Source organism: Desulfovibrio sp. (assembly GCF_019422935.1).
Lineage (GTDB): Bacteria > Desulfobacterota > Desulfovibrionia > Desulfovibrionales > Desulfovibrionaceae > Desulfovibrio.
The window spans coordinates 57,672-111,621 of the sequence record NZ_JAHZCJ010000008.1; the positions used below are offsets into that span (position 1 = coordinate 57,672).

48 protein-coding genes, 5 tRNA genes, 3 pseudogenes and 1 riboswitch (1 of these 57 running past the window's edge) are annotated in these 53,950 nt (G+C 57.7%); of the genes and pseudogenes, 29 read left to right on the forward strand and 27 right to left on the reverse strand.

Annotation, left to right across the window (positions count from 1 at the left end):
* The 9 genes from mnmG to dapA all read left to right on the forward strand — a co-directional run.
* A protein-coding gene (mnmG, locus tag QZ383_RS10880) for a tRNA uridine-5-carboxymethylaminomethyl(34) synthesis enzyme MnmG (protein WP_291445397.1) crosses the window boundary here: on the forward strand, positions 1 to 958 show its 3' end. It extends 989 nt beyond the left edge of the window; only the last 958 of its 1,947 coding nucleotides appear in the window; its start codon lies off the left edge, out of view; it ends in the stop codon at positions 956 to 958.
* Between the two features lie 37 nt (positions 959 to 995).
* Positions 996 to 1,928, forward strand: a complete 933-nt coding sequence (locus tag QZ383_RS10885; protein ID WP_291445398.1) for a hypothetical protein — start codon at positions 996 to 998, stop codon at positions 1,926 to 1,928.
* A 140-nt stretch (positions 1,929 to 2,068) separates the two neighbouring features.
* Entirely contained in the window at positions 2,069 to 2,938 is an 870-nt protein-coding gene (locus tag QZ383_RS10890) for a hemolysin family protein (RefSeq protein WP_291445400.1), read from the forward strand.
* The gene (gene lnt / locus QZ383_RS10895) at positions 2,935 to 4,545 is read left to right on the forward strand and encodes an apolipoprotein N-acyltransferase (protein WP_291445401.1); all 1,611 of its coding nucleotides are present in this window, start codon (positions 2,935 to 2,937) and stop codon (positions 4,543 to 4,545) included. The genes QZ383_RS10890 and lnt overlap by 4 nt, the downstream gene beginning before the upstream one ends.
* Positions 4,546 to 4,653: 108 nt before the next feature.
* A protein-coding gene (gene prfB / locus QZ383_RS10900; RefSeq protein ID WP_291445402.1) for a peptide chain release factor 2 occupies positions 4,654 to 5,767 on the forward strand; the annotation gives its coding sequence in 2 pieces (ribosomal slippage) (positions 4,654 to 4,728 and positions 4,730 to 5,767; 1,113 coding nt in all).
* Positions 5,751 to 6,548, forward strand: coding sequence for a diguanylate cyclase (locus QZ383_RS10905; RefSeq protein ID WP_291445403.1), 798 nt, complete (start codon positions 5,751 to 5,753; stop codon positions 6,546 to 6,548). Before prfB ends, QZ383_RS10905 begins: the two co-directional genes overlap by 17 nt.
* On the forward strand, positions 6,548 to 7,360 hold the full coding sequence (locus tag QZ383_RS10910; protein ID WP_022659462.1) for a MinD/ParA family protein: 813 nt from the start codon (positions 6,548 to 6,550) through the stop codon (positions 7,358 to 7,360). The genes QZ383_RS10905 and QZ383_RS10910 overlap by 1 nt, the downstream gene beginning before the upstream one ends.
* 114 nt (positions 7,361 to 7,474) lie before the next feature.
* Positions 7,475 to 7,750 (forward strand): HU family DNA-binding protein, encoded by a 276-nt coding sequence (locus QZ383_RS10915; protein WP_022659461.1) that lies wholly within the window; start codon positions 7,475 to 7,477, stop codon positions 7,748 to 7,750.
* 116 nt (positions 7,751 to 7,866) lie between these two features.
* Complete coding sequence (dapA, locus tag QZ383_RS10920; RefSeq protein ID WP_291445406.1) at positions 7,867 to 8,745, forward strand: 4-hydroxy-tetrahydrodipicolinate synthase; 879 nt, start codon at positions 7,867 to 7,869, stop codon at positions 8,743 to 8,745.
* Positions 8,746 to 8,828: 83 nt separating this feature from the next.
* Here the strand turns inward: dapA and phoU are convergent, their stop codons facing one another.
* The 4 genes from phoU to QZ383_RS10940 all read right to left on the reverse strand — a co-directional run bounded on the left by phoU (position 8,829) and on the right by QZ383_RS10940 (position 13,175).
* Entirely contained in the window at positions 8,829 to 9,644 is an 816-nt protein-coding gene (phoU, locus tag QZ383_RS10925) for a phosphate signaling complex protein PhoU (RefSeq protein WP_291445407.1), read from the reverse strand.
* A 105-nt stretch (positions 9,645 to 9,749) separates the two neighbouring features.
* A complete protein-coding gene (gene pstB, locus QZ383_RS10930; protein ID WP_291445409.1) occupies positions 9,750 to 10,505 on the reverse strand; it encodes a phosphate ABC transporter ATP-binding protein PstB in 756 nt (251 codons plus the stop codon).
* Positions 10,502 to 12,370, reverse strand: a complete 1,869-nt coding sequence (locus QZ383_RS10935) for an ATP-binding protein (RefSeq protein WP_291445410.1) — start codon at positions 12,368 to 12,370, stop codon at positions 10,502 to 10,504. Before QZ383_RS10935 ends, pstB begins: the two co-directional genes overlap by 4 nt.
* 127 nt (positions 12,371 to 12,497) lie before the next feature.
* Entirely contained in the window at positions 12,498 to 13,175 is a 678-nt protein-coding gene (locus tag QZ383_RS10940; protein WP_240825934.1) for a response regulator, read from the reverse strand.
* A gap of 246 nt (positions 13,176 to 13,421) precedes the next feature.
* Between QZ383_RS10940 and QZ383_RS10945 the strand changes: the two genes are divergently transcribed.
* From QZ383_RS10945 to pstA, 3 genes are all read left to right on the forward strand, one after another.
* Positions 13,422 to 14,240: a PstS family phosphate ABC transporter substrate-binding protein gene (locus tag QZ383_RS10945; protein WP_192113261.1), complete on the forward strand. Its 819-nt coding sequence runs from the start codon at positions 13,422 to 13,424 to the stop codon at positions 14,238 to 14,240.
* A gap of 83 nt (positions 14,241 to 14,323) precedes the next feature.
* Positions 14,324 to 15,214 (forward strand): phosphate ABC transporter permease subunit PstC, encoded by an 891-nt coding sequence (pstC, locus tag QZ383_RS10950; protein WP_192113260.1) that lies wholly within the window; start codon positions 14,324 to 14,326, stop codon positions 15,212 to 15,214.
* 231 nt (positions 15,215 to 15,445) lie between these two features.
* Entirely contained in the window at positions 15,446 to 16,264 is an 819-nt protein-coding gene (gene pstA, locus QZ383_RS10955) for a phosphate ABC transporter permease PstA (protein WP_291445556.1), read from the forward strand.
* 385 nt (positions 16,265 to 16,649) lie between these two features.
* Here the strand turns inward: pstA and QZ383_RS10960 are convergent, their stop codons facing one another.
* The 4 genes from QZ383_RS10960 to rsfS all read right to left on the reverse strand — a co-directional run bounded on the left by QZ383_RS10960 (position 16,650) and on the right by rsfS (position 20,840).
* Positions 16,650 to 18,206, reverse strand: coding sequence for an outer membrane homotrimeric porin (locus QZ383_RS10960; protein ID WP_291445416.1), 1,557 nt, complete (start codon positions 18,204 to 18,206; stop codon positions 16,650 to 16,652).
* 432 nt (positions 18,207 to 18,638) lie between these two features.
* Entirely contained in the window at positions 18,639 to 18,881 is a 243-nt protein-coding gene (locus tag QZ383_RS10965) for a hypothetical protein (protein ID WP_022659449.1), read from the reverse strand.
* Complete coding sequence (gene gpmI / locus QZ383_RS10970; RefSeq protein WP_291445558.1) at positions 18,874 to 20,430, reverse strand: 2,3-bisphosphoglycerate-independent phosphoglycerate mutase; 1,557 nt, start codon at positions 20,428 to 20,430, stop codon at positions 18,874 to 18,876. Before gpmI ends, QZ383_RS10965 begins: the two co-directional genes overlap by 8 nt.
* Positions 20,427 to 20,840, reverse strand: a complete 414-nt coding sequence (gene rsfS, locus QZ383_RS10975; RefSeq protein ID WP_291445418.1) for a ribosome silencing factor — start codon at positions 20,838 to 20,840, stop codon at positions 20,427 to 20,429. Before rsfS ends, gpmI begins: the two co-directional genes overlap by 4 nt.
* 190 nt (positions 20,841 to 21,030) lie before the next feature.
* Here rsfS and QZ383_RS10980 point away from each other — a divergent pair, with 190 nt between their 5' ends.
* The 5 genes from QZ383_RS10980 (at position 21,031) to QZ383_RS11000 (ending at position 22,929) form a co-directional block, all read left to right on the forward strand.
* Positions 21,031 to 22,332 carry a phenylacetate--CoA ligase gene (locus tag QZ383_RS10980; RefSeq protein ID WP_291445419.1) on the forward strand — a complete coding sequence of 434 codons (1,302 nt, stop codon included), beginning with the start codon at positions 21,031 to 21,033 and terminating at the stop codon, positions 22,330 to 22,332.
* Between the two features lie 246 nt (positions 22,333 to 22,578).
* Positions 22,579 to 22,653 (forward strand) — tRNA-Gly (locus tag QZ383_RS10985).
* Positions 22,654 to 22,664: 11 nt separating this feature from the next.
* Positions 22,665 to 22,738 (forward strand) — tRNA-Cys (locus tag QZ383_RS10990).
* Positions 22,739 to 22,774: 36 nt separating this feature from the next.
* Positions 22,775 to 22,849 (forward strand) — tRNA-Gly (locus QZ383_RS10995).
* A 5-nt stretch (positions 22,850 to 22,854) separates the two neighbouring features.
* Positions 22,855 to 22,929 (forward strand) — tRNA-Gly (locus QZ383_RS11000).
* Positions 22,930 to 23,000: 71 nt separating this feature from the next.
* On the opposite strand, the gene QZ383_RS11005 is transcribed toward QZ383_RS11000, so the two are convergent.
* Entirely contained in the window at positions 23,001 to 23,453 is a 453-nt protein-coding gene (locus tag QZ383_RS11005; RefSeq protein ID WP_365861837.1) for a glycosyltransferase family A protein, read from the reverse strand.
* 59 nt (positions 23,454 to 23,512) lie between these two features.
* On the opposite strand from QZ383_RS11005, the pseudogene QZ383_RS11010 reads away from it, so the two are divergent.
* The 3 genes and pseudogenes from QZ383_RS11010 to QZ383_RS11020 all read left to right on the forward strand — a co-directional run bounded on the left by QZ383_RS11010 (position 23,513) and on the right by QZ383_RS11020 (position 26,122).
* Positions 23,513 to 24,747: pseudogene (locus QZ383_RS11010) on the forward strand (IS3 family transposase).
* Between the two features lie 118 nt (positions 24,748 to 24,865).
* Positions 24,866 to 25,057 (forward strand): hypothetical protein, encoded by a 192-nt coding sequence (locus QZ383_RS11015; protein ID WP_291445420.1) that lies wholly within the window; start codon positions 24,866 to 24,868, stop codon positions 25,055 to 25,057.
* An 18-nt stretch (positions 25,058 to 25,075) separates the two neighbouring features.
* Positions 25,076 to 26,122 carry a methyltransferase domain-containing protein gene (locus QZ383_RS11020; protein WP_291445422.1) on the forward strand — a complete coding sequence of 349 codons (1,047 nt, stop codon included), beginning with the start codon at positions 25,076 to 25,078 and terminating at the stop codon, positions 26,120 to 26,122.
* A gap of 48 nt (positions 26,123 to 26,170) precedes the next feature.
* Here QZ383_RS11020 and QZ383_RS14485 read toward each other — a convergent pair.
* From QZ383_RS14485 to QZ383_RS11040, 6 genes and pseudogenes are all read right to left on the reverse strand, one after another.
* Positions 26,171 to 26,692 (reverse strand): annotated as a pseudogene (locus QZ383_RS14485) (integrase core domain-containing protein); the annotation flags it as partial.
* A 30-nt stretch (positions 26,693 to 26,722) separates the two neighbouring features.
* On the reverse strand, positions 26,723 to 28,210 hold the full coding sequence (locus QZ383_RS11025; protein WP_291445423.1) for an efflux transporter outer membrane subunit: 1,488 nt from the start codon (positions 28,208 to 28,210) through the stop codon (positions 26,723 to 26,725).
* An 8-nt stretch (positions 28,211 to 28,218) separates the two neighbouring features.
* Positions 28,219 to 29,148 (reverse strand): efflux RND transporter periplasmic adaptor subunit, encoded by a 930-nt coding sequence (locus QZ383_RS11030; RefSeq protein ID WP_291445425.1) that lies wholly within the window; start codon positions 29,146 to 29,148, stop codon positions 28,219 to 28,221.
* A gap of 32 nt (positions 29,149 to 29,180) precedes the next feature.
* The gene (locus QZ383_RS14490; protein WP_365861786.1) at positions 29,181 to 29,375 is read right to left on the reverse strand and encodes a DUF1656 domain-containing protein; all 195 of its coding nucleotides are present in this window, start codon (positions 29,373 to 29,375) and stop codon (positions 29,181 to 29,183) included.
* A complete protein-coding gene (locus tag QZ383_RS11035; RefSeq protein ID WP_291445427.1) occupies positions 29,365 to 31,503 on the reverse strand; it encodes an FUSC family protein in 2,139 nt (712 codons plus the stop codon). Before QZ383_RS11035 ends, QZ383_RS14490 begins: the two co-directional genes overlap by 11 nt.
* 125 nt (positions 31,504 to 31,628) lie before the next feature.
* Entirely contained in the window at positions 31,629 to 32,558 is a 930-nt protein-coding gene (locus QZ383_RS11040; RefSeq protein WP_291445429.1) for a LysR family transcriptional regulator, read from the reverse strand.
* Between the two features lie 415 nt (positions 32,559 to 32,973).
* Between QZ383_RS11040 and QZ383_RS11045 the strand changes: the two genes are divergently transcribed.
* The 4 genes from QZ383_RS11045 (at position 32,974) to QZ383_RS11060 (ending at position 37,242) form a co-directional block, all read left to right on the forward strand.
* Positions 32,974 to 33,096, forward strand: a complete 123-nt coding sequence (locus QZ383_RS11045) for a hypothetical protein (protein WP_291445431.1) — start codon at positions 32,974 to 32,976, stop codon at positions 33,094 to 33,096.
* A 592-nt stretch (positions 33,097 to 33,688) separates the two neighbouring features.
* Entirely contained in the window at positions 33,689 to 35,329 is a 1,641-nt protein-coding gene (locus QZ383_RS11050; protein WP_291445433.1) for a translation initiation factor 2, read from the forward strand.
* An 8-nt stretch (positions 35,330 to 35,337) separates the two neighbouring features.
* Positions 35,338 to 36,294, forward strand: coding sequence for a glycosyltransferase family 2 protein (locus tag QZ383_RS11055; protein ID WP_291445434.1), 957 nt, complete (start codon positions 35,338 to 35,340; stop codon positions 36,292 to 36,294).
* 3 nt (positions 36,295 to 36,297) lie between these two features.
* Positions 36,298 to 37,242 (forward strand): ChbG/HpnK family deacetylase, encoded by a 945-nt coding sequence (locus tag QZ383_RS11060; protein ID WP_291445438.1) that lies wholly within the window; start codon positions 36,298 to 36,300, stop codon positions 37,240 to 37,242.
* Positions 37,243 to 37,389: 147 nt separating this feature from the next.
* Here QZ383_RS11060 and QZ383_RS11065 read toward each other — a convergent pair whose 3' ends face one another.
* The 4 genes from QZ383_RS11065 to QZ383_RS11080 form a co-directional block, all read right to left on the reverse strand.
* The gene (locus QZ383_RS11065) at positions 37,390 to 38,160 is read right to left on the reverse strand and encodes a methyltransferase domain-containing protein (RefSeq protein WP_022659436.1); all 771 of its coding nucleotides are present in this window, start codon (positions 38,158 to 38,160) and stop codon (positions 37,390 to 37,392) included.
* Between the two features lie 398 nt (positions 38,161 to 38,558).
* A complete protein-coding gene (locus tag QZ383_RS11070; RefSeq protein ID WP_291445440.1) occupies positions 38,559 to 40,325 on the reverse strand; it encodes a methyl-accepting chemotaxis protein in 1,767 nt (588 codons plus the stop codon).
* 198 nt (positions 40,326 to 40,523) lie between these two features.
* Positions 40,524 to 41,240, reverse strand: coding sequence for an AraC family transcriptional regulator (locus tag QZ383_RS11075; RefSeq protein WP_291445441.1), 717 nt, complete (start codon positions 41,238 to 41,240; stop codon positions 40,524 to 40,526).
* Entirely contained in the window at positions 41,201 to 41,437 is a 237-nt protein-coding gene (locus tag QZ383_RS11080; protein ID WP_291445443.1) for a hypothetical protein, read from the reverse strand. Before QZ383_RS11080 ends, QZ383_RS11075 begins: the two co-directional genes overlap by 40 nt.
* Positions 41,438 to 41,565: 128 nt before the next feature.
* Between QZ383_RS11080 and QZ383_RS11085 the strand changes: the two genes are divergently transcribed.
* On the forward strand, positions 41,566 to 42,012 hold the full coding sequence (locus QZ383_RS11085) for a GyrI-like domain-containing protein (protein ID WP_291445445.1): 447 nt from the start codon (positions 41,566 to 41,568) through the stop codon (positions 42,010 to 42,012).
* An 839-nt stretch (positions 42,013 to 42,851) separates the two neighbouring features.
* Here the strand turns inward: QZ383_RS11085 and cobI are convergent.
* The 7 genes from cobI to QZ383_RS11120 all read right to left on the reverse strand — a co-directional run bounded on the left by cobI (position 42,852) and on the right by QZ383_RS11120 (position 48,410).
* Positions 42,852 to 43,568 carry a precorrin-2 C(20)-methyltransferase gene (cobI, locus tag QZ383_RS11090; RefSeq protein ID WP_291445447.1) on the reverse strand — a complete coding sequence of 239 codons (717 nt, stop codon included), beginning with the start codon at positions 43,566 to 43,568 and terminating at the stop codon, positions 42,852 to 42,854.
* A 39-nt stretch (positions 43,569 to 43,607) separates the two neighbouring features.
* Positions 43,608 to 44,516: an ABC transporter substrate-binding protein gene (locus tag QZ383_RS11095; RefSeq protein WP_291445449.1), complete on the reverse strand. Its 909-nt coding sequence runs from the start codon at positions 44,514 to 44,516 to the stop codon at positions 43,608 to 43,610.
* Positions 44,446 to 45,384, reverse strand: a complete 939-nt coding sequence (locus QZ383_RS11100) for an ABC transporter ATP-binding protein (protein WP_291445451.1) — start codon at positions 45,382 to 45,384, stop codon at positions 44,446 to 44,448. Before QZ383_RS11100 ends, QZ383_RS11095 begins: the two co-directional genes overlap by 71 nt.
* Complete coding sequence (locus QZ383_RS11105) at positions 45,384 to 46,484, reverse strand: iron ABC transporter permease (RefSeq protein WP_291445453.1); 1,101 nt, start codon at positions 46,482 to 46,484, stop codon at positions 45,384 to 45,386. The genes QZ383_RS11100 and QZ383_RS11105 overlap by 1 nt, the downstream gene beginning before the upstream one ends.
* A complete protein-coding gene (locus tag QZ383_RS11110) occupies positions 46,481 to 46,720 on the reverse strand; it encodes a hypothetical protein (RefSeq protein ID WP_227124473.1) in 240 nt (79 codons plus the stop codon). Before QZ383_RS11110 ends, QZ383_RS11105 begins: the two co-directional genes overlap by 4 nt.
* A riboswitch (cobalamin riboswitch) is annotated at positions 46,703 to 46,881 on the reverse strand. (Overlaps the previous gene by 18 nt.)
* Positions 46,882 to 46,908: 27 nt before the next feature.
* The gene (locus QZ383_RS11115; protein ID WP_291445456.1) at positions 46,909 to 47,664 is read right to left on the reverse strand and encodes a polyphenol oxidase family protein; all 756 of its coding nucleotides are present in this window, start codon (positions 47,662 to 47,664) and stop codon (positions 46,909 to 46,911) included.
* Positions 47,655 to 48,410: a 5-formyltetrahydrofolate cyclo-ligase gene (locus tag QZ383_RS11120; protein WP_291445457.1), complete on the reverse strand. Its 756-nt coding sequence runs from the start codon at positions 48,408 to 48,410 to the stop codon at positions 47,655 to 47,657. Before QZ383_RS11120 ends, QZ383_RS11115 begins: the two co-directional genes overlap by 10 nt.
* Before the next feature lie 39 nt (positions 48,411 to 48,449).
* On the opposite strand from QZ383_RS11120, the gene QZ383_RS11125 reads away from it, so the two are divergent.
* From QZ383_RS11125 to QZ383_RS11140, 4 genes are all read left to right on the forward strand, one after another.
* Entirely contained in the window at positions 48,450 to 49,136 is a 687-nt protein-coding gene (locus tag QZ383_RS11125; RefSeq protein WP_192113854.1) for a metallophosphoesterase, read from the forward strand.
* Positions 49,137 to 49,475: 339 nt separating this feature from the next.
* On the forward strand, positions 49,476 to 52,346 hold the full coding sequence (locus QZ383_RS11130) for an Rne/Rng family ribonuclease (protein WP_291445458.1): 2,871 nt from the start codon (positions 49,476 to 49,478) through the stop codon (positions 52,344 to 52,346).
* Positions 52,319 to 53,041 (forward strand): epoxyqueuosine reductase QueH, encoded by a 723-nt coding sequence (locus tag QZ383_RS11135; RefSeq protein WP_291445460.1) that lies wholly within the window; start codon positions 52,319 to 52,321, stop codon positions 53,039 to 53,041. The genes QZ383_RS11130 and QZ383_RS11135 overlap by 28 nt, the downstream gene beginning before the upstream one ends.
* 70 nt (positions 53,042 to 53,111) lie before the next feature.
* A tRNA-Asn gene (locus tag QZ383_RS11140) sits at positions 53,112 to 53,187 on the forward strand.
* 459 nt (positions 53,188 to 53,646) lie between these two features.
* On the opposite strand, the pseudogene QZ383_RS11145 reads toward QZ383_RS11140, so the two are convergent.
* Positions 53,647 to 53,950: pseudogene (locus tag QZ383_RS11145) on the reverse strand (hypothetical protein); the annotation flags it as partial.

The following is a 53,950-nucleotide window of genomic DNA, read 5'->3' on the forward strand; positions in this document are numbered from 1 at the left end:
AAACGCCGTGGTGCTGCGTCCCGGTTACGCCATTGAATACGACTACGCCAACCCCATCCAGTTGCGGCCCACCCTTGAAACCAAGGCCGTGCCGGGATTGTGGCTTGCGGGGCAGATCAACGGCACGTCCGGCTACGAAGAAGCCGCAGCACAGGGTCTGTGGGCCGCGCTGAACATCTCGTGCGCCATGCGTGGTCTTGCCCCCTTTGTGCCGGGGCGGGATCAGGCCTATATGGCTGTGCTTGTTGATGATCTTGTGACGCTCGGCACTCAGGAACCCTACCGCATGTTCACCTCGCGCGCGGAGCACAGGCTGCTGCTGCGCGAAGACAACGCCGACACGCGGCTGACCCGTATTGGCCGTGAACTTGGCCTTGTGAGTGACGAACAGTGGCGCGCGTTTTGCATAAAACAGGAAGCCGCCGAACGTTTCAGGGAATATCTGGGCAAAAAACGCATACCCGGCCACAAGTTGCCCGAGGATGCGCCCGAGGCCCAGTTGCCTGTGGGCAAGACGCTGGCAGAAGCCCTGAAACGCCCGGATGTTGACCTGGACTCGCTTGAAGCCATGCTGACCGCGACCCAACACGAAGCGCTGGCCGAGACCGGGGCTGATCTGGCTGCTGCCAGAGCTGCGGCCGGAACCGGCGCCTGTGAGAGCGTACAGACAGAAATCAAGTATGAGGGCTATCTGGCGCGGCAGCGCGAACTTATCGCCCGTTCGGCCAAGCTTGAGGCAACGGCCTTGCCCCCGCAACTCGATTATGCCAAAGTAGCTGGGTTATCCCATGAAGTGGTCGAAAAACTGGACAGGGTGCGACCTTGCAGCCTTGGGCAGGCCGGACGAATATCCGGCGTAACCCCTGCGGCGGTTGCATGCCTGGAGGTTCACCTCCACAAACTTGGATTGCTGCGCCCTGAAAAATACCACAATGGCGCTGCTGCATCCCCGCAGTGAGGGATGACGCCACACAACTGTTGACACCGGTGAATCTATGACGGGCACCCAACTCCTTATTGTTGTCGGCATTCTGCTTGCGGCGCTTTGCGCCACGCTCGTCTCGGTCAAAGGCCGGTTGCAGAGCATGCGCCACGCGGCAAAGCGTGCGGAGATCATCCGCCGCATGCTTGAAACCGCGCAGGAACAGAACGAAATATTCGACCTTAATGTTGAGGAACTCCACAACAGCAAGGGGATGGCAGGCACTCTCGCCAAAATCCTTTCCTCGCAGCTTGAGATGGAAGTTCTTTCCTATGTATCGCGCGAGCTTGAAGGCACCCCGGTGGAAGTATTCTTTCGCGCCACCCTGCCCGAAGGCCCTTCCTTTTTCAAATTCCAGGCACAGATTCAGCAGGTAAAGGGCGCGTACGACAAATCGCGCCTTCTCCTTTCCATGCCCAAGGATATAGACGCTGGGCAAAAGCGCCATTTCATCCGCGTTAAACCGCCCAAGGATCTGGTGCGCGTTATCGGCGTGTGGGAGATGGATCCCGCCAAGCCCATGCCCCGCAACACGGCAGAAATTGGCAGGCCCCTGCTGCATTATAAATCCGGCATGGAAAACGAGCTTGTGCAGGTGGCCGACATTTCCGCCACAGGCATGGCCCTGCGCTTTCCCGCTGAATCGCTGGAAGACAAGCCAGTTGACCTCGACAAAGGTTCCCAGTTACTTTGTCTCATCATCTATCAGATGAGCAAGGAAGACCGCGTGGTCACATTCTGGTGCACCTGTGACGTGCTCAATATCCGCATGCAGAAAGAGCCCACCCCGGCCCTGGTTCTGGGAACAGAATTCAGCAACTGGGCGGTTCTGGAACAGGGCAAGGCCGACATCAACTGGTTCCACAGCACCCCCAAAAGCGGTGTTTCGCCCATTACCCAGTGGGTGATGCAGATGGATATCCAGCAGCGCAAGCTGACTGGCTAGATCAAACTATCTTTGAATAACGTGCTGCCTGGGTCGGATTTTGAAATCATCCGCTCAAGGCAGGAAAATTCTGCCGTGGCGGTTGCACCGCAGGCAAACGCGCGCGGCGCGTAGTGAGTACGCCAACCTAGGAGGTTATTTTGGACGGCGGCACGGAAGGTCACAGTACCATCTGGTCGCGCCTGAGCAGACTGTTCGGGCACGACGATCAGGAATCTCTCGAAAAAGCCATTCTGGAAGCACGAGCCGACGGCGAGGTGGAACCCTACGAGGAATCCATGCTCCTTGGCATCCTGCGCTTCAACGATCTTCAGGTGCAGGACACCATGATCCCCCGCACCGATATAGACTGCGTTCCCGATGATATGCCGCTTCAGGAAGTGGCGCGCATCATTGTGCGTTCTGGTCATTCGCGCATTCCCGTATACAAGGACACCCGCGACAACATCGTGGGCATTCTCCACGCCAAGGATGTTCTCAGCAGCCTGCTGGATCAGGGGGAACACGCCCCCGCCGTTTCGCGGGTCATGCGGGAGCCTTTCTTTGTGCCCGAGACCAAGTCCATCCGCACTCTGCTTCAGGAATTTCGCGCCCGCAAGCAGCACATTGCCATTGCGCTTGACGAATACGGCGGCACATCCGGCCTTATCACCATTGAAGACGTGCTGGAAGAAATTGTGGGTGATATTGAAGACGAACACGATGCCCCGCGTCAGGAAGACATCCGCCCCCTCGGCGAAAATGTCTATGAACTCACAGGCCGCGCCCTGCTGGAAGACCTTGAAGATATGGGCGTTGATCTGGATTCGGACGAGGTGGACACCATCGGCGGCTACCTGAGCATGGAGGCTGGGCACGTTCCCGGCCCCGGCGAGCGCTTTACCCTGCGCGGCTGGGCCTTTACCGTGCTCGAAGCTGACAGGAAACTCATTATCCGCCTGCGCATGGAACCTGCTGACCACGCCGCGGCCGCTCCGGCCACGGAAGAGGAAGAAGCGGCAAAAGCATGAAGCTGTTCCGTCCTGAAGCGCCGGGGGCCACGCAGCGCGGCTGGGTTTTGTGCCTTGCTGCCGCACTAGGTCTGTGGCTGGGCTTTCCCAACGATCTTATCAGCTTTCCTCCACTGGTGCTCCTGTGGCCTGTGGCGCTGGCATTGCTTGGCCGGGAGGCCGCAAGCCGCGCCATTGCCTTGCGCATGGGCTGGATCGGCACCATTGCTGGCGGCATGGCCGCGCTCTACTGGCTCACCCTGCCCGTGCACAACGTGGGCGGCCTGCACTGGCTGCTGGCCGTACCCTGCGCGCTGTTCATCGTAACCTGCATTGGTAGTGCTGGCGGCCTGTTTGCCCTGGCGGCCCACATGTTCCGCCACCGGCCCGCCTGGGTGCAGGCCGTGCTGCTTGGCCTCTTGTGGTATCTGCTTGAGGCGGTCTATGCCCTTGCTCTGGGCTTTCCCTGGCTGGACATGGCCGGGGCTTTGTCCCCCTGGCCCATACTGGTGCAGGCTGCGGACACGGTGGGCGGCTACGCCCTTACTGGCCTTTGGAGCATGGCGGCCCTGCTGTGCTGCCTTGCCTTTGCCTGCGGGCCACGGCGCTTCTGCCCCAACCGCGCAAGCCTGATCCCCGGCCTTTTGCTCACGGCGGCCCTGCTGTGCTACGGAGGCTGGCGGCTTTACGCCAACCCGATTGTCACTGAACCCACCGGGCCGGATAGCGTGGATGTGCTTTATGTGGAAGGCAATGTTGACCAGAACCAAAAATGGGTTCCAGCCTTTCAGCGACAAACGGTGGATCTGTATCTGGGCCTGACGTATCAGGGCCTTGCGCAAAAACCCGATGCCCGCCCACTCATCGTGTGGCCGGAAACAGCCATGCCTTTCTTTTTTGAGGTCAATGCCCTGCATGCCCCGCGCATCCGCGAGCTGGCGGCCCGCAGCGGCAGCCCGGTGCTGTTTGGCGCGCCGGGCATCGAGCGCCACCCCGGCAAAAAAGATCCCGATGTTTTCAACCGGGCCTTTTTGCTGAACCCCAAGGGCGATACGGTGGGGTATTACGACAAGGAACATCTGGTTCCCTTTGGCGAATATCTGCCGGAATGGCTCAACTGGGGATTTCTGGAGGCATTGCTGCAAGGGGTTGGCGTGTACCAGACTGGCACCGCTGTCGCCCCGCTGCGGCAGGACAATCTTGCTCTGGGAATGCTCATCTGCTATGAGGGAATATTCCCGTGGCTTGCCCAAAACCGCGTGGCGGATGGGGCGAATATTCTTGTAGATATCAGCAATGACGGCTGGTTTGGCAACACTCCGGCGGCACGGCAGCATCTCTACCTCACTGCCCTGCGGGCCGTCGAGCAGAACCGCTGGATATTGCGCGGCACCAACACTGGCATTTCTGTTGTGGTGGATCCGCGCGCCCGGCTGACCATGCACGGAGGACAGTTCAAGGCTCAGGCCGTCTGGGGCAAGGCGGCGCTTGTAACTGCGCCAAGCCTGTTCCACAGCATTTCGCCCTGGCTTATGCCCGGGGCTGCCCTGGTGTTTCTGGCTCTGCTGCTGCTCGGCCCCGGCGGCAGGTTTGCAAAAAATCGCGACAAAGCCGCCAACTGTTCCTGATTTTTTCGGCCCTGACGCAGTCAGCGCTGCGCGCTGGGGAGGTGTGATCCTCCCGCTTGCGCCCGCTTACGCCTCAGGGCATTCACCTTAACCCCCATAGTATCCACAATGTTGCAACTCAGTGATCTGCGCGCCGCATGCCAGCCCCTTTCCCAACGTTTCGCCACCCTCTGGGGGCGTCTTTGACGTTGCCGCCAGCCAGAAGCGCCTGCAGGACATCGAACACGAAATTTCCCGCCCCGGCGCATGGGACAATCCCGAAGCACTGACCCCTATTTTGCAGGAAAAGCGGCGTCTTGAAGAAGAAATCGAGCGTCTCAGCCGCCTCAAAACCTGCCACGACGACATGAACGAGTGGCTGGCCCTGGCCACTGAAAGCGAAGACCCCGAAGCTCTGGAATCCCTTGATCAGCAGAACCGCGATCTTGCGGCCCTGCTGGACGAAACCGAGCTTGTCATGCTGCTTTCCGGCGAGGAGGACAATCAGGACGCCATCCTGGAAATCCACCCCGGCGCTGGCGGCACAGAGTCGCAGGACTGGGCCGAAATGCTGCTGCGCATGTACACCCGCTGGGCCGCGCGCCACAAGTACACAGTGGAAGAGCTGGACTACCTGCCGGGCGACGAGGCGGGCGTTAAAAGCGTTACCCTGCGCATTGCCGGGCCGCATGCCTTTGGCTTTCTCAAGAGCGAGCGCGGCATCCACCGTCTTATCCGCATTTCGCCTTTTGATTCATCGGGCCGCCGCCACACCTCCTTTGCATCTGTGGACGTGATCCCTGACGTGGGCAACGATATTGAGCTGGACATCAAGGAATCCGACATCCGCGTGGACATTTTCCGCTCCAGCGGCCCCGGCGGGCAAAGCGTCAACACCACGAGTTCGGCCGTGCGCGTGACCCACATTCCCACAGGCGTTACCGCCCAATGCCAGAACGAAAAATCGCAGCACCACAACAAGGATACGGCCATGCGCGTATTGCGCGCCCGCCTGTACAACATAGAGCTGCAAAAACGCGATGCGGAACGGCAGGCGGAATACGCTGGCAAGGACGCCATAGCCTTTGGCAGCCAGATCCGCACGTACACATTGCAGCCTTACAGGCTGGTCAAGGATCACCGCACCGGCTCTGAAGCCGGAGATGTGGAAGGCGTTTTGAACGGTCAGATCGACCAGTTCCAACACGATTACCTGCTGCACCGACATGAGCAACAACGCTGATTTTGACGCCCTTGCCAACGAGCTGCTTGCCTTGCGGCAGGCAGACGGTGCAGCTTCGCGCAACAGCGGCGAATCTGTGCTGGTGGCCCGACTGTTGCCGGGTTTCAACGTTGGCAGGTGGCAGGAATTTTTGCGCTGCTACCCCACGGGGCGCTGGTGCGCCCTGCCAGCAGGCCCCGGCCTTTTGCCGGAACTTGGCGGCGGCCCCAGCAATGCCCCCGGTCACCTTGCCCACCTGCTCATGGCCGAAATGTTTACAGTGCAGATAAACCGCGAGCTGTTGCGCCTTTCCCGTACCGGGGGCGAGTTGGCGTTGATTGAAGCGGTTATTTTGGACAAGGCGCATCTGGACGAGGCCTCGGTGCTGGCGCTGGAAACGCTGCTTGTGGACTGCCTGCGGCAGTGCCGCGAGGAATGCGATACTCTTGGCTGTACCGGCCTTGGGCGCTTTGCCCTGCTCCTGCCCGGCGTCAGCGTGCTGCGCGCACGCCTGATGGCCGAGCAGATACAAAAGATCTTTGCTGTCCGGGCAGCGGAAATTCCCATTGCCAGCAAGGGCAGGCATGCGGCAAAGGCCAATTGCGCCATAGGCATAGCCTGCGCCGATCAGGGGGGCAGACCTACCCCCGAGGCACTGATGGGCAAGGCCGCAGAGGCCACGGACGAGGCACTGGCCCAAAAACACGGGCACATTTGCATAGCGGGTGGTGCAGCCCTTGACGCCAGAACCACTCTTGTACATTCCAGCGAAAAACGATTTCTCTTCTTTGGGGGAAACTGATGGCGAATACGACATTGAGCGTTGCCCTGCTGAGCGGCAAAGGCGGGGTGGGCAAAACAAACATGTCGCTCAATATAGCCTGCGCCCTGCACCAGCAGGGATTTAAAACCCTGTTGATGGACTGCGATCTGGGCCTCGCGAATCTAGACGTGCTGCTGGGCATTACACCCGAAGGCAACCTTCAGACCGCCCTTCTGGGCGAAGCCGATGTATCGGACGTGCTCTGCCAGATTGATGGCGAGGACTTTGCCGTGCTGCCCGCAGCGTCAGGCGTGCCGGAACTGACCGAGCTGCAGCCCGACGCGCGCGACCTGTTGCTCTCCCGGCTGGAACCTGTGCTGCACAAATATGACTTTGTCTTTATGGACATCGGTGCGGGCATTTCCGGAACGGTGCAGACCTTTGCCGCCATGGCCTCGGTGCGCATTGTTGTCATCACGCCCGAGCCAACGTCCCTGACAGACAGCTATGCCCTCATCAAGGTGCTCAACAGCCGTTACGGCCTGCGCGATTTCATGGTGCTGGTCAATCAGGCAACCTCGCAGGCCGAGGCGAAATCTTCATTCGACAAACTTTCCGGCGCGTGCAAACATTTTCTGCACATAGAGCCTGTTTTGCTGGGGCATGTGCGTTCCGACAAAAAATTGCCAGAGGCAGTCTGCCTGCAAAAGCCGCTGATGATGCACTCTCCGGGCAGCCCCGCTGCGCTGGATTTGCAGAATATGGCCTCGCGCTTGCAGCGCATCAGGCTGGGAATGCTTGACTGGCTTGGCTCGCGCAACATTTTGCAGCCTGTTCCGGTTCAGGACTAGATTTTTTGTCAAACTGTTTACCTTGTCTGAGAAAAGGTATAGGGTTGAATTACTAATAAATGTCCGATGTTGTCGCCCTGTCGGGCAAACTTGTAACGCGGTCACGGAGGCATGATGAACAAGAGCGAGCTTATCAAGGCACTGGCCGACGAAACCAACATCCCTCTGGACGACGCGTCGTTGGTGGTCAACACCTTCTTCGACGCAATGAAAAAATCTCTGCTTTCCGGAGAGCGTATTGAAATACGCGGCTTCGGCAGCTTCAAAATCAAGGAGTACGAAGGCTACGCCGGCCGTAATCCTAAAACCGGCGAAAGCGTCGTTGTTGAATCGAAACGCCTGCCTTTTTTCCGAGCGGGCAAGGAATTGAAAGAATTTATCAATCAGTAAGGCTGTAACGCGCTGCCGAACCTGAGGCCCGTGCGGGGCCGCCTGCCTGCGAGGGTCAAACCTTCGCGCGGGCTTTTGTTCGCTTTTTGCTGCGCGCTGACACACAGGAGTCTGTAATGCAATTTTCAGGTGCATTGACCGCGCTTGTAACTCCGTTCAAGAACAACGCTCTGGACGAAGAAGCATACCGCGCATTTATTGAACACCAGATCAGTGAAGGCATTCACGGTCTGGTTCCCTGCGGCACCACGGGCGAATCCGCCACCCTGACCCACGAAGAACACGAAAGGGTCATTGAAATATGCATAGATCAGGTCAAGGGCCGTGTTCCGGTTCTGGCGGGCGCGGGTTCCAACAATACCATGGAAGCCATCCGCCTGACCAAGTTTGCGCAAAAGGCCGGGGCCGACGGCGCACTGCTCATCACGCCCTATTACAACAAGCCCACCCAGGAAGGCCTGTACCAGCACTTCAAGGCCATTGCCCAGGCTGTGGATATGCCCCTGGTGCCCTACAACGTTCCGGGACGCACCGGTTGCAATCTGCTGCCCGCCACTCTGGCCCGTATGGCGCACGACTTCCCCAACATTGTGGGCGTCAAGGAAGCCACCGGCGACCTGATTCAGGGCAGCCGCGTGCTTGAAAGCTGCCCCGAGAACTTCAGCGTTCTCTCCGGCGACGACTTTACCGCTCTGCCCCTCATGGCGCTTGGCGGCAAGGGTGTCATCTCCGTTACCTCCAACATTGTGCCTGGCCGCGTGGCAGCCATGTGCAATGCCTTCAACAAGGGCGACCTCAAGGAAGCGGCGCGCATCCATCATGCGCTCTTTCCCCTGCACGATGCCCTGTTCTTTGAGAGCAATCCCATTCCGGCCAAGACAGCGCTTGCGCTCATGGGCCGCATGGAAGCGGAAATCCGCCTGCCCCTGTGCCCCATGGCCGAAGGCACCAAGCAAAAGCTTATTGAAGTGCTGCGCCAGCAGAACCTCATCTAGCATTGCTGCAGCAAATATGGCAAAGCCCCCGAACCTCGCAGGTTCGGGGGCTTTTGCGTTCAAGCTGCAATAACAATCTGATATCAGGCGCGGTCTTCAGGGCCAGCGGTATCGTCTGCCGCATCGTCCGCGTCCGCATGCATGGCGGAAACAGACGATGCTCCGGACGTGGAGTCAACAATACCGGCTGACTGGACAGCGCCGCCTGTGCGCGCCCCTTCGCCGCGTTCCTCACTCTTGTGTTTCACGCTTTCACCCTGGCTGATAAAGTATACCTGCTCCGCAATGTTGATGGAGCGCCGCCATACGCGCGTGAGCGAGCGGGTCACAAGGATGATATGCATGGCCTGATAGGGATCCAGGCTGGAATCAGGGTCAGAAAGGCTTTCCATAATCTGCTGGATGATGCGCACTTCGCTTTGCACAGCTTCTTCATCGCCGCGCAGCATGTGCAGGGCGTCTTGTGCATTGTTTTCGCGGAACACGCGCACGGCGCGGTCAAAAGCCTCGCTGGCCTTGTAGTACATTTCGCGCACATGGGGGATCACCCCAAAGCCGGGCTTGTCCTGCATCAAAATAGCCTGCTCGGCCATGCTCACCGCCTCGTCGCCAATGCGCTCAAGGTCAACCACCATGCGCAGAGCGCTGACCACAAAGCGCAGATCTCCGGCAACGGGCTGGGTGCGGGCAAGCAGTTGCAGGGCCATCTCGTCAATTTCATTTTCCAGAGCGTCAATGGCGGCATCGTTTTCAATGACCGATGCGGCCCGGCCCGGATCACCAGCCGCCATGGCCTTGCCGGCGTCTTCCAGGGCAATGCCCACGCTGGCGCACATGACCAGCAGCCGGGTGCGCAGTGATACGAGCAGTTGTTGTAAATAATTGGCCTGTTGCTGCATGATCGTTCTCCCGGAACAATTACGCTTGAATGTGAACTGCCCTGCGCTCAATGACGCGCTGGCAGCGCTTGAACATGACGTCCTGACGGCTGCAAGAGCAGGCGATTAGCCAAAACGGCCTGTAATATAATCTTCCGTCTGCTTTTTTGCCGGTCTGGTGAACATGACATCCGTGGCGTTGTGTTCAATGAGCCTGCCCATGTAAAAAAATGCCGTGTAGTCAGAAACGCGGGCCGCCTGTTGCATGTTGTGCGTAACAATGATGATGGAAAGTGATTCGCGCAATTCACGGATGCTTTCTTCAATCTTTTGCGTGGCGATGGGATCAAGGGCGCTGGCGGGTTCGTCCATGAGCAGCACCTCCGGCTCCACTGCCAGGGCACGGGCAATGCACAGGCGCTGCTGCTGCCCGCCGGAAAGCCCAAGCGCCGGGCTTTGCAGGCGGTCTTTGACTTCTTCAAAAATGGCGGCCCTGCGCAGGGAAAGCTCCACTTTTTCGGCAATCAGGCTTTCGTCCCGCAGGCCATTGACGCGCAGGCCGTAGGCCACGTTTTCATAAATGGTTTTGGGGAAAGGATTGGGCTTCTGAAACACCATGCCCACACGGCAGCGCAGCGAAACCACATCCGTATCCGGACGGTTCACATCCTGCCCATCCAGAATAATTTCGCCTTCAACGCGCGCTCCGGGAACAAGATCGTTCATGCGGTTCAGACAGCGCAAAAAGGTTGATTTGCCACAGCCCGAGGGGCCAATCAGGGCCGTGACCCTGCGCGGCTCAAAATTCAGGCTTACTTCGTGCAGGGCCTTGTTTTGCCCGTAGTATACACTGACGTTGCGTGCCAGCAGATGCTCGTTCATGAAAGTGCCGCTCCGTAAACGGAAGATAGGGTGAAAACAAGGGCCGTGCTGCCGTCCTGCGCCGGGCTTTCCGCCCGGATGCGGCCACCGTGCCTTTCAACAATATGCTTGCAGATGGCCAGCCCAAGACCGGTAGTTGCCTGGCCCCTGTGCCGCTCCACCTGATAAAAGCGTTCAAAAATGCGCTCCAGATCGGCCTTGGGAATACCGGGGCCGTCATCCACCACGCGAAAGACCACATCCGGGCCGCTCACACGCGCGCTGATGCGCACATCGCCGCCTTCCGGCGCGTAACGGCCCGCATTTTCAATAAGATTTCTGAAAACCTGGGCCAGATGCGGCTGGCTTGCCATCACACGGCAGTCTTCGGGGATATCCACAACCACCGAGCACTTGCGGCGCTCAAGCACTTCGCGACACATGCCCGTGGCCTGCGATACGGCATCGCGGGGATCTGTGGGACTGAGTTCCAGGCTGCCTGTCTTGCCCTCAAGCCGGGCAAGGGTGAGCAGATCGTCCACCATGCGGCTGAGGCAAACCCCATGTTTCAGAATGATTTCGCCAAAGCGGCGGCATTCGGGCGAGGCGTCCAGACTGATGAGGGTTTCGGCATAGCCCTGAATGGCCGTCAGCGGGGTGCGCAGCTCGTGCGACACATTGGCCACAAAATCGCGGCGCACGCGCTCCAGCCGCATAAGCTCTGTAATATCATGGAATACCGCCACCGCGCCCACGCCAGTCTGGCCCAGATGCTCAAGGCCGCAAGGGCGGGAAATGCATACCGACATAACCTGCCCGGACGAAAGCTCAAGTTGCAGATACCGCTGCTCGCGATTGAGCGTTGGCTCTTCGCCAGCGGCAGCTCCCTCGTGCCCCGCAGCGGGGGCCACGCTGGTTTGTGCAGCGTCTGCCTGGGCTGCGGCCGCAGAACCTTGAGCGGCGGATGTGGCCATGGCCGCATCCACCGCTGCTTGCAACTGCGGCGAAGGAATGACTTCCACCACCTGCGCGCCCAAGGCCGATGCCGCTGCAGGAAATTCACGAGCCAATGCTCGGTTACAGCGGCGGATGCGCCCATGCGGACCCAGCACCAACACGCCATCGCTCATGGTTTCCAGTATGCTTTCAAGCTGGGCTGTCTGCTCAGCAGCAGTGCGCACATGGTCTTCAATATTTTCGGCCATGCGGTTTACGGCTTCAGCCAGCGGGGCAAATTCCCTGCCGGGAATGCGCCGCAAACGCCGCTGAAAATTCCCCAATGAAATGGCTTCCACCACAGAGACCATCTGTGAAAGCGAATTGCGCAATGCACCTGAGAGCAGACCCGCCAGAATCAGAGAAAGCACCACTGTCACAATGCCTATTCTGGTGAATACGGCCACGCGGCTTTCAATTTCCTGTTGCAGGTTGTTCAGCGGCAAGGCAATGCGTAACAGCCGCTCGTCATTCACGCGCATCGAGGCATACGCCATATCCGTACCCAGCGTCCCGCTCGAGCGCACGGAATACCCCTGCCCGCCCTGCATGGCAGCCCGCACTTCCGGCCTGTCTGCATGGTTGTCGAGTTTGGAAACTGGCTGCGCGCCCGGCGCGGTGTCGGCCAGCACGTTACCGCTGTTGTCGAGGAGAGAAAGCCGTTCCTGCGGCATTTTCAGTATGGCTGCCAGATCGCGCAAGCCTTCAGGGCTTGCCCCTGCCTTGTCAAGAATGACAGCAGACAGCGCAGTTTCGCGCAACAACCTTTCGCGGGCCGCGTCAACCTGACTCTGCTCAAAGGAAGCCCTGCCGTAATAAACGGCGATTCCCGAAGCAATAAGCGCTGCGGCAAGCACGCTGCAAAAAATTCGTGTTCTGAAAGAAAGCATGGTTTTTCTCGCTCGTAACATGCTGTCGTGGGCAATTACATTTTGAAGATGTGAACCTCAAAACGATCAAACGATAACGCTGTTGGGCACCAGCCAAGGCGCACCGTCCTGCACCCGCCGCTGCGCTTTATTCCTTGATGCGGTAGCCAACGCCGCGCACAGTCTCCAGCATGGGAGCCGCCTCGCCCAGTTTGGCGCGTAGTCTGCGCACATGGGTATCCACAGTGCGGGCATAGCCTTCAAAGGAATAGCCCCACACGTTGTTGAGGAGCTGCTCCCGGGTGCGGACCGATCCGGCATGCCGCAGTAGGTCTTCAAGCAGGCGGAATTCCGTGGCCGTGAGACTCAACAGCTCGCCCTCCACTTCGGCGGAATGCGCCTCGGTGCGCAGGCGTATGCCGTGCCGTTCAAGCACTGGGCTTTCAACCTTGCGCCCGCCGCGCCGCAGCACAGCCTTGACGCGCAGCATCAGCTCGCGGACGCTAAAGGGTTTGACCACATAATCATCGGCACCAAGGCTCAGCCCCACCACCCTATCCACTTCTTCACCACGGGCGGTGAGCATGAGCACCGGGATATGCGAGGTCTCAGCCTGTGCTCCAAGACGGCGGCACACCTCAAATCCATCCACACCCGGCAACATCACATCAAGAAGCACCAGGTCGGGGGTATGCTGCCGGGCAAGGGCCAGGCCCTGAGTGCCATCGGCTGCTTCATGCACGGTGAATCCTTCGCGCTCAAGATTGAAACGCAAAAGTTCACGAATATCGGCTTCATCTTCAACTATCAGTATTTGCTGGCTCATATGTTTCACCTCTATGACGCAAACAGAGTACAGCGGCTTTGTGCGCCAAACTGATGGAGGGCATGTTACAATTGCGTGACGAAAAACATTTTAAATAATCTGCAATATTTCAGCATGTTAATTGCACATCTTGCAGCTTCACGCAGTCTTCTGCGTTTCGTCATATTTCTGTAACAGAGGCGGGCAAAAAGAGAAACGTACCGGGAAACGCCCCGGCACCAACACTAGAAACGAAGGAGAAAATCCATGTCTATCGGAAAACTGCTCGCCACTGCCCTCACGGTTCTGAGCCTCAGCGCTCCGGCCATGGCTGCCCAACAGGTCGTCATCAACGGTTCCACCACTGTGCTTCCTGTGGTTCAGAAAGCTGGCGAAGCCTTCATGGCCTCCCACCCCGATGTGGAACTGAGCATTTCCGGCGGCGGTTCCGGCAACGGCATTAAGGCCCTCATTGAAAAGCAGTGCGACATCGCCATGAGCTCGCGCGACATCAAGGAAAAGGAAGTTGAAGCCGCCAAGAAAAACGGCGTGACCCCCAACCGCGTTGTTGTTGCTATTGACGCCATCGTGCCTGTGGTCAACCCCGCCAACCCGGTTGCCGCCCTCACCACTGCCCAGCTGCGCGACATCTATGCCGGCAAGATCACCAACTGGAAGGAAATTGGCGGCCAGGACGGCAAGATCGTTGTCATCTCCCGCGATACGTCCTCCGGTACCTTTGAATGCTGGCAGGAACTTATCATGAAGGAAGAGCGCGTTAACCCCGCTGCTCTCATGCAGGCTTCCAACGGCGCCGTGGTGCAGGCCGTTTCCAAGAACAAGAACGCCTTGGGCTATGTTGGCCTTGGCTATCTCGACAAGTCCACCAAGGGCCTCAAGGTCAATGATGTGACCGCCACCGCCCAGACCGCCCTTTCCAAGCAGTGGCCCATCGCCCGCGAACTTTTTGTCTTCACCAACGGCACGCCTGCTGGCGGCGCCAAGGCCTTTGTGGATTACCTGCTGGATCCCGGCAAGGGCCAGAAGAACGTGCTTGAAGTGGGTTATGTGCCCCTGGGCAAGTAGGTAGACGGCTACCCGCGTTACACCCACAGCATCGGCGGAGCGGGAAGGCATGAGCCTCCCGCACCCGCCGGGGAGAAAGCGCAATGCGCTCCAGAGACATCAAGGAAAAAGCGGTGCGCGTCACCCTTACCACCATGGCAGGCAGTTCGCTGCTGGCCCTGGCTGGTATTGTCATTTTTCTCTTCATGGAAGGTCTGCCGCTTTTCAGCGAATACCCCTTCCTCAATTTTCTGTTTGGGCACCTCTGGTATCCCACTGAGGAACCGGGATTGTTCGGCATATTTCCCCTGCTGGTTGCCTCTCTGGCGGTGACGGTACTTTCGTCCCTGCTGGCGGTGCCCATGGGGGTGCTGACAGCGGTTTACCTGACGGAAATCGCCCACCCCAACGTGCGCCGCATCATCAAGCCCTTTGTGGAGCTGCTGGCGGCATTGCCCTCGGTTGTGCTGGGCTTTCTGGGCATGGTGGTGCTTGCGCCTTTCTTGCAGGATTTTCTGGACGCGGCCACAGGGCTGAATCTGCTCAATGCCTCGCTGGTGCTGGCGCTCATGAGCGTGCCGACCATCTGCTCCGTGTCTGAAGATGCCCTGTTCGGCGTGCCGCGCGACCTGCGCGAGGCCTCGCTGGCACTGGGCGCGACACGCTGGCAGACAACTGTGCGAGTGGTTATTCCTGCCGCTCTTTCGGGCATAGGCACGGCTGTGATGCTCGGCATGTCGCGCGCCATCGGTGAAACCATGGTAGTACTGATGGTTGCTGGCGGAGCGGGCATCATCCCCACCTCGCTGCTCGATCCGGTGCGGCCCATGCCTGCCAGTATTGCCGCCGAGATGGCGGAGGCCGCCTTCCGCAGCGAGCACTACCACGCGCTTTTTGCCATTGGCATTGTGCTCTTTTTCCTGACGCTGGCCTTCAATCTGGCCGCTGGCTACATAGCCGAGAAACACCGTCAGGTGGGAACCTCCAGCCTGTAAACGCACAGTGTTGCAAGGTTGCGCAGTATGACGCCAGTTCAGAACGAGGAAAAATCCATGTCAGCCACCAGCCGCCTTACCCCTGTTCCTTCCACCGGGCCGAGCATCAAACTCACACCGCGCCCCCTGGAAGCAGACCTCAAACACCACGATGCGGACGAACCGCCGCGCGAAGAAGGTGCGCGCCTGCAATTTGCCAGCGGCAAGGGCCGTGGGCAGTACCAGACATTCATGTTCTGGCTGCTGCGCGCCATTGCCGCCTGTAACGTGCTGGCACTGCTGGCCGTATGCGCTTTTTTGCTGCAAAACGGCTTGCCAGCCTTAAGCTGGTCTTTCCTGACCGAGGCCCCCAGGCAGATGATGACCAAGGGCGGCATATTCCCCTGTATCGTCGGCACGGCAATTCTGTCGCTGGGTTCACTCTTGCTGGCTTTTCCTCTGGGCGTGGCCTCCGCCGTGTACCTTAACGAATACGCCAAGCGCAACGCCTTTGCCCGCTTTGTGCGGCTGGGGGTCAACAACCTCGCGGGTGTGCCTTCTGTTGTTTTTGGCCTGTTCGGGCTATCGTTTTTTGTTACCTTCTGCGGATTTGGCGTAAGTATTGTTTCTGGGGTGCTCACCCTTGCGGTTCTGACGCTGCCGGTCATTATCGGCACGGCCGAGGAAGCGTTGCGCAACGTGCCGGACACATATCGTGAAGCTTCACTGGCTCTGGGCGCAACCAAATCGCAGACCATTGCCCGCGTTATTTTGCCAAGCGCGCTGCCCGGCATGCTCACGGGGGCCATTCTGGGCGTGGCGCGCGCCGCAGGTGAAACCGCAGCCATCATGTTTACAGCTTCGGTATTCTATATGCCCAAAGGGCCTGATTCCATATTCAGCCCGGTCATGGCGCTTCCCTACCATATGTATGTTCTTGCCACGGCAGGCACGGAAATCGACAAGACCCGCCCCCTGCAATACGGCACCGGCCTCGTGCTGCTCTTGCTGGTACTGGGAATGAACCTGCTTGCCATCATCCTGCGCGACAGATTGCAGAAGCGCCACTAGTTCTCATACCCTCCCTCCTCCAGACTCCAATACCCTCTCCCTCCCTCCTCTCTGTCAGAGCCCGCGAAAGCGGGCTCTGCTCGTATTGGGCTTGCCAAGAGGGTTAAAAGCAAGGGGTAAGCTGCTGCATGGCCGCACATCCAGCGGTGCGATTCGTCCATCTGCTGTAAGGACAAGCTGAGAGGTTGTCAGATCTATGAGAAGGCACGTAGGTTACGTATCAGCCTGCTGCGCTCCACTGCCGAACTGCTGCTGACAGCTTTGCGCGAGGCAGACGGCCAGAGCCATAGCTCAACAAACAGTCTTGGCACATACGCAAAAAAGGGAGGCCCGAAGGCCTCCCTTTGAATGCGTATCAAACCGTCCGCAGACGGTTGCGCTTGGATTAGAAGCTGTACGCGAAGGTAACCTGAGCCTTCCACATATCCTGCTTGCTGAACGAGCTGGGAGTGTTGGCCTTCTTCCAGGTGCTGTTGTCCATGCAGTTGACCAAGTAGTCCAGTTCCAGGTTCATTTCCAGGTTCTGGTAGATCTTGTAGGAGTTCACGAGGTTGAATTCCACAAGGCCGTCGCGGGTGGTCAGGTAAGGCACCGTGGCAGCGCCCACGCCTTCAGTCCAGGCATAGGCAGAGCTCATGTACTTGACCATGCTGGTGCTGTTGGTGCCGCCCCAGTAAGCCAGGCGGAAGGTGTGCTTCAGGTCTTCCAGGAAGCTCATGTCCTTCAACTGGGCACCGATGCCCCAGGTACCAGCGTAGTCAACGCCGTAGTCCTGGCGCAGCCAGCCGTAGTTGCCGTCGCCCATGTAGGAAGTGAAGTTGCCGGTAGGAACGATAGAAGGCATGCGCTCGGAACCGTTCTTCACGCTGCCGTCATCGCCGGAAGCATACCAACCGAACAGACCGGGGGTGGCCCAATCCATCTTGTATTCAACAAGGGCCTTGGCCAGCCAGCCCTGACGCTGGGTGCTGCCGCGAACCATGTCGCCGCCCTGGCCCTTCTGCACATCATAACGGCCCATGCCTTCAACATAGCCGTAGTTGATGTCCAGTTCGATGTTCAACGGATCGAACATGGTCACGGCCAGGGGCAGACCGGCCCAGAACATGGAGCCGTAAGCCTTGCTGGTGCCACCAAGGCTGCTAGGATTGGAGGCAACGGGGAAGGGCAGCAAAGTATAGGGGGGGTTGCCGTCACGGCTGCCGATATTGCTATAGGTGCCGTTGTCTACACCATCATCAGTGTTGTCAACGTAGTTGGTCAGGGTGTTCTTGCCCAGCACGCCGTACATAACCCAAGGCGTGAGATTCACACCGTCAAAGGTCAGGGGGGCAGTCACGCCGAACAGATCCATGTTGTCAAGATAGTTCGCATGGTTGTTGCTGTAGCGAGCATCTTTGCCATTGAAGTTATCGTTGAAGGGACGCGCCCAGAAAGCGGTCAGGGCAACGTTTTCATTGAACTTGTAAGAACCGACAACGGCGGCCACGTCGGTATCCATGACAGCGGAGCCACCAGCATAGGTGTTAGGCAGGGCAAGACCCTGGATACCCATGCGCACCTTGGCATCGGTCTGGGGGATAGCCCAGTCGATGTAGGCGTTTTTCACACGAACCTGGTTGTTGCCGTCAGCGCCAAGGGCGCCGCCGTTATCGCTCTTGCCCCACTTCTGCGTGCCGATTTCAAAGTACACGGTGCCGGACAGGGCTTCAGAAGCCACGGCGTCCAACTGCAAGCGCACGCGCTGCTGAGCGTCAAAAGTGTCGGTATTGTCGGCCTTGATCTTGTTGCCATTCTTCGAAGTTTTGCTGACAGGGCTGTCCGTGCCCACGCCGAAGCCCATGAGCCACTGGCCCTTGGCCTTGAAATCAATGGCGCTGGCACCGGTGGCCGCGCCGAACACCAGGCCGGCGGCCAGGATAAGCGTACAGATGCGTTTCATAAATCCCTTCCTCTCTAGTTTTTCCCACAGGGTTGACACAGGCCTGCTCCAACACAGGCTGGGAAAACATACCTAGAATCATGGATGATGGCAACCATTTTCGTCAAAAAATTTTTACCAGACTGTCACAATGGCAGAAATATGACGCTCAAATGACATGAAGGCAATGCCAGCGCCTTCATTCCCCCGATCCAAAACCACCGCCTTTGCTGCGCCGGGAGCCATCCCCCACGTATTCTTCTCCAAAGTTGACTGCAGGGGCTTACCTCGAATACGCGTTCAATTTTTTTGCTGGGCAAGATGCTTCTCCCTCTTTAAAGGAACCGCATACGCACACAAAAGCCCGCCCCTGTTCAAAGCCAGCATTGCTGCGGCATCATGAACAGGGGCGGGCCACGGGCTCACCCAAAAACCAGAACGGATATATTCGACTTACAGAAAATCAGGATCAGCGGCTGCTTTGCCCTCTGCCAGCATAATGCGCACATAGTGCAGGCTGTGCTCGTCAACCGGAATGATGGGGAAGGACTGCGAGCAGCCAGGGCAGCGCACCATGCGCGGCTCCGTTGGGCTTGCTTGCGGCACGTGCTTGCCGCAGTTGGGGCACTGATAAAAAAACAGGATCTCCATTCCGTCAGGCGCAACAGGCTGGACGGGTCGCTTGCGCTCAGCCACGGCTGGCCTCCCCTTCATTTTGGGGCGCGGCCAGATTGCGCCCGGTCATCAGTTCAGAAGGCTGCATTCCCCAAAGACCAAGAATGGTGGTGGCCACATCGGCCAGCCTGCCGTTTGCCAGAGCGTGCACCTGTCCATCCGGCTCCAGCAGGATGCAGGGAACGGGATTGGTGGTGTGGGCCGTGTGGGGCTGACCTTCGGGCGTGAGCATTTTTTCGCAGTTGCCGTGGTCGGCAATGACAATCATGCGGCCCTTGCGGGCCTCCACAGCGGCGACCATGCGCCCCAGGCAGGCGTCAACCACTTCACAGGCGTTGACCGCAGCCTGAAGAATGCCCGTATGGCCCACCATGTCGCCATTGGCGAGATTGCAGACCACAAGATCGTACACGCCGGAATTCCAGGCTTCCACAAACCTGTCCGTCACTTCAACGGCGCTCATGGAGGGCTTTTGGTCGTAGGTTTTCACCTCGCGGGGGGACGGCACGAGAATGCGATCCTCTCCGGCAAAGGGTTCTTCAAGCCCGCCGTTGAAAAAATAGGTGACGTGCGCGTATTTTTCCGTCTCCGCCAGGCGCAGTTGCTTCAGCCCTTGCCGGGAAACCACCTCGCCAAGCCCCATGCTCACGGCCTCCTTGGGAAAGGCCACGGGGATATTGAAGCTTGATTCATAGGCGGTCATGGAAGCAACCCCGGCCAGAACCGGAACGCGGCCACGGTCAAAGCCGTCAAACTCAGGCTGAATAAAGGCCTGGGTGAACTGGCGCATGCGGTCTGCGCGGAAGTTGAACAGGAACAAGCCATCGCCATCGGCCATGCCTGCGTCATCAGCCGCAGCAAAACACAGGGGCTTGATGAATTCGTCCGTGATGCCAGCCGCATACGAGGCCTCAATGGCCGCAACGGGCGCAAGCGTTGTTGCGGGGGTACCATGAACGATAACCTCCCACGCTTCGGCAAGACGCTCCCAGTGCTTGTCGCGATCCATGGCAAAAAAACGGCCCACCATGCTGGCGATGCGCGTCTTGGGTTGCCCTTCGATGCTCTTTTGCAGCGCGCGCATGAAATCCACGCCGCTGTGCGGGTCGCGGTCGCGCCCATCCATGAGGCAGTGGATGCGCACGGGCACCCCTGCCTTATGGGCCATGCCGCACAGGGCCTCAAGATGATGAATGTGGCTGTGCACACCGCCATCAGAAAGCAGCCCCGCCAGATGCAGCTTGCCGCCGCTCTTGCGAATTGATTCAAGCAGCCCGTTGAGCACCGGATTGGCGGCAAAGCTGCCGTCTTCCAGCGCCACATCAATGCGGGTCATATCCTGATACACCACGCGGCCTGCGCCGATGTTCAGGTGCCCCACCTCGGAATTGCCCATGTAGCCGCGCGGCAGCCCCACATCGCGCCCGGAGGCCGCGAGTTGGGAATGGGGGCAGCGCGCAAGGAGCGCATCCATGTTGGGTGTGGCTGCAATATAGGGCGCGTTGCCGGGCCCCGGCTCGGCAATCCCCCAGCCATCAAGAATCAGCAAGAGCGTGGGCGTCATGATTATTCCCCGCTTCGGGCTTCGGCCAGAGATGCGGCCTTGCCCCACAGGGCTTCAAGGCCGTAAAGCTCGCGCACCGGCTCCAGAAAAACGTTGACGACAATGTCGTTCATGTCCACCAGGATCCACTGCCCGGCGGTGTAGCCTTCCATGCGCAGATATTCAAAATTGCGCTGGCGGCAAAGTTCGCCCACGCCATCGGCGAGGCTCTGGGCGTGGCGCACCGAACCGGCGCTGGCGATGACCAGAGCCTCGGCAAAACCGCCCTGCCCGGCCATATCTATGCTGACCACGCGCGCGGCCTTGTGCTCTTCAAGCCACATGACCACGTCCGCCAGCTTTTCTTCCAGGGGGACATCCGAATAACGCTTGGGGGCAGCGCCCCCTGCAGGTGAAGAAGAAGTGTTGTTTTCCATACCCTGCACATAACGTAAAGACGGGGCAAGAGCAATGGCGCAGCAAGCCGCCAACGCGCTGAAACGGGCGCAAAATCGCGCCAATCCGTATTGACCGCGCCAGCGCATTGCGGCATACCCAAACGAAGCTTTTCAGGGATCAGCGTCGCGCTTTTGCGCCGCCAAACGCCAGCCGCAGAAGGAGAGGGCCGTGCTTTTCAACATCAAACAGGAAACTCTGCCACGCGAAGAAATGGAGGCGCTGCAACTGCGCCGCCTGCGTGATTTGTGCAACCGCGTCTACGCCAACGTGCCCTTTTATCGCAAACGCTTTGACGAGGCGGGCATCACCCCTGCCGACATCAAGTCGCTGGCGGATCTTAAACTGCTGCCCTTTACGGAAAAGCAGGATCTGCGCAACCACTATCCTTATGGCCTTTTTGCGGTTCCCAAGGATCACATCGTACGCCTGCACGCCTCCAGCGGCACCACGGGCAAATCTGTAGTGGTGGGTTATACCCAGCGCGACCTTGAAACCTGGGCGGAACTGATGGCCCGCAGCCTGGCAGCCGCAGGCGTGGTGCGCTCGGACGTAGTGCATGTGGCCTATGGTTACGGCCTCTTTACCGGCGGGCTTGGCGCGCACTATGGCGCAGAACGCCTTGGCGCCACTGTTGTTCCCGCTTCTGGCGGCGCGACCCGGCGTCAGGCCGGTTTGCTGCGCGATTTTGGCGCAACAGTGCTGTGCGCCACGCCGTCCTATGGCCTGCATCTGTGGGAAGCATCCATGGAAGTGGGCGTCAATTTTCGCGATCTGCCCCTGCGCGTGGGCGTTTTCGGTGCCGAGCCGTGGTCTGAAGCCATGCGCCGCGACATTGAAGACAAAATGGACATCAGCGCCATGAACATTTACGGCCTGTCCGAAATCATGGGCCCCGGCGTTGCCATGGAATGCGAAGAAGCCAAGTGCGGCATGCATTTGTGGGAAGACCACATTCTACCCGAAATCATTGACCCCGTTACGGGCGACCAGCTCCCCCCCGGCGAAGTGGGCGAACTGGTGCTGACCACGCTGACCAAGGAAGGCATCCCCATGTTGCGCTACCGCACGCGCGACCTCACCAGCCTTGATTACACCCCCTGCCGGTGCGGCCGCACCCACGTGCGTATTTCGCGCCTCCAGGGCCGCAGCGACGACATGCTCATCATCCGCGGCGTCAATGTGTTTCCGCAGCAGATTGAGGGCATTCTGATGGAAAGCGAGGGGCTTTCCCCCAACTACCAGATCATCGTGGATCGCGTGCACAACCTCGACACACTTGAAGTGCGCGTTGAAATGAACGAGAACCTCTTTGCCGATGAAATCCGCAAGCTGCAAATGCTGGAAGGCCGCCTGCAAAAGACCATCAAGGAATACCTGGGCGTCTCCGCCAAGGTGCGCCTGATGGAACCCCGCTCCATAGAGCGCTCAGAGGGCAAGGCCAAGCGCATTGTGGACAACCGCAAGGATTAGGCATCGGCCATGCGAAAAATATTGGCGGCATGCGCCCTGTAAAACAGCATGGGCGGCACACTTGGGGGCCATCGGCACTGCCGATGGCCCCTGACAGCAAAGATTGCCCGCAGACATGGCTGACTATAGCTCAACGATTTTAGTTGTTATTTCAACAAATTAACAAGTTTGTCAAAAAAGCGGCGAAAAAAAGTCCAGCAATGCTTGACACCTCAGCCTAGTCCGCGTAGAACGTTTTCTCGCTGAGCGGGAGTAACTCAGTGGTAGAGTGCAACCTTGCCAAGGTTGAAGTCGCGGGTTCAAATCCCGTCTCCCGCTCCATTTTTTTTGCTGGCGGCATAGCCAAGTGGTAAGGCAGAGGTCTGCAAAACCTCCATCTCCAGTTCAAATCTGGATGCCGCCTCCAACAGCATCCTTTACGCTTCGCCGTTTCGCATACCATGCGGGAGTAACTCAGTGGTAGAGTGCAACCTTGCCAAGGTTGAAGTCGCGGGTTCAAATCCCGTCTCCCGCTCCACTTTTGCGGGAATAACTCAACGGTAGAGTGTCAGCTTCCCAAGCTGAAGGTTGCGGGTTCAAATCCCGTTTCCCGCTCCAAAAAAGCTTACAGATAAAGCCCTTACAGTTTAAAACTGCAAGGGCTTTTTTGTTGGCCTGATGTAGGTCAGTTACTGGGCTGCTGACTTTTTGGGCTCTACACCAAAGACGGGGCAAGCCCCTGCAACGGACGAGTTTTCCGACAGATTTCTGATCAATTCTTCAGCCATTTCAGCCAATTCTGGAGAAATAAAATCCATTACCTGCGCCATGGCAATTTGCAGACTGTTATCTTGCTGGAACTCTGCATAAAACCGTGGCAAAGCACCTTCATGCATCACTTCATCATGGTCGCTGAAAAGGATGGAAGAATCTTTGTCTTCTTTTAGCCCCACTTTCCGCGCTGCTGAGAACCACAAATGCGGAATACTAACAACTCTACAGCCAAGTTCTTTTGCTAAAACGGCAGTGGAATCTGTGGAACCGTTGTCGGTGATAATAATTTCCACAGGTATATTTTGGCGTTGTACGCCCGTGACAGCCTCGGCAAGATAGTTGCTTCCATTACGACAATGGATGATAATGGAGTAGTACCCATTTCACCCAGTTCGCCCCCTCTAACTAGGGAGGAGGTGCTGGAACTATGTCTGGAACTAGTCCTAAAACAAGTTCAACAGTGGAGATAATAAACATGACGCCCCGCCGTCGCTGGTCTGCCGGTGAGAAGGTTCACTTGATAGAATCCTGCATGGGCCCCCGGTCAGTCGGTTCTCTGATGGCTCGAACGTATAGCGTTGCTCCGAATTTGCTTTACCGCTGGAGAAAACAGATGAGTGAGGGCGGCAAAACAGCCACTGAAGCCAATGACGAGGTTGTCAGCGTTGCCGAAGTAAAGGCCCTGAAAAAGCGAATCCGTCAGTTGGAAGCGCGTTCTCGGCAACAAAACACTGGAAGTGGAAATCCTCAAAGAAGCTGTTCGCATTGGCCGCGAAAAAAACTCATCTCGCGGCTGCCCTTGTCCGGCGTGGAGGATTTCCAGTGAAACGGGTCACGGAGGCCCTGGCGGTGTCTCGGTCCAACACCTATGAACGTAGCTGCAGCCCACTGCCTCGTCCGGAACAATACAACGATGCGGAAGACGCATCCCTTTTACCGCTGATTGTGGAACTTTTGGGCGGACGCCAGACCTATGGCTATCGGCGTATCCAGCGGCTGCATAATCGGCAACTGATTGCCGGTGGGCGCACTCCGGTCAACCATAACCGTGTTTACACGGATAATGAGGCAGAACAACCTGTTGCTGGCACGGGTTACTGGCAGCCGACCAAACAAAGCGTACGCGGGCAAGGTTTCCACACTACAAGGTAATCAGCGATGGTGCTCTGACGGGTTTGAGATTGCCTGCGACAACGGTGAGCAGGTGCGCGTTATTTTTGCCCTGGATACTAGCGACCGGGAAGAGATGGCCTATGCCGCCACCACTGGCGGGTATAGTGCTGACATGGCCCAAAGCGTCATGCTGGCATGCGTTGAAAAACGGTTTGGAGATGTCAAAACATTGCAGCCAGTTGAAAGGCTCTCCAACAACGGCTCCTGCTACACGGCAAGAGAAACAATAACTTTTGCCGCCGCGCTGGGCGTCGTCAGCAAGTTTACTCCGGTTCGCAGCCCCCAATGCAACGGCATAGCTGAAGCTTTCGTCAAAACATTCAAACGGGATTACGTCTTCTGCAATGATCGACCAGACGCCGAAACTGTGATGGAGCAGCTTTCAGGCTGGTTTGAAGACTATAATGAAAATGCCCCACATAAGACCCTGCGGATGCTCTCACCCGTGAGTTTATCCGTTCATTGCAAAACTTGGAGTGCCCGGTTTAGCAGGGGAAACTCCAGAACCCATCGGGGCTTTTCAACACGTCAAGACAGTACGATTCCCACAAGAAGGCAAAGGATTCTTAAACAAAATCGCTTTAATAACTAACTTTCGGAAACTAACATGAATATTCTCCCACTGCTCACCCATGACTATCAAAAATCAATTTGGGGAGATAAGCTTGCTGCATATATTAACTCTGGATCAGATATTGCAATCCGTGAAAGGATTATCGCTTGGGACAAGTGCGACAAGTCACTGGACAAAATATTTGAGCATATTGTGCCAATTTTTAACATTTTAATCGCCCTTTAGCCAAACAGGAACGACTCAATGGAAAACTCCAAACGGGTATACGGCGTTTTGGAATCGAAAACTAACCCGTTAGATGATAATCTGCAAAATGAGGTGACCGCGTTTCATTGTGAAGCGCAGAGAAAGCTTCGGGAGGGGTTTCCGCTAGACGCGCTAGCATTCATTGATGGTATAATTCTACAGTATGGCGAAAAAGCGGTTACGCAAGAATTGCTGGAAGATAGGGCACGGGCCATTCAAGCGGTGGGGAGACAACCCGACTATCCAATGCCGCGATGTATTGGTTTGGGAAAAGGCGCCACCCCGATGTCGCCCTGTGATATTTGTGGAGATCAACTTCGATCGTATGAATATTATCATGACAAAGAGTGGTTGGTTTGTCCCACATGTGGATTGCTCCAGTACAAACTAGGGATGGATCTCGCTACCAACCTCGGCAAAGGAGAAGCTGACGGTGCAAAGCAGCCGCCTGAATCACTTGTTCATACCCGTGAAGGTTATTTTTGCGAACTGTTTTTGAATGGAATGGGTTGGAAAAAAGCATTGCTATACGGGGCTGGGTGGAGCCTTATTCCCAAGCGTTTGCTTGATGATGGATTTGACGCTGTGGGCTGTGATCTCTGGATTCCCCTAATTGAGGAGCGTAAAAAGCAGTTGGGGGATGATCGTTTCTATCATCGTGATGAGTTGCCCAATAAAAAATGGGATCTTATTTCCGCCTTTGAGGTTTTTGAACACTTCATAACTCCCATGCAGGATTTAAAGTTTTTGGCTGACAGGTTGGAAGATGAAGGTGCCATCGTTGGATGCACTGATTTTTGGCATGGTGGTAGTTTAAGCCAGCACCCTAATCCCGACAAAAGATACTGGAGGCATCCTGCGCATGTTACAGCATGGAGTTTTTCCAGTATGAATCGGGTGGCGCTGGAATTAGACCTAGCAACCTCCTTTTTCAAGGTAGACAAGCCTGGGTGGGGAGCAAAAGTCATTTTTGTTATGCACCGTGGCAGGGCTACCAAAAAATTCATTCAATCAATTCCGCCGGTTATTTGTGGCGCATTTTAATGTGTAAAATACACCTGCCCTTCCTGAGATAGTGTGGAAAAAACAACCTTACCCCACTGCGTATACCACTTGTAAGTTAGTGGTTCCCAATGGGCTACAGGTTATATTCCTTTCGCGAAATTCTTCCGGTGTCAGCCAGCCCAATGAGCTGTGCGGTCTCCGCTGGTTTGTATCCTGTCGCCATGCTTCAACCGTTCTACGGGCATCATATAGGGGAAAAAACACGTTCTGATTTAAACACTCATCCCGGAATTTTTCGGTAAAACTTTCAATGTGCCCATTATCAGTGGGCTTCCCCGGACGGGTAAACTCTATCTGCACTCCATGCTCAAAAGCCCATGAATCCAGTGTCTTACCGATAAATTCTGGCCCATTGTCAACCTCGATACGCTGCGGCAACCGACCTTGAAGGCGTAGTCTTTCAAGAACACGCACAACTCGAACTCCAGGCAAGGACATATCCACTTCGAGCGCCGGACTTGAACGATCCCACAGATCGGCAATTGTCAAAATCCGGAGGCGTCGCCCTCCCATAAGGGAGTCGCTTACAAAATCCATCGCCCATTGTTCATCCGGAGCAGCAGGGCCAGCCTATCTCAGTTACTGGGCTGCTGACTTTTTGAACGCATCTTTTTGATCAGCTCCTGCTGCCGATGTATCATCTGACCACCCTGCCCCCAATGATTTATAGAGGGCAATGACGCCGCGCAGTTCTTCCCACTGGCTGAGGGCCAGAGTATCCCGTGCATTATTAACGGTGCGCTGCGCCACAAGCACCGGCATATAGGCGCTTAATCCCCTGCCATAGAGCATGGATGATTGTTCCAGGGCTTTCTGGCTGTCGGTAACGGCCTCCTTAAGTGATGCCTGCCGCAAACGTTCACTGTTCAATGCCGTCAAGGCATCTTCCACATCCCGGAAGGCAAGCCTCACGTCCCGCTCATACACCAGCCTTGCCGCATCGGCACTGGCCTGCGCCCCCTTCACGCCTGCGCGGGCTCGCCCGCCATCGTAGATGGACTGGCTGACCTGCCCCCCTACCGACCAAGCGGTGCTGGCGCTGGAAAAGAGGTCGTGAATAAGACTGACCGTACTGCTGATGCCTAACGGGATTGTAAACCTGGGGAAACGTGCGGCCTCGGCAACGCCAATCTGTGCGGTTGCTGCGGCAAGACGCCGTTCGTCCGCCCTGATATCAGGGCGTTGGCGCATCACATCCGATGGCAATGAAAGCGGCAGGCGAGCGGGCACAGGCAAAGATGAAGACGGCTCGGCCAGCGCTGTGCGCCAATCACCAGGAAAACCGCCAGTCAGTACGCCGATGGCATGACTGAACCGGGCAATATCTGCCTCCATCAAAGGCGGCTGCGCCTCGGCTGTTTTACGTTCTGCCCGGGCCTGCATCACATCGGCCAGGGTGCCCATGCCCCTCCGCTGGGCCTGCTCAGCCAGTCGCTCACTTTCAAGCAGCGTGCGGATGTTGTCGTGGGCGATGGCCAGGCGTAGCTGCGTTGCACGCAGGCCCGCGTAGTTGGACACTAGTTCCGCAACCAGACTCACCTGCAATGCGCGATGATCTTCGGCAACCGCTTCAATGCCCGCATCTGCCGCTTCAACCGCTCTGCGCGTTCCACCAAAAATATCCAGCTCCCAACTCGCGTCAAAGCCAGCAAGCCATGTCCGCGACTCGCCGCCGACTTGCCCGGTGAGGGCCTCGCTGGTGCGCCGTGCCTCACCTGCCCCACCGCCCGATATCGTCGGTCCATAGGCTGACGCGGTCTGAACCCGCTCTGCGCGCGCCTGCCGCAACCGTGCCAGTGCGATACCAATATTCTGATTCCGCTCCAGCGCCTGCTCGACCAACCTGTCGAGCAGCGGGTCGTTGAATGACCGCCACCACATGCGCAGTCCATCCTGAGAGCTGCCAGGCAAGGCACTGTTGGCCTCAACCCAGTTTGCAGGCAGGTTCAATGTGGGTTTGGCATAGTCAGGGCCTACGGACAGGCAGCCTGAAAGGCCCAGCAACAACGAGACGAGCAGAAACACGCTGCAAATACGCAGTCGCGCATGATTTCGTGCTGTGTACATGCGCACTCCTACAGCCAACGTTGCAAAAGCGTTGCGAGGCGGCCCTGGGGTGGCCTGTCGCCTCCCGGCGCAGTCACCTCGATGCTGCCTGTCATGCCTGCGGCCAAAACAAGATTTTGCGGGAGTTGCCCAAATTCGACGCGAACCGGAATGCGCTGCGCCAAGCGAACCCAGCTGAAACTTGGCGCAACGCTTGGCAAACCCTGCGCATCAGCCTGCTGGTTGGCATCGGCTATTCCACGCCCGATACTCACCACCCTGCCAGGAATCACCTCATCAAAACCCATCAGGCGGATTTGCGCAGAGGCGCCGGGCTCAATACCATGCAGTTTGGTTTCTTCAAAGTAGCCGATGATCCGGAAGCTGCTCGCGTCCACCAGCGCAATATTCGGCTGACCAGTCACCGCATAATCGCCCCTGTTCAGCCGCAGGCGCGTTACATATCCATCCACAGGGGCCCGAAGCACGGTGTGCTCCATATCCAACCTTGCCCTGTCTACAGCAACCTGCGCACTGCGCAACTCGGCCTGGGCAATGGCCATTGTCTGATTCGCACGCTGGATTTCTTCTGCAGGCACAATATCTTCCATACCCCGGCGGCGCCGGGCGTCTTCCATTTTCTGGCGCAACGACACGTCCGCCGCAGCCAGTTGGGCCTCGGCCTGCGCCAAAGCCAGAGCAAAGTGGGCAGGGTCTATACGGTAAAGCACATCCCCCTGTTTCACATACTGGTCATCTGCCACCGAGACATCCAATACCGTACCTGACACCTCCGGGGCTATGCGGACGATCTGCGCACTGACGCGGCCATCGCGAGTCCAGGGGGCCAAGACATAGGCACGCCAGAGCGCGCTTACCAGAATCCAGGCGAATACGACGATGGATAGTGTAAGCCCCGCCCGGATTACCTGTTTTGTTGGAAACAAACGATTAGACATGAAGAATCAACACCTTTTCTGAAAATAAGCAGTTAAACAAAGAGAATCAGCATCGAAACTATGCAGAGGGAAAGAGCAAATCCGAATAAACCGGGATGCCAGACCCACCTCAGTGCGCCGCAGCGTGTAAGCAGGAAACGAAGCCCCAGATATATTGGCATCGCGACGCACGCATAGACAAAGAATGGCGGCAGGTAGATGCCAGCCACCGAGAACTCACTCAGCATCGGTTCGACCTCCAGAATATTGTGAAAAGTAATCTGCGCGCTTTTCAAGCAACGCCGCTATATCAAGCAAAACGACCATCAATCGTTGCGCTTCGGCTGTGTCTGCGCTCCCCGTCAAAGCCAGTTGCGACAAGGACCTTGCAGCACGGCGGGCATGCCGGGCCACCATTTGGGGTTCTCCAACACGGCGGTTCATGTAGCGAAAAGCGGTTGCGAGCTGACGGCGCAATTCAGAATCTTTGGGCGCATGGCGCAGCCAATTGCGCAGGCGCAAAACCTCTCGCCCCAGATGAATACTGTCCAGCGCATTGGCGATCTCCCGTTCCATTACCTCCGGTTGCGCTCTAAGCAACGCACCAAGTTGAGCCGTGCGGTGCTGCTGGCTCCATTGCCAGACTTTCGCATCCGTCCGTTTTCCTCTGAAGGTGCCAAGTGCATTATCGCGGATAGCAAGGTGCAAACGCTCGGCGTCGCGCGACAGATTGCGCGGCAGCAGAACCTTGAACCCCACCAGCGTAAAAAATACAGCCAGTATCCAGGCCACGGAGCTGTTGAGAAATAACGTGAAATCATAGTTCATGGGGTTGTCTGGCGCGGCCAGCGTGGTGAAAGCCACGAGATAGGTGGCCCCGGCCGCCATATGGCGGGGCATGGAGGTTGCGTAAACGCCCGGCAGCCAGAAGAGCCCCAACACCAGGAGCAACAGCGGCAGCCCTTCAACATGGGGAAGCACCATGAAGGTACAGAAGAATGCCATTACAACGGCAATCACGGTGCCCTTGATAAATTCAACAGCGCCGAGAGCCGGATTGGGAGCTGTGGACAATAGCGCGCAGCCCGACGCCAAGCCCGCCAGCATCAGGTTTCCGTATGTCCAGCCAGTCGCCAGCCAAAAAGCGCCGCCCAACAATACCGTCAGCATGGCTCGCAGCCCGTTCTGCATCGCCGCAGTTCTGTCCCGGTAAAACGGCACGGAGACTTGCGCCGCTGTTGGCAGCGGAGCATGTAACCGTTCAATACCCTTAAGGGCTTCAATATAGTCATCGAGCTGTTCGAGCAGCCTGTCGCCAGCGATCATCAGTGCGGCATGCTCCGACGCTTCATCAAGAGATGTCGTGGAGAGCGTGTCTGTTAATCGAGCACGCATATCCGCCAATATCTGCACGGCACGCTCCAGCCCGATGGAGCCTTGTTCCTGCGCCAGCGCATGGCTGGCTTGCTGCCATGCCAGCTCCCAGTGGGGCTTGAGCGCTTTCAGGGTGCTCCGGCTGGCGCTACCCTCCCGCATGGGGGGCATGCCACCTACCAATGCGGAAAACAGGGAGACCATTGTCTGCCGAACTGTACCGGCACGTTGGGCAAGGTCGGGGGATTCGGCTTTTCCCAGCGCCAGCAGGTCATCCACTCCATACGCTTCAATAATAAGATTCCGCCTGCCCGCATCCATAGGCTTGATTTCCGGTGTCTCGCCGGTATGAGTCGCTTGGTGATTTGTCGAAAGAATGCCTGCGGTGGCAGCTGCCAACCGCCGCAATTGCGTTTCCAAACGATTCCTTACACTTCGAGTGCTGAAAAGTGCTGACACGCACACCAGGCACACCACGCCGATCGACACGGAAGCCCCGCGCCCCATCACCTGAGAAAACGTAAATTCCGGATGTTCCATGGCTCCATAGGCCGCCATCCCCACGGTATACCCCGCAAGGGTTGCGCCATACGCCCGAAAATGACGCAGAAGCGTCATTCCCACCACGCAAACGCCCATCCACAGGCCAAAGCCGAGCAGGAACAGCCAGGGACTCTGGCCAAACAAACTCATCAGAATAAAGGACGCCAGCATTCCGGCCAGTGTGCCGAGTATCCGCCACACGCCTTTTCCGATCACAGCGCCCTGCACCGGGTTGATGACAAGAAGAACGCTGGATGCCGCCGAGTAAGGCGCGCGCAGGTCCAGCATGTAGGCAACTACAAGCGCCATGCCTGCGGCAAGAATCGAACGCATCACGTAGGTCGCGCGTGGCGTGGTCAGGTCAAGATATGGCAGCCCGCGGAAAAACCATCCCCGGAGCAGGGAAAGACCGGAGGTAAAGAAGCCTGAAGGTGCCGAAGGCACATTCGCATAAGACATGATAGAACCCTTCTGCAATGACGTAATAAGCGCCACTGTAGACATGCCCTACCATTCCGAAAAGTGAATTTATTGCATTTTGATGATTGCGTTAAACGCACGCATTGAAGGTTGCCTCTCCCCCACTATTTTGCTTGTCTGGTCGCCTGCGCAGCATCGCCGTTGCAGAGAGCATGGATCGTGCGCCGCAGCCACTGGTGGGCGGGATCGTTCTCCAGACGAGAGTGCCAGGCCTGTGTCAGTAGCACAGTCTCCAATGGAACCGGCAGCTCGAACAGGCGGATTCGCAAGCCTGCGGCAAGCGCGCTGCTGGCCAGATTTTTGGGCAAGATCAGCAGCAGGTCAGAATCCTGCAACGCGAACAATGCCGTGTACGGGTTCGGCACGACCAGGGCAACATGACGGCGCAACCCGTGTTCTTCCAGAGCCGCGTCTAAGGGGCCGATGGACTTTCCACGCCGAGAAACGTTGATATGTTCCCAGCGGGTGAGGCGCTCGGGGGTAATTTCGTCGTCAAAAACCGGATGACTTGCTCGGGCGACACCGACATATGTTGTGGTAAACAACGACTGCACGCAAATCTCCGGCCCCAGCTTGCGTGAACCACTGATAAAGAGGTCAATACGGCCATTGCGCAGCGCCTCATCATCCACGTCATCCTCTTCCGGTGAAAAGCGCAACATGGCGCGGGGCATATCCGTTGCCATAATTCCCAGCAGATGCCCCAGATGCATGCTCACAAACTCATCGGTGGCGCGCACATTGAACCGCCTGTCCAGTGATTTCAGGTCGATCATGGCGTTGGATGAAAAAACTTGTGCAGCCTGCTCCACAGCCATGCGCACTTGCTCACGCAGAGCGAGTGCTTTAGGTGTTGGGATGAGCTTTCGCCCCACCTGAATAAACACGGGATCCTCCAGCGCGTCCCGAATCCGGCTCAAGGTGCGGCTCATCGCCGGGGGGCTCAAATTCATGCGCCGGGCAGCGCCAATGACGCTGCCTTCATCCAGCAACGCATCCAGGGCCAAAAGCAAATTTAAATCCGGACGCGACATGTCCCCTCCAATCCGTTAACTAGAACGCAATCACATTTAACGCTGAATAATGCGAAGAGCATTTAAAAACAAGCGCACTCCAGTTGGTGACGAATCAAGTTTTCTCGACCACCACCCTTCGACAGTTTCTTGCGGGGGGATGAGGCTTGCAGCCCCAACAGATGGCAGATCGCCGCTTCACCCAGTGGTGATGCTTTTGGGGTTTTCAGAATGGCAGCACCTTGCCACGATATTTTTTATTTCTGCATACCAGCATAACTACCTAAAATAAATTATAATATAAGCAAGCAAACGTTCCAACCTGAATATTCCGAACTCTGAAGCCCCCCGAACTATTGCAAGCCATTTATGAGAGTGCTAGTTTTTACCTGCGAAGTTTTTTTGTTCGCAACCACCAGAACCAAGGAGGCAAAGTATGGAATATGCAGTTATGCTGGGGACCGTCGGATGCCGCAAAGAGGATTCAATCCTCGGTGCTGTTTGGGGTGGTTGGATGAACTGGTGGCGTCGCATGCTGGCAGCCGCCGACCGCTTTTAAGCACAGCATGTGACACCGCACGCTGTAATGAACCTGTGATTGAAGGCCGGGATAACTCCCGGCCTTTTTAATTTGACCAACGCCAATCAGAGCATAGGCGCATCCGGGCGCTTCAAAGCCGGTTATTCACTGTTGCATCGCTCTCCACCACGCGTCACTTCTCCTGCAAAATCCCCTAGGTCTTTGGGACGACAATCAAATACGCAACTTGGACACACCAACCAGAACCTGTTGCTGCCGCCACATAGCACAATCGTCCTGTACCCTTCCCACAAACGCCCGCATTTTTTGCGTGTCTTTTAATTGAAAACACGATATTATACATAGGAATATCCTGTTAATTTTTACCCAAACATAATCCTTATTTTCCATACGGTTGATAAATATGTTATTTTGCAATAGCCTGCCTTCGCTATCTCACTGAAATTAAACTGACATATAACATCATTAAAATGTATGCACCCCACTCGCATAGAAGGATGCACAGAAAAAAAATGGCCTATACGTAACTGCACCGCATAAACACGTCCCACCGCGTTACTATTACTTAAGCAGACGTCCTTACTAACTAATCCACCCAGGCGTTCAGCAAATGTCCTTCAGATATTCCAAAAATTATGCACTATGGGATACGTTTTTTATCATTGCCATTGCTGGCTATACTCTGTTTGGACTGTGGGGAGTGAGCCTGCTTTCATGCGACGGGCTTAAAATCAGTAGCGACCTTTGCTGCTATGTGCAAAATATGGCGGGCGATCTGCGCCGTGAACTGTTTTCACTTGACCCGCTGTTAGCAGTTCCAACCACTGCAAATTCCATCATCAGCCTTGAATCAACATTGGCGAGCCTTCTTCAACCAGGTGACGATATTGTGCAGGGGATGCTGCGGGCTGGCGCTGTGGGCGTGTTTTTCCACTACATTGCCTGTTATTACCTGGGACGCCGTCTTTTTGACACGCCGCTGATTGCCGCCCTGTTTGCCCTGCTGACAGGCGTGACCGTATGGGTCAGTTTTGGTACGTATTGGGGCTTTGGCTCGGGTGACATAACACCGCGTGTTTTTTATGCCGCCTTGTTCCCTGTATTGCTGGCAGCCACACTCTCCGCTCTCGACAAACCGCAGCTGCGCCCTCTTATCATGTTTGTTTCGGGCTGCGGCATGTACCTACACAGCATCAGTTCGCTGGTGGCGAGCTGTATGCTGTTTACCGTATTTTTCTTTCACAGGGCCAAGGGCGACAGCCTGCTGCGACACGGAGCATGGCTTCTGTTGAGCCTTGTTGCCTGGTGCCTTCCCACATTGCTCTATCTGACAAGCTCCATCAAATCCGCCACGCCATTTTCGCCGCAGGATCTGGCCGTGCTCCAGCAGGTTTTTGACCGCCGCTTTCTTGAAGACGAAGGCGGGCTCTGGAGCAGACTGATAGGACACCTGCATTACAGAAGCGACAGCTTTTTTCTCATTCTTGGAGGCATTGCCGGATTATTTGTTGTGCGCCGTTATGGCACACCACCCATGAAGCGCCTGGCATCCATCGTACCCATCCTGGTTTTGGGCCTGTGCATAGCCCTGCTCATTTCGGTAGCGGAAACTCACATCGCCCAGGCTCTCGGCAGAATGCCCATGGGAGCAGAGCTTCCCCGTGGAGTCCGCTTTGTCATCTTTTTATGCTGGCTCATGATTGTCTGCGGCTTTGCCTGCTTTTGGCAACGCGCGCCCAAGTGGGCGGGCCTTGTTGCCATCGCCGCTGTCATCGTCGTTCTTGTGTGCGATCAGGGTCGATGGGCCTATGGGGTAAGGTTCGCTTTCAGACATGTGCTGGAACTGCCGCAGCCTGCCAAAGTACAGGCTCGTCTGCGCCGGGGAGCAGACTACGCCGAAGCCCTGCAAGCCGTGCAGCGGATTGTCCCGCAAGATGCCCCCATTTTTGCAGACCCCGATGCCATGGCCGTGCGCTATCACCTGTACCGGCCCCTGGCCTACGCTTTTAAAGACGGATCTTCCTATCTGTACAGCCAGGACGCGCAAGGGGCCGCCCGCTGGCTTGACCTGACCGCCATTCGGGATAAACAGGGATTGGCCGCAGCATGGCTTGCCTCTGGCACCCAGTGGGTTTTGTGCGGCACCATGTCCGAACGGCAGGATATTGAGCAGCAGGGAACCGTTCTCTGGAGCAATGACCGCTGGTTTATCGCCAAACGCGGCATTGCGGCTGAACACGTCACGCAGTGAGGCTTTGCATGCGCCAAATCACTCTCTCGGTTGTTGCCCCCGTGTACTGCGAGGGTGCTCATCTGCACGAATTTGTGGCTGCTCTCGTCGAGGTGCTCGCCCCATTGAAGGCAGAAACCGGCCTCAGCTACGAAATAGTACTGGTTGACGATGGCTCCACAGACGACACGTGGGCCGCCATGCGTGCACTGACCGGACAATATGCCAACCTGCGCTGCCTGCGTCTGAGCCGTAATTTCGGCAAGGATGCCGCCCTTTCCGCGGGCCTGGAGGCCGCGCGGGGCGATGCCGTCATCACCATGGACAGCGACATGCAGCACCCCGCTACGCTTATACCAGAAATGGTGGCCTTGTGGCGCGCCGGCGCTGTAGACGTGGTTGATGTACGCAAGCAGGAACGGCAAGTGGAGTCGTTTTTAAGCAGAATCTGCGCCGTATCGTTTTACCGCATTTTCCAGATGCTGACTTCATATGACCTCAAAGGTTCGGGTGACTTCAAACTGCTTGACCGCAAGGTGGTTGATGCCTGGAAAAATCTTGGCGAACGCAAGCTCTTTTACCGGGGGCTGACTTCGTGGATGGGATTTCGACACAAGGAAATACTGTTTACGCCCTGCGCCCGCTGCGGCGGCACCAGCAAATGGAGCCTGGCCCGCAGGGTTACCCTGGCCGTTGATTCCATGACGTCTTTCAGCGGCAAGCCCTTGCTGGTCATTGGCATTATTACCCTGTTGTTCTATGGTCTTTCGTTTATGGTGGGCTGCGAGGCTCTTTGGAGCTATGCTACAGGACAAGCGGAATCGGGCTTTACCACAGTCATTCTGCTGATGCTGCTGACCGGAAGCGCCATTCTCACAGGCCTATGCATTCTGTCGGCCTACCTGCACCACGCCTTTGTCGAGCTTAAGGGCAGACCCCGCTATCTTCTGGCCGAAACGCTGGAAGGCGACAAGACGGACGCCTGATCCATGCGCCAGCAAAGCGATATTGTAAAACAACCTTCCATACGCTTTATCGTCCATGCGGACGACTGCGGCCTGACCCGGCAGATCAGCCAAGATATCTTTGCCTGCCTTGCCCAGGGGCCGCTCAACTCCGTTTCCGTCATAATGGGCGGCTCACACACGACACAGAGCCTGCAGCAACTGGCCGCCATGCCCAATGTGCGCGTATGCCTGCACTTGAATATTCTTGAAGGGCGCTGCACGGCACCAGTGTCACAGGTTCGCCCACTGGTTGATGCAGATGGCATTTTTCGGTACGGGCTGGGGCAGATGCTCTGTAACCTTGCCACGGGCAAAGGCCTCCACAATAAGACCCTGCTTTCAGCCATTCGTAATGAATTTGAAGCGCAGATAGATGCCTTTGTCAGCGGTTTTTCACCGTTGCGGCAAAGGGGAGGGCTGCATCTGGACGGGCATCTGCACGTACACACCATCCCCGCCCTGCGCGGAATCATGCGGGACCTCATGCGGGAGCACCCGCCTGCTTATGTGCGTCTGCCCAAGGAACCTGCTCACATCCCCCCACTGCCATTGGCCCAGCTACTTGTGGGATGCGCGCGGCGCACCCTGCTCGCACACTGGTCGAGCGGATTTGCTGCCCTGCTGGATCAGGCTGGCATTGCCCACAACAACTTTTTGTGCGGGCTTGTAAGCGGCGGCAACCTCACTGCTGCGCGGGTCGAAGCGTCACTTGCGGCCATACAGCGGCAGAGGGGATGCGCCCCGTTGGTTGAAATCATGAGTCACCCTGGCGGCGGGCATGACGCCAACGAAGCCTGTGTGCGACACAGCGATTTTTACCAAAGCAGCGCACGCCTGACAGAAAAGACCATGCTGCTTGACGGCAGCCTGAACGCTGTGCTGGCGCGCTACGGCTCCTTGCAGACCTTTGCGGAAACACAGCAATAGCGCCCCACCCAGCAAACGCAACAGCGCCAGATTACTCCTGCATTTCACCCAACAAAATCCCGCACGGCAAACAACAAACGGCCCAAAAGCAAATGCCTTTGGGCCGTTTATATTCTTTTACGGCAGGTGCTCACACCTGCATGAGCGTTATTGACCGCGGATCCAGTAGGTTTCAAAGCCGTCTTCAAGCCAGCCGTCCTTCACCCGGGTGAAGCCAGCCTCTTTGAAAAGATCGCGGTATTCATCCTGTGTGCGCCGCCAGCCCCAGAACTGCTGCCGACGAATGCCCATATAGTGCAGGGCCGCGCGGATGCCGATCTTGATGGCGTTCACGAAACTGCCGATAAACGAATCTTCTTCCAGCAATGACGCAGAAAGCAGCACCAGTTCCCCGCCGGGGGCAAGCTGCGCCCGCAGTTCCCACAGCAGATGCTGGAACTCGCGCGTAGGAATGCCATAGTCAACAGTAGACAGGTAGATCATGTCGTACTGCACATCAGAGGGCAGGCACATGGGCGGCAGCCCGATATAGATGCGGTCGCTGGGAATGTATTCCCGCAGCCACTTCATGCCAACAGTGCTGGGTTCGTTGACGTGCAGTTCAAGCTCCGGCATTTCTTCCAGCAAAATCTTTTCCATATAGCCCACGCCGCTGCCAATGGACAGCACGCGCACGGGTTCCGTGCGCCCTGCGGGGTCTTGCGCCAGCTTTGCACGCAACTGACCGATAAGCCACTTTGCGTCTGTGCGCTTGTTTTCGCGCCAGACAGATGGCAAATCTTCCCAGTTCTTGTAGCGGCGGAACAGCTCTTCGTAAAAAACCGCATAAAACTTTGGTTCCGCCAGATGAAAGAATGAAATATGTGAAAAGGACGTGAAGGGTATACCCTGCCAGCTTTCCTGATAAAAACGCCGCACGTTGAAGCCTCCGAGACATGGCCGCAAAAGCTCACCTCGCGCAGGATTGCGCCCCAGGCAAACTTTCGATGCGCAAAATCATAACTCAACCGCCAGCAAGGCGCAATGCGCGTAAACCGTGCGGCGGCAACTTGCGCAAGAACGTGATCAGGCCGCAACATTACTGCAATACTTAAAAATATCTGACAGGCACCACGCAGCAACCGGCCAGATAGCATGCAGCAGCAAGCGCAAACAAATCATAAAAATCCGCAAGGGGAGGATCTTTCCGATCCTCCCCTTGCCCATAGCTGCCAAACTGGCTGATACTCAACAAACAGGCATCTTGCGGCCACTATCGCCTACAGACGCTCTTTGCTTTCTTTCTTTCTGCTCTCAAACCTGGCTGCGGCGTTCCGTTAACCAGCCTTCATTTCCTGAATAAGCCGCCGCAGCACCTGGGCCTGCTGGGCCATCTCGCTCATGGCCTGATTGGCCCTTCCCATGGCTTGCGCGGTTTCTGCCGAAATCGTTGCTACCTGCTCCACAGAGCGGCTGATCTCTTCGCTGGATGCCGACTGCTGCTCGCTGGCTGCGGCGATGGAACGTACCTGATCGCTTGCCTGTTCCACAAGGCTGACAATCTGCGTAAGCGCCTCGCCAGAAAGCGAAGCCCGGTGCGTGGCGCTTTCAATGGTGGCAACAGACTTGTCCACGCCGTCAATGCTTTTACGGGTTCCTTCCTGAATACCACGGATGACGCCGCCCACTTCCTGCGTGGCTGTCATGGTCTTTTCCGCCAGTTTGCGCACCTCATCGGCCACCACGGCAAAGCCGCGCCCGGCATCACCAGCCCGAGCGGCCTCAATGGCGGCATTCAGGGCCAGCAGGTTGGTCTGATCTGCGATATCGGAAATAACGCTCATGATCTGCCCAATGCCATCGGCCTGCTTGCCAAGCGTGGCCATATCGGCCTTGACTTCAAGCGACTGCTTTTGCACCTCGGTGATGTCGCTCACCACATTGCGAACCAGCTGCGCGCCTTCCTGTGCCTTGGTGCGCGCGGTATCGGAGGTATCAGAGGCCTTGGCTGCATTTTCCGCAACTTCGCCCACGGTGGCGTTCATCTCATCCATGGCAGAAGACGTAACCGAAACACGCCGGGACTGTTCCTCTGCCCCATTGCTCGACTGCGTAATCAAAGCAGAGAGCTGCTCTGTGGCAGTTGATACCACCTCAACGACGCTTTCAAGCTGGTGCGCGGCCTGCAACATACCCTCGGCCTTGGCGCGCTCGGCCTGCACCTTGGCAGCCTGAGCTTCTTGCGTGGCTATTTCTGCATGGTGGGCCTGCTCCGAAGCTTCGGCGCTTTTTTGCTCCGCCTCGGCGATCTTGTCCTTCATGGTTCCCACCATGTTCTGCAAGACATGATAAACGCCGCCGGGCTTCTTTTGCTGACGGAAGGTCACGTTAAGATCTCCGTCAGCAATCTTGCCAGCAACTTCGGCAAGATAGCCAGGGTCTTCACCAAGCTGGCGCATGACCTCGCGCGTAAGCAACATGCCCTGCCCCACAGACAAAATAAAACCAATGGCAATGGCCGCAAAAATCATTTTTTTGGAAAAATCAGCCAGGTCGTCATTGGACTGGGCCAGCAGATGGCCCTGCTCTTCCTTGGACTCCACAAGGCGGTTGATGGCGTCCTGATACTGATTGGCCAGTTTGTTTCCTTCACTATCAAGATAGGCTTCGGCTCCGGCGGTATCGCCAGACTGCTTTATTTTGAGGACCTTGTCCGTCATGCCTCTGAACTCAGCGCGGTGCACCTTGTACTCTTCGATAATCTGCTTTGCCTTGGCAGAAATGAGAGTTTTCTCCACAGCTTTTGAGCTGTCGTCTATTTCTTTGCGCAGCGCTTCAATCTGGGCAGTGCGTTTGCTGACCTCCTCGCCAGACGTTGCACCCACGATACCTTCCATATTGACGCGAATACGTTGAAAACCTACGGCCAGCTTCAGCAGATCCGCCATTGGGACGGTGGCGCGCTCATAAAGGATTGTGTCCGCATTATTGACCTTTCCCAGTTCAAAAACGGCAAAAACACCTACGCCCAAGGTCATCAGCGAAGACAGGATAAAACTCACAATGAGCTTTGTTTGCAGTTGTGTATTTTTTAAAAGGCTCATGTTCGATTCTCCAGGAGAGGGGGATTTTATACTATTAGCATACTACTTTCTTTATCGGCATAGTCTTTAAACATTTTAGGTTATCAGCAAAAGTAATTAAAAATATTTTCCATATAACATGCTACAATCCTTTGTTTAGCTGCCCAACCAAATCACTGCCATAGTATCCACCAGCGTATGCACAGGCCGCTCGCCAAATCAGGACTTATCAATCGGTCTGAGAGGAATGCAGATTTCCGTCAGCAGGTCTGCAGGAGGGGTCGTTTGCGGTGAATTCCAGTATATTTCAAAACCCGGATCATTATACGGCTCGCGTCCGCTCTGCGGAAACCACATGCCAAACAGCGACCTGTAGGCCGGATGCAGCAGGGAGTACGGCCCCCTGATGCGCAGCGCGGCATATTCCTGTTCCCCGCCAATATACCGCAAAAAAATATCCTCACTCTGTAGCAGGGGGCACAATTCGGCACTTGCTTCCAGTAACTCTGGTGGCAGGCTGACGCAGGCATCCATGCGGCACTTTTGGGGCGCGGTGATGTCCGGGTTGTCGTAGCTCACGCCGTAAGCCACCGAGGCATCAGAAAGCAGGCCGTTGGCCCCCAGCGCGCCGCACAGTTTTTCCCATGCAGGAAAACTCTCGTCATATGGGCCTGTGTGTCGCACGGCAGCTACCAGGCGCGGTGCAAACTTTTCGATGCGTACTTCCATGGTCGGGAGGTCGGTCATTTCATGGTAAAACAGGGGACGCGTCAGATCACGTCTGCGGGCAACCTCCAAATGTCCCTTCCGGCGGCGATATTCAGACGGCAGCATGCCCATATGCGCCCGAAAGGCGCGCGTAAAGGCATCCACGCTGTCGTAGCCCGCGCCAAGTGCTATCTGGGTAACAGATTCAGGGGAATGCCCAAGCTGCATTGCCGCGCGCTCCAGCAATATACGGCGCACGTATGCCGCAACGCTCTCGCCCCCATGGATGAAAATATCCGGTGAAAATGATAGGGCGAAAAACAGGCTATGCGCGCTAGTTCTTCCAGATTGGGCCTGTCATCAAGGTGCTGCTCAATGTGGCGCAGCACAAGGCCTATACGCTGCTGGTAGGTAAGTATTTCCATGTATTCTCCCATCTCGACGCTGCCTGCCAAGGGCCACGGTGGGCAGAAGCGCAAAAAAAGTCGAGCGAATTTTCTCGACCTGCATCACGATGCCTTCACACACCAATATTCATTCACAAGGAGAAGTTATGAACGAATTTGAAATAAAGGTTGTGGATTTTCCGGCCAAGCAACTTATGGGCATCAAGGTGCGTACCAACATGGCAAAAGCTAAAGTGGATTGCTCTGCCCTGTGGCAGAGCTTCTGCCCGCAAATGCCCAAAATTCATGGCAAGGAAAGCTACGGGGTCTCCATCATGCTCAATGCCCAGGATTTTGATTACTGGGCCGCCGTTGAGGCCGAAGGCCAGGTTCCGTCAGACATAGAAACAACCAGCATTTCGTCCGGTTCGTACGCCCGCTGCACCGTGCCGAATCTGGAAAGTATCGGTGCGGGATACATGTTCATGTACCAGACGTGGCTTGGCGGGCAGCAAGAATGGAAACTGAACGAGCAGGCCCCCTGCTTTGAGTTGTACCCTGCGGACTGGAATCCGAGTATGCCGTTTGACTTGTTTATGCCGGTCAAGCGTTAGATTCCACCGTCCGGCGAAGTTGGGACGCCTGCGCGGCCCAGCCTCGCCCGAGAGGCACTAAGTTTATCTTTTCTGCCCTCCGGGCACCGGATTCCGCCGTCCGGCGGAGTTTGGGACGCCTCTGCGGCGCGCAGCAAGGCGGGGCCGGTTATGGGGCTATGCCCCCTTCTCGGCCCCCCTTGCATCCCCCCCGAAGCACCCCCTGAGGTTTTCAGATCCCGCAAAACAGCGAGGGCAACGCGGCTATAGCTGCGGGAGCTTCCCTCACTCGCTGCGCTCGCTCAGGTGATCTCCCTCCGCGCCGCGTAAATGCCAGAGGACGCCTTCGCTTCGACCAGTATCCGCTTCAGCCAAATTCCACTGATCTAGTCGCTCGTTTAGGAAATGGCTTCGTACTCTTTCCCCACGGATTCTGGGTTTTCAGTCACCTCCAAGCCCAGGCTAACCACAACAAAAAAACTACGCGATATAGGAAAGTTATGCGCGTAAATGGCAAGTTTCATTCGGTCATAACTAGCAGAATGAATTGCGAGTCAGAAAGAGCTGCCCTCCATCAAAAGCTGGTCGTGGAGTCGCCTTCCTTAAACTCGCCGGAGCGAACGCGGAGGCGACGGCTGGTGTTGGACGAATTTGCAAAATACGCGTTTTGCGGTCTGAAAAGGAAACGCCGGGATTTAGAGCGCAGCGTACTCAAGTACGTGAGCATCAAAATCCCGGCGCTGACGCATTCAGGGCGCAAAAGTCGGTTTTGCGTAAATGCGCCTGACAGGCTCACCCACCCCGCCACCAAAATCTTCCCGCCTTTTCTTACCCTCCCAGCCCTTCCCTGTGCCGCAGGGCTACACCTGCGGCTTACGGCTTAAAATCAACGACATATAGGGCGGTGTCTCGCCCGCTGCACAAGCCCCGCCAAGCCCCCGACAAACCTTCTCCGCAGACTGCTCCACATGGCTCGCCAACACGCACGACTCCAGCCGGTTGGTCGCGCCCAAGGCTTCCGCAATGGCGGGCAGGTTGCGGTAGGCCTTGAGAATCACGGCCGTATCACTCTGTTGCAATGAATCTTCCAGACTCTCCCGGCTGTTGATGCCCGGTATGATGCGCAAGGTCTCGCCGTTTTCGCACAAAACGGTGCGGGTGCGGGCAGCTGCCGCCTGAAAGGACGTGATGCCGGGAATGACCTCCACCGCCAGATGCGGCGCACATTCACCAAGGGTGCGCATGAGGTAGCCAAACGTGCTGTACACCAGCGGATCGCCAATGGTCAGAAAGGCGGCACTCTGCCCGCTTTCCAGAACGTCTCTGGTGGTCTGGGCCGCTACGCGCCATGCCTCGCGCAGCACGGAGCGGTCGCGCGTCATGGGAAATTCCAGCCGCAATACGCGCACATCAGCCCGCAGGTGCGGACGCGCCGTGTCCAGCGCCGCAGAAAAGTCATTGCGGGGCGAGGCTGCCGCAAGGATAACATCCACCTCGCCCAACACCCTGACTGCCCGCAGGGTCAAAAGATCGGGCGCGCCGGGGCCGACGCCCACGCCGTAGAGAATTCCGTTCATTACCTGCTCTCTTTACAATACTCTGAAATATTTATGGGATCAGCGGTGCAGCCAGCTATCCAGCTCTTCCGCCGCATCCAGGGCGCGAGGGCCGGGGCGGGCAAACCGCTCTTCGTCAACTATTAGTACGCGGCCAGCGCGCTGAGCGCGCAAATCCCTGTAATGATCGCGCTCGGCCAGAGGCGTTGGTTCAGGATTCATGGGACCTTTCTGAATAATGTACGCATCCGGGTCTGCCGCAATCAGGGATTCCTCGCTGTAACGCACCAGTTTTTTACCGTCGCTCACCACGTTTTCGCCCCCCACAAGGGCCAGTATCTCGCTACTGATGCCACCGCGTCCGGCAGCCAGCAGATTGGGATAACGCACCTCGTAAAAGACGCGCGTCACGGGCTTGCCAGCATTGCGGCTGCGCAATGCCTGCACACGGCTCTTCCAGCCGTCTACAAGAGCCTGGGCCTTATCTTCGCGCCCAACAAGCCGCCCCAGAGTTTCCGTCACCTCAAACAGCCGTTCAAAGGAATTTACTTCAAAGGTCAGTACCTTGAGTCCCAAGGAACGCAAATTCTCGGTCTGGGTTTGGGCTTCGCTGCGGCCTTCAAGCTGCAAGACAACATCCGGCTGTTGCGCCAGCACAAGCTCGGCATTGGGGCGCATGTGCGTGCCAATGGCAGGCAGGGCCGCAAGCTCCGGCAGATTGCCGTCGGCAGCGGTGCGCGCCACCAGCAGGTCGCCAGCGCCCAGAGCCAGAAAAATCTCGTTAAACGCACCGTACAGGGCGATCACCCTTTTGACGGGTTGGGCAAAAGTTACTGTTGCGCCCGTGTCGTCCGTGATGACAATAGGGACGGAATCACTGGACTTGCTGTTTTCAGAGTTAGCCGCCTGCGCCTCTGACGGAAGCAGGATCTGACCGAGCAGCAGATTCAGGCCCAGACACAGCAGCATGAAGAGAGGCCGCCGGGACAACAGATTTTTCCCCGCTCCACGGGCCTTTTGCGCTGGCAAGCAGGGCCTGAGGCAGTCCCCACCGGGGGTGGGGCAACACGCAGATGGGTATGTTGTAGAGCGCACCGAGATTCTCCTCTGTAAAAACCTTTGCTACCGGCCCGTCAAAAACCAGCTTTCCGTCCCGCAAACCCATAAGGCGCGTGGCATACAGAGCCGCCAGATTGCAGTCGTGCACGGCCATGAGCACACAGGCTCCTGCGGCGCGGCGGCGCTCAAGCAGGTCGAACAGATCGACCATGCGCGCCCAGTCCAGCCCTGCGGCCAGCTCGTCCAGCAGCAGGAGCGGACTTTCCTGCGCAAGGGCGCGGGCCAGCAAAACCCGTTGCAACTCGCCGCCCGAAAGTTCTGTGAGCCTGCGGTGCGCCAGCAGCGCGGCCCCGGTTTCTTCAAGCGCCCGGTCTGCTGCGGCATAATCTTCCCGCCCATAAGCTCCAAGCCACGAAAGATGGGCAAAACGCCCGAGCAGCACCATCTGCCGCGCGGTAAGGCCCTGCGGCAACTGCCCTCGCTGCGGCACCACGGCCACCATGCGGGCGCGCTCGCGCGGCTTCAATGTTGCCAGCGGACGGCCCTGAATCTCAATGGCGCCAGCCTGCGGCGTCAGCACCCCCGAAAGGGTGCGCAGCAGCGTTGTTTTACCGCTGCCGTTGGGGCCAAGCAGGGCGGCGCACTCCCCGGCGTGCAGGGTAAAGCCCGCGTCCCGCAGCACACTCTGCCCGCCGTATCCGGCGCGCACCCCGGCAATACGCAGCACAGGCGGTGCAGTGCGCCCCTCATGACGAATATTTTGGCCAGGCCGCAGCATCAGCGCCTCCGCACCAGCAGGGCGAAAAATGGCCCGCCAAGCAAGGCCGTGACCACGCCCACGGGCAATTCCTGCCCGCCGGAAAGCACGCAACGGGCCAGCACATCGGCCCAGACCAGCAGCACCCCGCCGCCGAAAAAGGCCGCAGTCAGCAGGGGGCCGTGCCCCCAGCCCAGCAGCAGACGCAGCACGTGCGGCACCACCAGCCCCACAAAGCCGATCACCCCGGCCACGGCCACGCAGCCAGCTGTCATGCAGCTTGCCCCGGCCAGCAGCCACAGGCGGGCGCGGCCCACATCAAGGCCGGTCTGGGCGGCCTGCTCATCCCCAAGGGAAAGCACGTCCAGGGCGCGCCAGCCAAAAGCCGTTGCCAGCAAGCCCGGCACAAGGGTCGCCAGCAAGAGGGGCAGGCTGCTCCAGCCCCGGCCCTGAAAGGAACCCATGATCCAGAACACAATACTGGTTACGGATTCCTCGTTGAGGGCCTTCACAAGGGCCACCAGCGCCCCTAAAAATGCTGCCACGGCAATGCCCGCAAGAATCACGCTCTCCCGGCTGAACGCGCCGTCGCCGCGCCCCAGCCACAGTGCGCAGCCAAGGGCCGCGAGTGCGCCGATCAGAGCCGCAGGGGCCACCAGCCCGGCATGGCTGAAGCCAGCCAGCCCCGGCACATTGCCCAACCACGGGATGCTCCCCAGCATGGCCACCAGCGGCCCGCCAAGGGCTATAGCCATGCTGGCCCCGCAGGCGGCCCCGGCGGAAATTCCCAGGGTAAAGGGATCAGCCAGCGGATTGCGCAACACGCCCTGCAATGCTGCCCCGGCCATAGCCAGAGCGCCGCCGCACAGGGTGGCCAGACACACCCGGGCAAGGCGGATGCTTACCACGACCCCGGTCAGGGCCGGATCATCGGGCGCAGACGCAAAGCCTGCCAATGCCGCCAAAGCGCGAAACACGCTCTGTGCGCTCAAGGGCACAGGCCCCGGCAAACAGGCCAACGGCAGCGAAACAAGCCACACGACCACAAGACCGGTAAAAACCGGACACAGCCTGCGGGATTGCGGGAAGGAGGAGTGAGAAGATGCGGTCGTTCTGGTCATGCCAGCCCTCTGGCCGTAGCCTGCGGGGGCACACGCGGGCCAAAGCGTTGGCTGACCTCAGGGGTCAGACCCTTGCCCAGTGGCGGCCTGCGCCGCGCGAGCATAAAAAAAGCCTCTTCCACTCGTGGTGGAAGAGGCCCGTATTTCCTCTGTCCTGCCGGCAAAAACCCGTTGCCGTGGGGCGGCCAATGCCGCACCGTGGTGCCGTCATTCCATGACTGCGCACCTTGGGGCATGGCAGGTCTTCCGGCTTGGTTCCCCTGCTCCGGCCTTCCCGTTTCCAGTGGCGCAAGATGGAGCAAGGTTAAGAACCTCACGGCGGCGGGTCCGCTCCCGTTTTTCACGGGATTCCCTTTTCAAGCCGGTCTACCCGGCTACCAATGCCGCCAACACTCTAGGCGCGGCCTTGCGGCCTGTCAATGGCTCAGGCTGCGATCCACACAAGGCTGGCCTGACGGCCCGAGCGTCTGGCGCAGCGGTAGGAGAAAAACTGCTCGTTGTTGCTGGCGGTGCAGATGTCCAGCCCGTAGATGTTGCGGGGCAAAAGACCCGCGCGCTCCAACTGGTGCCGCGTGAGGCCCCATAAATCCATGGTTTTGCTGTTGGCGTCAAACCAGGGCAGGTAGGGATCGCCCCACTCCTTCTCAAAATTGACAAATTCCGCCTTGCCCGGCCCGAGGCTGGGGCCGCGTACGGCCAGCAGATCGCGCGGTTCAAGGCCGTAACGTTCGCAAAAGCGGGCCACGCCGGTGATGGGGAAATCGCAGCGGTTGCCGCGCCAGCCCGCATGCATGGCGGCAATGTACGCGCCGCTTTTGTGGGCAATGAGGATGGGCTGACAATCTGCCGTCTTAATGAGCAGGCCAAGGCCGGGACGCGCTGTGGCCATGCCGTCGCCCTCCGCCGTGACGGGCGTTTCGCAGGCCACGGCTTCCGGCTCAAAAACAAAACCATCGCCGTGCACCTGCATCAGTTCGGCCCAGGCGGTCATGCCTTGCGGGCGCAGGCCTTCCAGCATGCTGCGGCGGTTGGCAATGACGTGTTCGGGGTTATCCTGCACGGTAAAAGCAATGTTGCCGCCGCCAAACTCGCCAAGGCTCACGCCTCCGGCGCGGGTCTGAAAGGCGCAACGCACCTGCGGAACACCGGGAAAAACAAAGGGGATATAGCTTATAGACACAGCATACGCTCTTCAGTACATATATAGTTGACCCGCTGATCCCAGGGGGCCAGGGGCAGGGATTCCACAAGCTGAAATTCAAAACACAGGCCCACGCGAGGGCAGGTGAATCCTTTTTCCAGAAAGCGGTCGTAATAGCCGCCGCCGTAGCCCAGCCGCCCGCCAGCGAGATCAAAGGCCACACCGGGCAGGAGCGCAAGGTCTAGGGAAAGGGGGTGTGCTGCCGCTGCACCGCTGCCGCCCGCCGCTTCCGGCCCAAAACCGGGCAGGGAATCGTGCGGTTCAAGCAGACCGAGCGGGCCGGGCCGCAACTGATCGGGGCCGCTGCAAGCCACAAAATCCATAAATCCCGGCTCGCTGCGCCGCACACGCGGCAGCCACACAAGCATACTGGCCTGCCAGGCCGCACGCAGCAGGTCTTGCGTGCCAAGCTCGCCCCTGACCCCCACATAGAGAGCCACAGACCGGGCATTCTTCCACAGGGTGGACTCCATCAGCCTGTTCTGCGCCGCATCGCTACGGATTTCGGCCAACTGGGGCAACTGCTCCGCCCGCAGGCGGCGCATGGCTTTGCGCACATCGTTTCTGGCCTGAGCCATAGCCTCGGTCAGCTCGCCAGAAAAATTGCCCGGCAAACACGTTGGCGGAGCATCCGACTGGTTCACTGGCTGGCGGGGCGGCGCAGGCGCGGAGGGCATGGCATCTGAGGGCAAGCGGCTCTTTCCTTGTGGTGCAATGTGTGGCATTCTCAACACCTGCGCCACTGTAACAAAGGAAGCAACACCATGCCAAGCGCCGACTCTCAGGATTTTCTCTGGATCGCCGTGGGCGACATCCACGACGAGCCTGAACGTTTTGCCCAGATACCGGAACTCTCGCAGGCTGACGGCATTATCGTTACCGGCGACCTGACCATCACCGGCGGCGTCAAGCAGGCAGAGCTGGTCATGAACGCCCTGTGCGTCCACGACATCCCCGTGCTGGCCCAGATCGGCAACATGGACAGGCCTGAAGTTGACCAGTGGCTGAGCGAAAAAGGCTGGAACCTTCACGCCGTCACCCGCGAGCTTACACCCGAAATCGCCATCTTTGGCGTTGGGGCCTCCACATTTACGCCCTTTGGCACGCCAAGCGAATTTCCGGAATCCGCATTTTCCGCGTGGCTTGAAACCTGCTGGCAAAAAGCCCGCCATTATCCGCACAGCGTGCTTGTTTCGCACAATCCGCCCAAGGATACCGCTTGCGACATGATCCCCGGCGGCATTCATGTGGGTTCCACTGCCGTGCGCGAATTTCTGGAAGAAGCCCAGCCGGATATCTGCCTGTGCGGGCATATCCACGAATCGCGGGCCATGGACCGCGTGGGGCGCACCCTTGTGGTCAACCCCGGCATGCTGGCGCAGGGCGGCTACGTGCTGTTGCGCTCCAATTCAGGCCAGCTCTCCGCCGAACTCAAGATGCTTGAAGACTGATTTTTGTCTGCCGCATCTTCCGGAGCGCATTGTAAGGATGTAATTCGGCGGATGCGGCCCTTGCCACAGCCCCGCGCCCGCCTCCACAATTTTTCTTCTGCCTCCACAGCATGTTATGATGACATGGTTCAGCCTTGCCTCGCGCATTTTCTCGCCCCGCCCCTGCCCGCTTGCATATTTTCAAAAAAAACGTACTCTCCAAAAAGCGGATTAGCATGCTGCCGCCTTCGCGCGCCTTGTTGGCGCTGCGGCGGAGCAATACGGCACATTCCCGTAAGTGCATGGCATGCTGGCTGAAATTTTCGCGGAGGCTCAGCGCCCCGCAGCAAAAGGATTTTCATGACCATAGACCAAGACACCCCCGTGGTCGCTTCACAGCAAGCCACGGATGCATCGTCGCAGGAAGTTTCCAAACCCAAACGTTCAACCACAACACGCAGCAAAGCCAAACCAGCCGCCAAGCCAGCCTCTGGCAAAACAGCTTCTGGCAAGGCCGCGTCCAAATCTTCCGAATCTGCGCCTGCCAAGGATTCTTCTGAGTCCAAAGGCGCTTCCGATTCCAAGGCCGCCCAGGCCGAATCAGCTTCATCCAAGACCACGGCATCAAAGACCGCCGCAACCGCCAAGGCCGCAGGCCGCAGCGCGGGCAAAACAGCAAAGACGACTACCGCCAGAGCCAAAAAATCGGCCGACGCCTCCAAAGAAATTTCTGGCAGCACGGCAGATGCCGTAGCGCCCAAGTCAGCTGCGACCCCTGCTGCTGAGGCCCCAAAAACTGCTGGCAAGGCTGCTGGCAAAACGGCAAGCAAATCTTCTGCCAAAACCCCTGCCAAGGCTGCTGGCAAAGCCGCAACGCCCCGCAAGGGCAAGGCCGCAGAAGCCGACGCGCCGGAATCCACTGCCACGGCCAAAGCTTCCGAAGCGTCTGAGGGTTCCAAGCAGGAAGCCACACAGCAAAAATCTGCCGCTCCCCAAAAGCCTGCCTCAAAGGCTCCCAAAGGTCGGCCCGCAAAAGCAGCGGCAAAAAACACGGCTCAGGCAACTGCGCAGACCATTGACGCAGCGTCTGCAAGCACAGCCCCCAAGGCCGCAAGCCCCACATTAGACCAGCCTGCGGTTTCTACTGCTCTCACCAGCCCGGCCCCTGTGGCTCAAGCCCCTGCAAAAGCAGCGGAACAGAGCGCAAAGCAGACAGCGGGACAAATTTCAGACAAGCCCGCCGAGGCGGCTCCGCGCCAGAACGCCCCCTCAGCGGAACGTGGGCAAAGCCCCAGACAGGCTGCTGATCAAAACACAAACAAGGCCGCCGATGTACCTGCCGCCCAGGCGGAACAGGGTGCGGAACAGGCCGCAGAAAGCGGCGCTGCATCTGCCTCTGGCGAGGCTGCTGCCGGAGATGGGCCGCGCCGCAAGAATCGGCGTGGACGTCGTGGCGGGCGTGGCCGCAACCGCAAAAAAGAACTGAACGGGCAGGAAGGCGCGCAAACCGCCGAGGATCAGGCCAGCACCGCTCCCCTCGACGAGGATGACGATGCCCTTGATCTGGGTGATGACGCGCCAGAACAGGCCAGCCGTACCCAGGCGCAGGATACGCGCCCCCAGAACGCCCCCAGGCAGAACAAGCCCGCCAAGCAGGCCAAACCTCAGCAGCAACAGCAGCAGAGCAAGTCTGAAAACGGCAAGCCTGCTGAAGGCAACAAATCCGCTGAGAGCAACAAGCCCGCCATTGCCGCCAATGCTGGCAAGGCTCCTGCCGAAGCCCCCAAGGGCAAGCGGCGCATGTTCATCAGCGTGCTGCCCGGCGAACAGGTAGAAGTAGCCCTGGCTGAAGACGGCCAGTTGCTGGAATACTATCTGGACATGCTGCACCAGCGCAAAATCAAGGGCAATATTTACAAGGGTGTCATCCACAACATCGACACCAACCTTCAGGCCGCCTTTGTCAGCTACGGCGCGGGCAAGAACGGATTCCTCCAGATTGACGAGGTGCATCCCGAATACTGGCTGGCCCACCACGAACCCTCCAAGGGCAAGAAATTTCCGCCCATTCAGAAGGTGCTGAAGGCAGGTCAGGAAGTGCTGGTGCAGGTGGTCAAGGAACCCACCGGCAGCAAGGGCGCTTTTTTGACCACATGGCTTTCCCTTGCCGGGCGCTTCCTTGTGCTTACGCCGGGGCAGGATCAGATCGGTGTTTCCCGCAAGGTGGATGACGATGACGAGCGTTCGCGCCTGCGTGAAATGATGAACGGCATTGACCCCGGTCAGGGGCTAGGCGTCATTGTGCGCACTGTCAGCGCCGGGACCACCAAGACGACGCTCAAGAATGATTTGCAGTATCTCAAGCGTGTCTGGCGCGATATCCGCAAAAAGGCCACCGAGGTTTCCGCCCCGACCCTTATCTATCAGGAGCCGGGCCTTTCAGAGCGTGCCGTGCGCGACTATCTGACCGAGGACGTGTGCGAAATCTGGGTTGATAATGACGAAGTGGCGCAGAGCGTGCGCGACACGGTGAACCTGCTGTTCCCTCGCCGCAAGGATCTTGTGCGGGTGCACACCGACATGCGCACGCCCATGTGGGAGCGCTTTAATCTGCGCCGCCAGCTGGAGCAGATTTATTCGCGCGAGGTGCTGCTGCCCTCTGGCGGACGCTTGGTGTTTGACCAGACAGAAGCCCTCATGGCCATCGACATCAACTCGGGCAAAATTTCCGGCAAGGGCAACTTTGAGGCCATGGCGCACAAAACCAATATGGAAGCCGCCGAAGCCATTGCCCGCCATCTCAAGCTGCGCGACATCGGCGGCCAGGTGGTTATCGACTTCATTGAAATGCGCGACAAAAAGCACGTGCTTGAAGTGGAAAAAACCCTGCGCACAGCCATGAAAAATGACCGTGCCCGGCACGATGTTGCCCGCATGAGTTCCTTTGGCCTGCTGGAACTAGTGCGCCAGCGCACTGGCTCCTCGGCTTTGGCCATCTCGCTTGAGCCTTGCCCCGCCTGCGGCGGCACAGGCATGCGCCGCAATATCGAATGGCAGGCATTGCAGGCATTGCGCGAACTGCGCCGCATGGTCAGCGCGGAACCCAAGGAAAAATGCGTATTTCCGGCAAGCCCGGAACTGGCCCTGTATCTGCTGAACCACAAGCGCGACACCCTGCGCGAGATTGAGCAGGATTATGGTAAATGTCTGGAAATAATGGTTCGTCCTTAGAATACGGCACGGCAGCCGGGGTGGAAACCCCGGCTGCTTTTTCTGCACAGCACTCCCCCGCTGACTCCGCACCCGCAGGCTCTGCTCTGGCATGCTCCATTGATGCTGCACCCGCAAATCCCTTGCCCGCCAACAGCCTGCTACTGCATGTCTGCTGCGGCCCGTGCTCCGTCATGCCCATCACGCGCCTGCTGGACGAAGGCTTTGCCGTAACCGCATGGTTCATGAATCCCAACATTCAGCCGCTGGCAGAATATCTGCGCCGCCGCGAAGCCGCCGGGCAATGCGCTGAGCGTCTTGGCGTGCCGATTATTTACGCTGACGAAACATGGGACATCACCAACTGGCTGCGCTCTGTTGCAGGGCGCGACACGCCGCCTGCCCGCTGCGCATATTGCTGCGAAAGCCGCATGCAGGCAGCCTTTGCTTTTGCGCGACAGCAGAGCTTTGCCTGGGTGAGCAGCAGCCTGCTCTACTCGCGCTACCAGCCCCACGAGGTCATCAAGGCCGCAGGGGAGCAACTGGCGGCCCAGGAGGGCGCGCCGGGCTTTGCCTATCGCGATTTTCGCACGGACTGGCAGGAAGGCATCGACCGCTCAAAGGCCATGGAACTCTACCGTCAGCCCTACTGCGGCTGCGTTTACAGCGAGGCGGAGCGCTACCAGAAAAAGCTTTTGCGGTGCATCAAGGGTTGATCAAAAAATTTTCGCAATTTTCGCTTGACCTTGCCCCTGATTTTCCGTAAACACTTCCTTGCCTGAACGTTCCCCGATAGCTCAATTGGCAGAGCGGGTGACTGTTAATCACTAGGTTGGCGGTTCAAGTCCGTCTCGGGGAGCCAAAAGAAAGCAAGCCTTTGCGAGAGATCGCAAAGGCTTTTTTCGTTTTATTCCAGCAAGTTATTCTGTTGAGATACCCACCAGAAACGGGCCCTCGCACATAAGGTATTTTCATGCACGCTTCACAGCCCTCCCCATGCATTTCACCGCGACACAAGCCTGCGCTTCCCGTATGACAAAAAAGCCGCCCCTGATCTTCAGCAAAAAAGATCAGGGGCGGCTACCTTCCCTTCAGGCCGCGCCAGAAGAGTTTTTAGCTAGAATGTCAGCGCCAGATCCACAACAGGGAATGCTGAACAGGGTTGACCTTGAAGTTATCCCTGCCGCCGCCGGATTCATAGTTCAGCCCAGTCGCACGATAACCGCACAAGCCTGAACTTCCCAAACCGTTAGCTTCAAAATGCCGCTGCCCGCAAATGTGGCCGCCCTAAATGCAGCCCGCAGCCAGGTCATACCTATTTTCACTGCGCTTGCTTGGCAGAACTTTTTGCGCACGCGCTCTCGATATCGGAATCGCCGCTAATCTGGCGGAGGGCCTGGGCGTAACGCTGATTGCCGCCCTGCATTCCGGCAGCCTGACACAAAAACTCCAGAGCCTTTGCGCGGTCAGTCTTGGCAGCAAGAAGGCCAAGATTATAAGCGGCATCAGACATGGTCGGCGCAAGACGCAAAGCCCTGAGAAGCATCTGCTCTGCCTCCGCCCTGAAACCTCGTTCTGCCAGTATCAGGCCAAGATTATAGGCAATGGCTGCATTGTCGGGATCA

Coding starts and splice junctions, on each gene's coding strand:
- QZ383_RS11050 (WP_291445433.1), top strand. CDS start 33,689: ATGTCCTTCAGATATTCCAAAAATTATGCACTATGGGATACGTTTTTT.
- dapA (WP_291445406.1), top strand. CDS start 7,867: ATGCAATTTTCAGGTGCATTGACCGCGCTTGTAACTCCGTTCAAGAAC.
- QZ383_RS10945 (WP_192113261.1), top strand. CDS start 13,422: ATGTCTATCGGAAAACTGCTCGCCACTGCCCTCACGGTTCTGAGCCTC.
- QZ383_RS10935 (WP_291445410.1), bottom strand. CDS start 12,370: ATGCTTTCTTTCAGAACACGAATTTTTTGCAGCGTGCTTGCCGCAGCG.
- QZ383_RS11015 (WP_291445420.1), top strand. CDS start 24,866: ATGAATATTCTCCCACTGCTCACCCATGACTATCAAAAATCAATTTGG.
- cobI (WP_291445447.1), bottom strand. CDS start 43,568: ATGAACGGAATTCTCTACGGCGTGGGCGTCGGCCCCGGCGCGCCCGAT.
- QZ383_RS11105 (WP_291445453.1), bottom strand. CDS start 46,484: ATGACCAGAACGACCGCATCTTCTCACTCCTCCTTCCCGCAATCCCGC.
- pstB (WP_291445409.1), bottom strand. CDS start 10,505: ATGAACGAGCATCTGCTGGCACGCAACGTCAGTGTATACTACGGGCAA.
- QZ383_RS10960 (WP_291445416.1), bottom strand. CDS start 18,206: ATGAAACGCATCTGTACGCTTATCCTGGCCGCCGGCCTGGTGTTCGGC.
- QZ383_RS10915 (WP_022659461.1), top strand. CDS start 7,475: ATGAACAAGAGCGAGCTTATCAAGGCACTGGCCGACGAAACCAACATC.
- QZ383_RS10885 (WP_291445398.1), top strand. CDS start 996: ATGACGGGCACCCAACTCCTTATTGTTGTCGGCATTCTGCTTGCGGCG.
- QZ383_RS11135 (WP_291445460.1), top strand. CDS start 52,319: ATGTCTGGAAATAATGGTTCGTCCTTAGAATACGGCACGGCAGCCGGG.
- QZ383_RS11080 (WP_291445443.1), bottom strand. CDS start 41,437: ATGGAAATACTTACCTACCAGCAGCGTATAGGCCTTGTGCTGCGCCAC.
- QZ383_RS11085 (WP_291445445.1), top strand. CDS start 41,566: ATGAACGAATTTGAAATAAAGGTTGTGGATTTTCCGGCCAAGCAACTT.
- QZ383_RS11075 (WP_291445441.1), bottom strand. CDS start 41,240: ATGCAGCTTGGGCATTCCCCTGAATCTGTTACCCAGATAGCACTTGGC.
- QZ383_RS11040 (WP_291445429.1), bottom strand. CDS start 32,558: ATGTCGCGTCCGGATTTAAATTTGCTTTTGGCCCTGGATGCGTTGCTG.
- QZ383_RS11055 (WP_291445434.1), top strand. CDS start 35,338: ATGCGCCAAATCACTCTCTCGGTTGTTGCCCCCGTGTACTGCGAGGGT.
- pstC (WP_192113260.1), top strand. CDS start 14,324: ATGCGCTCCAGAGACATCAAGGAAAAAGCGGTGCGCGTCACCCTTACC.
- lnt (WP_291445401.1), top strand. CDS start 2,935: ATGAAGCTGTTCCGTCCTGAAGCGCCGGGGGCCACGCAGCGCGGCTGG.
- QZ383_RS11100 (WP_291445451.1), bottom strand. CDS start 45,384: ATGCTGCGGCCTGGCCAAAATATTCGTCATGAGGGGCGCACTGCACCG.
- QZ383_RS11045 (WP_291445431.1), top strand. CDS start 32,974: ATGGAATATGCAGTTATGCTGGGGACCGTCGGATGCCGCAAAGAGGAT.
- QZ383_RS11025 (WP_291445423.1), bottom strand. CDS start 28,210: ATGTACACAGCACGAAATCATGCGCGACTGCGTATTTGCAGCGTGTTT.
- QZ383_RS10910 (WP_022659462.1), top strand. CDS start 6,548: ATGGCGAATACGACATTGAGCGTTGCCCTGCTGAGCGGCAAAGGCGGG.
- pstA (WP_291445556.1), top strand. CDS start 15,446: ATGTTCTGGCTGCTGCGCGCCATTGCCGCCTGTAACGTGCTGGCACTG.
- QZ383_RS11110 (WP_227124473.1), bottom strand. CDS start 46,720: ATGCCCCAAGGTGCGCAGTCATGGAATGACGGCACCACGGTGCGGCAT.
- QZ383_RS11095 (WP_291445449.1), bottom strand. CDS start 44,516: ATGCTGCTGTGTCTGGGCCTGAATCTGCTGCTCGGTCAGATCCTGCTT.
- QZ383_RS11130 (WP_291445458.1), top strand. CDS start 49,476: ATGACCATAGACCAAGACACCCCCGTGGTCGCTTCACAGCAAGCCACG.
- QZ383_RS11120 (WP_291445457.1), bottom strand. CDS start 48,410: ATGCCACACATTGCACCACAAGGAAAGAGCCGCTTGCCCTCAGATGCC.
- QZ383_RS11060 (WP_291445438.1), top strand. CDS start 36,298: ATGCGCCAGCAAAGCGATATTGTAAAACAACCTTCCATACGCTTTATC.
- QZ383_RS14490 (WP_365861786.1), bottom strand. CDS start 29,375: ATGCTGAGTGAGTTCTCGGTGGCTGGCATCTACCTGCCGCCATTCTTT.
- rsfS (WP_291445418.1), bottom strand. CDS start 20,840: ATGGAAAACAACACTTCTTCTTCACCTGCAGGGGGCGCTGCCCCCAAG.
- phoU (WP_291445407.1), bottom strand. CDS start 9,644: ATGCAGCAACAGGCCAATTATTTACAACAACTGCTCGTATCACTGCGC.
- QZ383_RS11020 (WP_291445422.1), top strand. CDS start 25,076: ATGGAAAACTCCAAACGGGTATACGGCGTTTTGGAATCGAAAACTAAC.
- QZ383_RS10940 (WP_240825934.1), bottom strand. CDS start 13,175: ATGAGCCAGCAAATACTGATAGTTGAAGATGAAGCCGATATTCGTGAA.
- QZ383_RS11070 (WP_291445440.1), bottom strand. CDS start 40,325: ATGAGCCTTTTAAAAAATACACAACTGCAAACAAAGCTCATTGTGAGT.
- QZ383_RS11035 (WP_291445427.1), bottom strand. CDS start 31,503: ATGTCTTATGCGAATGTGCCTTCGGCACCTTCAGGCTTCTTTACCTCC.
- QZ383_RS10905 (WP_291445403.1), top strand. CDS start 5,751: ATGAGCAACAACGCTGATTTTGACGCCCTTGCCAACGAGCTGCTTGCC.
- QZ383_RS11030 (WP_291445425.1), bottom strand. CDS start 29,148: ATGTCTAATCGTTTGTTTCCAACAAAACAGGTAATCCGGGCGGGGCTT.
- QZ383_RS11125 (WP_192113854.1), top strand. CDS start 48,450: ATGCCAAGCGCCGACTCTCAGGATTTTCTCTGGATCGCCGTGGGCGAC.